The sequence below is a fragment of the Chryseobacterium sp. YIM B08800 genome (assembly GCF_026163565.1).
GTDB lineage: Bacteria > Bacteroidota > Bacteroidia > Flavobacteriales > Weeksellaceae > Chryseobacterium.
In genome coordinates this window covers 57,672-115,342 of sequence record NZ_JAPDKN010000014.1, presented here as the reverse complement: position 1 = coordinate 115,342, position 57,671 = coordinate 57,672, and the positions used below count along the sequence as shown (strand labels likewise).

Below are 57,671 nucleotides of genomic sequence, written 5' to 3'. Positions count from 1 at the left end.
TGACATTGCAAGAGATCCGAGATGGGGAAGAGTGATGGAAGGTTCGGGTGAAGATACCTACTTGGGAATGCAAATTGGTTTGGCAAGAATCAAAGGTTTTCAGGGGAAAGGTCTTGGAAATCTTGACGCCATTATGGCCTGTGCGAAACATTTCGCAGCATACGGAGCGGCTGTTGGCGGAAGAGATTATAATTCTGTGGATATGAGTTTAAGGCAATTACACGAAACTTATTTACCTCCTTTCAAAGCTGCTGCAGAAGCGGGAGTCGCAACTTTCATGAACTCTTTTAATGACATTAATGGAATTCCGGCAACAGCAAACAAATATATTTTAAGAAATCTTTTAAAAGACCAATGGAATTATAAAGGTTTTGTGGTTTCAGATTGGGGAAGTATCGGAGAAATGGTTCCTCACGGATATGCCAAAGACAATAAAGAAGCTGCAGAAAAAGCCATGAATGCAGGAACCGATATGGATATGGAAAGTCGTGCTTATATGGCTGAACTTCCAAAATTGGTTAAAGAAGGGAAAGTTGATCCTAGGCTTATTGATGACGCAACGAGAAGAATTTTGGTTAAAAAATTTGAAATGGGATTATTTGATGATCCTTACAGATTTAGTAGTGAAAAGAGGCAGAAAGACCAATTAAACAATCAGGAAAATAGAAAATTCGGGAGAGAATTTGGTTCAAAAAGCATTGTTTTACTTAAAAATGAAAAGAATATTCTTCCGCTTTCAAAATCTATTAAAACGGTGGCTTTAATTGGTCCTTTTGGAAAAGAAACAGTTGCCAATCATGGTTTTTGGTCGATTGCATTTAAAGATGACAATCAGAGAATCGTTACGCAGTTTGATGGAATTAAAAACCAATTAGATAAAAATTCTACTTTATTGTATGCAAAAGGTGCCAATGTTGATGATCACGACAAATCGATGTTTGCAGAAGCTGTAGAAACGGCAAAAAAAGCAGACATTGTGATTATGACTTTAGGTGAAGGTCACGCAATGAGCGGAGAAGCGAAAAGCAGAAGTAATATTCATTTTTCAGGAGTTCAGGAAGAGCTTCTAAAAGAAATTGCTAAAACAGGGAAACCGATTGTTTTAATGATCAATGCAGGAAGACCTTTGGTTTTTGATTGGGCAGCAAATAATATTTCAACGATTATCTATACTTGGTGGTTGGGTACAGAAGCCGGAAATTCTATCGCAGATGTTCTTTTTGGAACGGTAAATCCGGGTGGAAAACTTCCAATGTCTTTTCCTAGAACTGAAGGACAAATTCCTGTTTATTACAATCATTATAACACGGGAAGACCTGCGAAAAATAACACCGACAGAAATTATGTTTCAGCATACATTGATCTTGACAATGATCCGAAATTTCCATTTGGTTATGGTTTAAGTTACACTCAATTTAAATATTCTGAGATGAATTTAAGTTCAATAAATCTTAAAGGAAATCAGACTTTAAATATTAGTGTAAATGTTTCTAATACGGGAAATTACGATGGGGAAGAAGTGGTGCAGTTGTACATCAGAGATTTATTTGGAAAAGTGGTACGACCTGTAAAAGAATTGAAAGGTTTCCAAAAAGTTTTCATTAAAAAAGGAGAAACTAAAACCATCAATTTTACATTAACTCCTGAAAATCTGAAATTCTATGATGATGAATTGAATTATGATTGGGAAGCTGGAGATTTTGATGTCATGATCGGAACAGATTCTCAAAATGTTCAGACCAAAAGAATTAATTGGGAAAAATAAATACTAATTTTCAAAACTAAGAGCGGGATAAAACCCGCTTTTGGTGGTAGAAGACTGAACGTTTTTTGTGAAAATATGAATTGAACACAGCGTTTGTCATTCTGAAAGAAACGTAGTGAATTGAAGAATCTCAACATCATTATTAGAGATTCCTCGTTCCTCGGAATGACAAACTTTTAGAATAACCAGAATTAAGATTTTAATTCAAGAGTTTAATTACACGCATCTTATTAATATTTTTAATTAAAATTCGGCGGAACCTTTGGCTCCGCCGAATTTATTTTTTCAAAAGATCTTTACAAATAACAATCAAAAAAAATCCGAAACAAAACGTTCCGGATTTATATTATTTATTACCAATTAATCATTATTCATGACTATTCAGCATCGTATTTGCTGATTACTTTCTGAGTAACACCAGAGCTGCTGAATCCACCATCATGGAAAAGATTCTGCATCGTTACTTTCTTCGTTAAATCAGAGAAAAGAGTAACGCAATAATCTGCGCATTCAAGAGCCGTAGCATTTCCTAGTGGAGACATATCTTCAGCATATCCTAAGAAACCACCGAAACCTTTCACACCACTTCCTGCAGTAGTTGGAGTAGGAGACTGAGAAACCGTGTTTACACGTACTTTTCTTTCACCCCAATAGTTTCCGAAAGTTCTTGCGATACTTTCCAGATAAGCTTTGTTGTCAGACATATCATTATAATCCGGGAATGTTCTTTGAGCAGCAATATAAGTTAGTGCCAAAATACTTCCCCATTCGTTCATACAGTCTTTTTCGTAAGCCACTCTCATTACTTTGTGGAAAGAAACTGCTGAAATATCCCAACCTTTTTCCAACCAATCATAGTTCATTTCTGTATAATGCTTTCCTTTTCTCACATTGATAGACATACCAATCGAGTGAAGGATGAAGTCGATTTTACCAAATTTTGCAACAGCAGCATCAAAAAGTTTTTCAAGATCTTCGATAGAAGTTGCATCTGCACCGATTACCTCAGAACCTGTTTTTTCTGCTAAACCGTTTAATTCTCCCATTCTAAGAGCGATCGGAGCGTTTGACAGGATAAATTCTGCGCCTTCTTCGTGGCATCTTTCAGCAACTTTCCATGCGATAGATTGTTCATTAAGGGCTCCAAAAATAATTCCCTTCTTGCCTTTAAGTAAACCGTATGACATAATTCTTTAATGTTTATTAATCCCACAAATGTAGCAATAATTTGTGTTTAGAACATAATAAAAAACGAAGCCTTCCTAAAAAGACTCCGTTTTTCTTTGATAATATATAAAAGACTAATAAACTTAGTTCGTTTTTTTGTTCCATTCTGCCTTCACATCTTCTGCTGCATCTTTGGTTTTTTCCCAAGCTTCATTGGCTCCGTCTTTAATATCTTCCCATGTATCTGCTGCATTAGCTTTTACCCTGTCTAGCCAACCTTCATGGTTTGCTTCTTCGTCATTATTCCTTTTTTCGTTAATATAATCTCTGGCTTTATCTGCCAAATCACTGATTTTCCATTTTGCATCGTTTGCTGCATTTCTTAAAGAGTTTTCAGTGTTGTCTACCGCTTTTTCAGCTTTGTTATAATCCTGGTTTTCCATAATGTTAATATTTAAGTGTTATGTTTTTAAAATAGGCAAGAAGTATTCCTAAAAAACAAAATGGTTGTTAAAATTTTCATAATGTTTAATATCTGTCTTTTATAAGCACAAACATGAGATTAATTACAACAAATAAAAAAGGATTTCAAATAATGAAATCCTTTAGATGTTATTTTATGATTCTATCGAGAACCCATTCAATCAAATTCTTTTCAGAAGCATGATGATCAGATGAAAACTCACCACGTCTTCTGTTGGCAATCACATTATTTACGGTAATCGCTTTGTGGCCTAACAATTTTGAGAAAGCATAAATTGCAGATGTTTCCATTTCAAAATTGGTAATTCCTAAGTCATTTAAAGTTTCAAGGAACTTGTCATCCAAAGCTTTTAAACGAAGCTGCCTTCCTTGTGGAGCATAAAATCCAGGAAAAGTGGCCGTATTTCCGTGGTATTTGGCATCTTTATACAATTCACCCAATTCTTCAGACCATTCAGAGAAATAAAGCATTGGCTTAATTTTTTCGTACGGAAATTTTTCAAAGAAATTTTTCGAAAACTCATTTTCAAACTGATAATCCTGATAAAAATGCATTAAACCGTCAAGACCAACTACATTTTGAGTAACCAGCATATTATCAACCTGCACATCAGGATTTACACTTCCGCAAGTTCCCATTCTGAATAGTTCTAATGATTGATGTTCAGATTTAAATTCTTTTTCTTTCAAATCGATATTCACCAAAGCATCAAGCTCGTTCATTACGATATCTATGTTTTCGGTACCGATTCCGGTTGACATTACAGAAATTCTCTCACCACGTAAAGTTCCTGTGTGAGTATAAAATTCTCTTTTATTTTTTTTGATTTCAACCTTATCAAAGTATTTTGAAACTTTTGGAACTCTATCCGGATCGCCTACCAAAATTATTTTATTGGCAATATCTTCCGGCAAAAGGTTAAGATGATACACACTTCCGTCTTCGTTCAGAACCAATTCTGAAGCTGCAAGTTTATTTAGCATAATTATTTTATTAAAAAAGGGAGGTGAAGATAGGAAAATTGTTTTAGAGCCTGTTTAAATTTTATTCAAAAGTTTTTTTATAGGTCTTTTCTCAATTTTCTAAAATAAAATAAAATTTGTTTATTCTTAACTTTAACATTAAGAATTTCAGTGAATTAAGTTAGATTTAATTAAGAAATAAATAAATCGATTTTTATTAAGTTTTTTTAAGCTAAATAATCTTAATTTCTTAATGTTAAAAATATATTCAAAATTTAAACAGGCTCTTAATTAAAGAAGGTCAGTCAAAAGATAATCTTTATTTAATTTAAGATTAAAGTTGAAGTAATATTGAAATCTTAGATTTGCGTTTTAATAATTACACTTTCTCTTTTGCTGTCGTCATTTTCTTTGTCGATGGCAATTTTTATTTGAAATCTTAAAATGAATATTCAAAAAATGTTTAATGATACATTTAAATTTTAAAAATTTGAATAACTTTCTATCAACTATCAACTATCAACTGCAACCTAAAACCTCATATAATCTATCCGCCGACTCTTTTCGTTTTATAACCCATATCTTTTAGAATAGCCATAATCTTATCACGGTTATCACCCTGAATAATAATTGTTCCGTCTTTTTCAGAACCACCGATTCCCAAAGTGGTTTTTATTTTTTTTGAAATCTTTTTCAAATCATCTTCACTTCCTTCCCAACCTTCTACAATCGTTACAGGCTTTCCGTTTCTGCCTTTCTTTTCAAATTTACAAACCAGAGGTTCTTTCTGCTTAAATTCTTCTTCGGGCATTTGAAAATCCTGCTCTTCATGCTCAGGAAAAAGGTTTTTTAGTTGGTCTCTTAAATCCATAAAACAAAATTAAAAATAATATTTATAATTCCGGATAATTTAATTTCAATCATATATCATTTTAAAAATTCTCAAATTACTCACAATCTAATTGTAAATGAAATTTCTCAGTATTCTTCGCTGAGTAGAACGCCTTTGCGAACTTAAAAACTGTCAGTTGTTAAAAATATCTTAGCGACCTTAGCGTTAAAATTAAGTATTCTAATCAACAAGAATACTAAGTTAGATTCAATATTTGGAGTAGTTTTCTTTGAACTTTTAAGCAAAATTAAAACCTTTAAAATTCTTCAATTCACTTTAAAATCAATAAATTTGTTTGTTTAAAAATCAAATTAAAATGTCTAAAAAAGCAATATTGGCAATACTTGACGGATGGGGTTTGGGAACAAATCCTGAAGTTTCTGCATTAGCTCAAGCAAATACACCATTTATAGATAGCTGTTATCAAAAATTTCCACATACAACTTTAGAAGCAAGCGGTTTGGCAGTTGGTCTTCCGGCCGGACAAATGGGAAATTCTGAAGTAGGACACATGAATTTGGGAGCAGGTAGAGTGGTTTATCAAAATTTGGTAAAACTAAACATGGCTGTCGAAAACGGCACTTTAGGACAGGAAAAAGTAATTCAGGAAGCATTTGATTATGCCAAAAGAGAAAATAAAAATGTACACTTTATTGGTTTGGTTTCCAACGGTGGGGTGCATTCACATATCAATCATTTAAAAGGACTTTTGTCTGCGGCAAAAGATTTTGGTTTAAATGAAAATGTTTACGTACATGCTTTTACAGACGGTAGAGATTGCGACCCGCATTCAGGTTTAGGATTTATTGAAGAATTGCAGGAACACATGAATCACACAACCGGAAAAGTGGCTTCTGTTATCGGAAGATATTATGCAATGGACAGAGACAGGAGATGGGAGCGTGTAAAATTAGCTTACGACGCAATGGTTGAAGGTGTTGGTTTGCAGACAACAGATGCACTTGCAGCAATCAAAGCATCTTATGACGAAAATGTTACCGATGAATTCATCAAGCCAATTATTTTGGTAAAAGAAACTCAGATTGGGAACGTTGTTCCTGTAGGTAAAATCGTTGATAATGATGTAGTGATTTGCTTCAATTTCCGTACAGACAGAGGTCGTGAGATCACAGAAGTTCTTTGTCAGCACGATATACCCGAATATTTTATGCGAAAGCTAAATCTTCATTATATTACATTAACCAATTACGATAAAACGTATCAAAATGTAAATGTTGTTTTCGATGAAGAAGTTTTAAAAGATACAATGGGTGAAGTTCTGGAAAGAAACGGAAAAACCCAGATCAGAATTGCTGAAACCGAAAAATATCCTCACGTTACGTTTTTCTTTTCAGGAGGTCGTGAAGAAGAGTTTCATGGTGAAAAAAGATTGCTTTGTCCGAGTCCGAAAGATGTTCCTACTTACGATTTGAAGCCTGAAATGTCTGCTTATGATATTACTAACGCAATTTTACCAGAATTAGAAAACGAAACTGCCGACTTTATATGTTTAAACTTCGCAAACACCGATATGGTTGGTCACACCGGAGTTTTTGAAGCAGCGGTAAAAGCAGCAGAAACGGTAGATAAATGCATCGAAAAAGTTGCAACAATGGCTTACGAACATGGTTATGCTGTTTTCATTTTGGCAGATCATGGCAACTCTGATGTCATGATTAATTCAGATGGTTCTCCAAACACGCAGCATTCAACTAATTTGGTTCCATTAATTGTGATGGATAAAGATAAAAACTGGGAACTAAAACCAGGGAAATTAGGAGATATGGCACCAACAATTTTGCACACAATGGGAATAGAAATTCCTGCAATTATGACAGGTGATATTTTAGTGAGCTAAAAGTGAAATAATATTATCAAAAAAATACCGTTATAGTAGTGATAACGGTATTTTTTATGATTTATATCAGACATATTATGAGATACATATAATATTATGCTTTAAATAATAAATAAATCATATCTTTGCAAATTATAAACTTAATTTTTAGATGTACAACAAGCTGGTAAGAAAAGAGGTAATGGGTATTTTGGAAAAGGAAGTCGGTTCTTTTCTTGAGAAATTTTTGACTCCGATTGAAAAAATATGGCAACCTTCAGATTTTTTACCGGATCCTTCAAGTGATAACTTCAAATACGATTTAGACGAAATTCAGACTTTTGCCCGTGAAATGCCTTACGATCTTTTCGTAACATTAATTGGTGACTGTATTACAGAAGAAGCACTGCCTTCTTACGAATCATGGTTAATGGGCGTTGATGGCGTAGATCAGGAAGGAAAATTGGGTTGGGCAAACTGGGTGAGATCTTGGACTGGTGAAGAAAACAGACACGGAGATTTATTAAACAAATATCTTTATCTGTGCGGAAGAGTAAATATGAGAGAAGTTGAAATTACAACTCAGTATTTAATCAGCGATGGTTTCGATTTAGGAACAAGTATGGATCCTTACAGAAACTTTGTTTATACAAGCTTCCAGGAAACTGCAACCAACATTTCTCACAGAAGAGTAGGTACATTGGCAAAACAATCCGGTAACGGAAAACTGGCAAAAATGTGTGGGGTAATTGCCGCAGACGAAGCAAGACACGCAAAAGCATACAAGCATTTTGTAACTAAAATTTTAGAATTAGATCCATCGGAAATGATTTTGGCATTTGAAGATATGATGCGTAAAAAAATCGTTATGCCGGCTCACATGATGAGGCAGTCTGGTCAAAAAGCGGGTGAACTTTGGGGGCACTTCTCAGATGCAGCACAAAGATGTATGGTTTACACGGGACAGGATTATATCAACATTATGAAAGAACTTCTTGATGAATGGAAGATCGAGCATATTACAGGTCTTACAGAAAAGGCAGAAAAAGCTCAGGAATATTTGATGAAACTTCCTTCAAGGTTACAAAAAATCACAGACAGAATTTCTACTCCAGATTTGCAGTTTGAATTCAGCTGGGTAAAAAAATAATTAGATTTTAACAATAAATTATAAATTGAAGTGTCGGAGTTTTTCGGCACTTTTTATTTATTTAGTATCTTTGCCCAGCTAAAAACGCAACAAAATGTTAAATAATAAAAAAATTGCTGTTGATTTTGACGGAACTATCGTAGACGACGCATATCCTGCAATTGGAAAAACTAAGATTTTCGCATTCGAAACACTTAAAAAACTTCAGGCTCAAGGTTTTAGACTGATACTTTGGACGTACAGACATGGTAAAACTTTGGATGAAGCTGTAGAGTTTTGCAGACAAAATGGTATTGAGTTTTATGCAGTTAACTCAAGTTTTGAAGGAGAGGTTTTTGATTCTGAAACTCAGTCTCGAAAATTGGATGCAGACTGGTTTATCGACGACAGAAATTTAGGAGGTTTTCCTGGTTGGGGAGAGATTTATAACATCATCAACGAAAGAATAGAGTTTCGCGTAGAAGGAAAAGAGGTTTTAGCGTATTCAAAACTGAAAAAAGAAAAGAAAAAAGGATTATTCTGGTAAGATTTGAGAAATTAGAAGCTAGATGTTAGAAATTAGTTTTAATATCACTTTTAATAATTTTATCAAGAAAGTAAAGATGTTTAGGATTAAAAGATCTATTCATGAAGTTGAAAATCTAATATCTAACATCTAATATCTAACATCTATATTAAAAAATGATTCAATTAAAAACAATAGACGAGCTTCGTCTTATGAAAGAAAGTGCCCAATTGGTTTCCAGAACATTAGGAATGTTGGCAAAAGAAATCAAACCGGGAATTACTACTTTATATTTAGATAAATTAGCACACGATTTTATTAAAGATCACGGGGCTGAACCAGCATTTTTAGGATACGGAGGTTTCCCTAATTCTTTGTGTATTTCACCGAACGAACAAGTAGTTCACGGTTTTCCAAATAAAGAAGAAATAAAAGAAGGTGATGTACTTTCTGTAGATTGTGGTGCCATTCTTAACGGTTACGTTGGAGATCACGCCTATACTTTTGAAATTGGCGAAGTAAAACCTGAAACTAAAAAATTACTGAAAGTTGCTAAAGAATCTCTTTACAAAGGGATTGAGCAATGCATCAGAGGAAAAAGAATCGGTGATATTTCTCACGCAATCCAGAAACACTGTGAAAAAGAAGGGTATGGAGTTGTGAAAGAGCTTGTTGGTCACGGTTTAGGAAAGAAAATGCATGAAGATCCCCAAGTTCCGAATTACGGAAAACAGGGAAGCGGAAAAGTGATTAAAGACGGTTTGGCAATTGCTATCGAGCCGATGATTAATTTAGGTACCGAAAAAGTGAAATTCCATAATGATGGATGGACGGTTACAACATTAGATAATCAACCTTCTGCCCACTTCGAGCATGATGTTTGTGTTATCAACGGTAAACCTGTTTTATTATCAACTTTCAAATATATTTACGATGCTTTAGGGATTGTAAGTGATGAAGAAAAGCCATTCCAATTGGATTTTTAATGAAAAAGCTGACTAAGTTTTTATTAAATAAAATCCCTCGTCCGATGCTTATCAAGATGAGTATTTGGGCGCGACCGTTGATCTATCAGTTTTTTAAAGGTGATCAATTTTACGATCCTATCGATGGAAGATCTTACCGAAAGTTTTTACCTTACGGATACGGAAAACAAAGAGAAAATGCGTTGTCTCCGGGAACTTTAAGTCTCGAAAGGCATCGTCAAATGTATCTGTATCTTCAGAATGAAACCGATTTTTTCATTAAAAATTATAAAGTTCTGCATATTGCTCCCGAGCAGGAATTTTTGAGAAAATTTAAAAGAATGAGCAATCTCAACTATATTTCTGCGGATTTATATTCGCCGATTGTAGATGTGAAAGCTGATATTTTAGATTTACCTTTTGAAAATGAAAGTTTTGATATTATCTTTTGTAATCATGTTTTAGAACATATTCAGGATGATGCAAAAGCAATGAGCGAATTATACAGAGTAATGAAACCGGGAGGTTGGGGAATTCTTCAGGTTCCGATGAAAAATTCTTTGGAAAAAACCTATGAAGATTTCACTATAACCGATCCAAAAGAAAGGCAAAAACATTTCGGACAGTACGATCATGTTCGTTGGTACGGAATGGATTACTTTGACAGACTTAAAGATGCTGGTTTTGAAGTGGAAGCTAATTTTTACTCACAGCAGTTTTCTGATGCAGAAATAAAAAAATATGGTTTAAGACTCAACGAAATTTTACCAATCGTTTTAAAGAAATAAAAAATCGGCTTCAAATTCTGAAGCCGATTTTTGTTATAAGCTGAAAATTTATTTTTTAATAAAAATTTCTGGTTTAAAGTTTTCTATACTTAAAATATATTGTCCGGCTGCAAAACTGCTTACATCTATTTTAAGCGTTTTATCTGATGTTAATGTTTCAAATAAAATTTTTCCTGAAAGATCATTAATTTTCAATTTTAAATTCTTTTCTACATTCTCTATGATTACAAAATCTGTAGAAGGATTTGGGTATAATTTAAAAGTTTTCTTAATAGTGTTTTCTTTTGTTCCTAAAAATGAATTGTTATAATAAATTTTATCTCCAGTTGTTACTTTTGTTATAATAAGCGTTTTCGAACTGCTATTATTTACAATTTCATAATTAAAAACACTTCCCGTTGGACTATTCATAAGGTAGAAATCACAATTTTTTTGATCATAATCCCTAACTGCGGTTTGATTAGTTCCTACATATTGCATCAATGTACATGCGCCTCCGTTGCTTATAAAACTATCTTGTATCGTCGAAAAGTTCATATTAATTACTGCCGAATTAAAATATTTAGAACTAAAAGAATTTGGCGTTCCTGATTGATAAAATAACGATCTTTCAAGATTAATATTCATAGCAGGAGTAGCTGTCGTTTGTCCGTTCATTACAATTTGGGAGATGTACCAATCATTATTAAAAAGATCGGCATTTTGTCCAAACAATGTACTGCCAATAAACAGAAAAAGTAGTTTTGTTCTCATATAATAGTTTTTCCCAAATATAAGAAATATATTATCGCTTTTTAATGAGAAACCGCTTTCAAACCAATAACAGAACCAATCAATGTTGAAATGAAAAATATTCTCCAGAAACTTGCAGGGTCTTTAAACACTAAAATTCCTACCAAAGCTGTTCCCACCGCACCAATTCCGGTCCAGACTGCATAAGCGGTTCCGATAGGTAAAGTTTCTGTTGCTTTGATGAGTAAAAGCATACTGATGGTGAGACAAACCAAAAATCCTCCAAACCACCAATACATCTCGTTTCCAGTGGTTTCTTTTACTTTTCCGAGGCATGATGCAAAAGCAACCTCAAATAATCCTGCGATAATTAAAATAATCCAGTTCATTTAATATTTAATTTTATACCGCAAAATTGAGGTTTTAAAGTGAAATAAAATTTTACAAATGTTAAAAAATACAGCTTGATTCTGATATTATCTGAAGTGAAAATAAGGATGATTTACTCCGGAGGAGCAAAACCTTTGTAGAAAATTTGCAAAAAAAATATGAGCTCCGTAGGAGCGAAACAATACTAGAAATTCAATTTTAATTATTTAATTTCTGCACGAATTCTACTCAAACTCACCTGTGTAATTCCCAAATAAGATGCAATATGACCCAACTGAACTCGCTGCAAGAGATAAGGCTTTTCTTTGAGCAGGTCTTTATACCTTTCAAGTGCTGTTTTATACTGTCTAGAAATAATCAGTTCTTCCGTTTTTACCAGTTCGCGTTCTGCAAATTTCCGTCCCCAATTTGCAATATGAATGTCTTCATGATAAAGATTTTTTAACTTTTCAGTTTCAAGTCTATAAAATTCACAGTCTTCCAAAAGTTCTATATTTTCGTAGCCTGGCTTTTCATCCACATAACTTTTCATGGAAACTACAGGTTCGCCTTCTGTTCCAAACCAAAAAGTAATATCATTATTTTCTGTAGAAGCATAAGCGCGAACAATTCCTTTCTTTAAAAAATAAATATAAGGAATCACTTTATTGGCTTCCATCAGGCAAAATCCTTTATGATAATTAACTTCAGAGATGTGCTGTATTAAATTTAATTTTGATAATTCCGGAAGCGGAAATATAGCATTGATGATCTGATCGATTTCCATGAAAAGTCATGATTAATTATTCTTCAAAAATAGACTTTTTTAAGCACTAATTTTAGATATAGTCTAAATCCAAATTTTGTTTTACTAACTTTGCAAATCGTAACAAAACGAATTAATACTTTTATATGCACAAAGCAGGATTTGTAAACATCGTTGGAAAGCCAAATGCCGGAAAATCCACCCTTCTGAATCAGTTAATGGGAGAGAAGTTGGCAATTGTAACGCAAAAGGCTCAGACAACACGACATAGAATTTTTGGAATTTATAATGAAGAAGACTTGCAGATTGTATTTTCTGATACTCCCGGAGTATTAGATCCAAAATACGGTTTGCAGGAAAAAATGATGGATTTTGTGAAAGACTCTTTACAGGATGCAGACGTTTTCCTTTTCATTGTAGATGTGACCGATAAAGCTGAACCATCAGAATTTTTAATTGATAAACTAAATAAAATTCCGGTACCGGTTTTATTATTACTGAATAAAGTTGACCAAACCAATCAGGAAGGTCTTGAGAAACTGGTTTCAGAATGGCATGAGAGAATTCCTAAGGCGGAAATTCTTCCTATTTCAGCTTTAAATGCTTTTAACACCGAAATTATTTTACCGAAATTAAAATCGATGTTGCCAGAAAGTCCGGCGTATTATGATAAAGACATGTACACCGACAAACCGGAACGTTTCTTTGTAAACGAGGCCATCAGAGAGAAAATTCTTTTGAATTATGAAAAAGAAATTCCGTATTCTGTAGAAGTGGTAACCGAAATGTTTAAAGAAAAAGAAGGTATTATCTTCATCGATTCTATTATTTATGTAGAAAGAGATACCCAAAAAGGGATCATCATCGGGCATAAAGGAGAAGCTATCAAAAAAGTAGGAACAGAAGCAAGAATTGATCTGGAAAAGTTTTTCTCTAAAAAAATTCACTTAAATCTTTTCGTAAAAGTGAAAAAAGACTGGCGAAAAAATGACAGAGATTTGAAAAATTTTGGGTATAGATAGACTAAAACGTCTCTATTCATCGTTGTATTAACGGATATTTTTGTTATCTTTAGTTTAAATTTTCAATCAATGAGCTATTCAAACACAAAGGCAGATCCTGTAATTTTTGATATTGTATTATTTCTTGTAAGACTATTTATAGGTTTTGCGATGATTTCGCACGGTTTTCCCAAACTTCAAACATTAATTGACGGCGGTGAAATTCAGTTCTATGACTTTTTAGGTTTAGGTCCGAAAATTTCTTTAGGATTAACTGTCTTTGCTGAATTTGTGTGTTCAATCTTTATTATTCTTGGTTTATTTACAAGAATTGCAGCGGGATTTTTAATCTTTACAATGGGTTTTGCCGCTTTTGTAGTTCATAGTGCAGATGGTTTTGATAAAAGAGAATTAGGCCTATTGTATCTTTCAATTTACCTGATGATTATTACATTTGGAGCAGGAAGATTCTCAATTGATGGAATGATAGAGAAACGAAGAAGAGCCAATGACTGGTAAAGTCAATTTGATATAAAATAAAATCCCGAAACATTTTGTTTCGGGATTTTTTATGTGAATTTGAAATATTTTATTCAATGAATATTAATCTCAAATTTTAAATTTCAAATTCTTATGCCAATTTTTGAGAATCTGCAACAAACTGAGCCAAACCGCTGTCTGTTAAAGGGTGTTTTAATAAACTCAAGATTGGAGGAAGTGGTGAAGTGATAACATCTGCACCAATTTTTGCACAGTCAATAATATGCATTGAGTGACGGATAGAAGCTGCTAAAATTTCAGTTTCATACATATAGTTATCAAAAATTAATCTGATTTCCTGAATCAAATTTAAACCATCTGTTGTAATATCATCTAATCTTCCTAAGAACGGAGAAACGTAAGTTGCACCAGCTTTAGCTGCCAAAAGAGCTTGTCCAGGAGAGAAGATCAAAGTACAGTTTGTTTTGATTCCTTTATCAGAAAAATATTTCAAAGCTTTGATACCGTCTTTAATCATTGGGATTTTCACCACAATATTTGGGTGAATTGCAGCCAATTCGTCACCTTCTTTAATCATTTCTTCGTACGTTGTAGAAAGTACTTCAGCAGAAATATCTCCGTCCACAATCTCGCAAATCGCTTTGTAATGATTTTTGATAGCTTCATCACCTTTAATTCCTTCTTTAGCCATCAATGACGGGTTGGTCGTTACACCATCCAAAATTCCAAGATCTTTAGCTTCTTTAATTTGCTCTAAATTAGCAGTGTCAATAAAAAATTTCATTTTGTTTAAATTGATTTATTTCCGCAAAGATAAACATTCCATTTTGAATTATCAGTTACGAGATTTGAGTTTCGAGGGTTGATTATTGCATCGTTTAACACGAGACCCGCAACTCGGATCAAATTTATAACTTTGAAAATATGAAAAACCAATTCACCGCAAAGCTCGAAATCATAGGAATTAATCCTTTTGTTTTTCTTCCTAATGAAATTTTAAATGAAATATTTGAAACTTCAGGAAAAGATAAAAGTCCGATTCCTGTGAAAGGAACTGTAAATGGTAAAGAATTCAGACAAAACTTAATGAAATATTTAGGAGAATGGCGGCTGTACATTAATTTAACCATGCTAAAAGATTCTCCAAAAAGAATTGGTGAAATGCTTGAAGTTTTTGTAGAATTTGATCATTCTGACCGAACAATCTCAATTCATCCAGATTTAGAAAAAGCAATCCAAGAAAATTCTATTGCTTTACAAAACTTTGAAAATCTCATTCCTTCAAGAAGATCAGAGTTGATCCGTTACATTAATAATTTAAAGACCGAAGCAAGCATTCAAAGAAATATTGAAAAAATCATTCGACATTTAACTGGTGAGACAGACTTTTTCGGAAAAAAGATCAAATAAAAAACCGAAGAAAATAATTTCTCCGGTTTCTTTAAATTTATGAATTAAGAGCTTGGCTCAATTTTACAGCTTCCTGATTACTCGGATCATACTGTATTGATTTCGCAATAAACTCTTTAGCTTTATTCGGATTGTCTTTTTGTTCGCTAAATGCGATGTAATAATAAGCATAGGCAAGATTTTTTTTGCTTGCTTCGATTTCTTCCGGTTTTTTTACGGTTGCAATATATTTTTCGTAAGAAAGTTTAGCATTTACATCATCTTTAGCCGATTGATAAGAATAGGCCTGACTGTAATAAGATGGAGCCCAATCTGGTAACAATACAGAAATCTTTTTCCATGTAGCAATTGCGTTTTGCCAATCTGTAGCATCCTGATAAGCGGTAGCTAATTTAGCAAGAGCTTCTGCATCTTTAGGATTGCTTTCAACTTGTTTTTTCAATCCCTCAATTACGGGGTTTGTTTGTATCTGAGCTTTAGAAGCAGTAACTTTCACACTGTCCGTTGGTGAAGTTTGGGCAACAAGAGCACCTGTACTTCCTATCATCATTAAACCTACAAATAATTGCTTAGTATTAATTTTAATCGTTTTCATATTTCTTACATTTTTAAAATTGTAAATAGAGAAGTTCAAGAATAATTCCATTAAAAGAATAGTTTTAGAACTCTTAAGTTTTTTTTGATGGTATTAACAGTTATCAGACTTTTTTTAGCGTATTTTTTGATTCTTACCGTGTTTGAGTTTATCTTTGTTTCATTACAAACCTATTATTTTTCATCTTATGAATGTATTATTAGCCTCAACATCTACACTTTTTGGCGGAGAATATCTTGAATATTTAAAGGAAGAACTTATTGATCTATATAAAGGAATTGACGAAATTATCTTCATCCCATTCGCAAGACCCGGCGGAATTTCACATGACGATTACACCGCAAAAGCACAGTCTTTTTTCGAACCCATTAATATTAAAGTAAAAGGATTACACGAGTTTGATGATAAAATAGAAGCTTTAAATTCGGCAAAAGGATATTTTACAGGCGGTGGAAACACTTTTTTATTGGTTAAAACTTTGCATGAAGAAAACTTGATGTCTGTGTTAAAACAAAATATAGAAAATGGTAAAGCCTATTTAGGCTGTAGCGCAGGAAGTAATATTGGCGGGCAAAATATGAAAACTACGAATGATATGCCGATTGTTTATCCGCCAAGTTTTGAATGTATGGGATTAGTTCCTTTCAATCTTAATCCGCATTATTTAGATCCAAATCCTGATTTGAAGCATAACGGAGAAACAAGAGAAACCAGAATTAAAGAATTTTTAACGCAAAACAACACCAAAGTTGTAGGATTGCGTGAAGGAAACTGGATCAGAAGAATTGGCGATAAAATTACCGTTGAAGGAAATGAATTGACAAGAATTTTTGAAAAAGGAAAAGAACCTTATGAAATTGAAGCAGGAAGCGAACTTTAACTCTTATTTTTGAATACTACTCAAATAATTTAATGTTATTAGCGTTGTCATGCTGAGCGGAGTCGAAGCATTCTGTAAAGCCTTTTAATACATATCAAATGAAAAAAACCTTTGTATTTCTTACACTTTCCACACAAATTATTTTTGCCCAAAATATTGCTCAAAAATTAGATGATGCCACAAAAAATCTAATGAATTCTTCTTTGGCCATTTCATCTAATTTATCTTTTTATGTTGCTGATGAAAGCGGAAATCTTGTGTATGAATTTCAGGGAAATAAAGGATTATCTACAGCGTCAACCCAGAAAATTTTCACAGCAGCTGCAGCTTTGGAAACGTTAGGCAAAAATTATACGTACAAAACAACATCATCCTATTCAGGAACGATTTCTAATGGAAATTTAAACGGAAATCTTTTCATTACTTCAAACGGTGACCCTACTTTAGGAAGCTGGAGATACGAAGGTTACAAACCAGAAAATTTTAGACAAAAATTAATTGAAGCAGTTAAAAAATCTGGAATTACAAAAATTTCGGGAGATTTGGTGATTGATGATTCTTATTTTGACCATCAAACGATTCCAGGAGGTTGGCCGTGGGATGATTTGGGAAATTATTATGGAGCCGGAGTTTGGAGCGTAAATTGGCGTGAAAATCAATTTGACATCAACATCAGCGGAAATGATTTTAAAAGCTTTTCCTATCCTTTAGAAAACGTAAAATGGTTAAATGATTTAAAAGCAGCAGGAAATTCAGATCAAAGTTTAATTTTTACAGCACCGTATTCTGATGTTGCTTTAATTAACGGAAGTTTACCTGCAGGAAAAGTAACGACAGTTTCAGGTTCTGTTCCGAATCCTCCATTACAATTGGGTGTGGAAGTTCAGAAATGGCTGAAAGAATCCGGAATTGATTTTTCAGGAAAAGTAGTTACCAATTCTCAATTGGAAATAGAAGGTAAAAAAACATTAGAAACTCCAAAAAATAATATTATTCTTACCTACGAATCGCCAACTTTAGATAAGATCGTGTATTGGTTTTTGAGGAAATCGGTGAATTTATATGGTGAAAATTTAATTAAAACTTTAGGCAAAGAGAAAAAAGGAAATCCGAGTTTTAAAAGCGGAATTGCTTATTTAAAAGAATTCTGGAAAGCAAAAGGAATCAATTCAAATATGATCAATTTTGCTGACGGAAGTGGACTTTCTCCTCAAAATTATGTTTCGGCAAAAGCGGAAGTTCAGGCATTATTGTATGCAAAAAAACAATCTTGGTTTGATTCTTATTATGACGGATTTCCCAATCAGGATAACGGTATGAAAATGAAAAGTGGAACAATGCGCGACACAAAATCATACGCAGGTTATCATACTTCAAAAGACGGAAAAAAGTATGTATATTCAATTATTATTAACAATTATCAGGGAAGCGGAAGTTCAGAGCTGCAGAAGATTTTGAATATTTTAAAATAAATACAATTGAAAAAAAGATCCATTTTTGCCAGATTCAACAACTGGTTTATTTTTTCTTTGATGACATTGGTGGTTGTAGCGATTGTGATTGCTTCAACTATGGTGGTAAATTACCTAAAGAAAGATGAAGTAAAGAGAGTTGATATTTTGGTGAAAGCCATAAAATTTCAACAGGACATGACTCCCAGTCTAGAAGTTCAGGAGCTTCTTCTTGCTATTTATAGCTCAAATACTACAATTCCAATGATTATTTTAGATAAAAATGATCAGGTTATAGAATATAAGCATTTACCAAAAGAAATTGGCGACGACTCTCAAAATATTATCGCTGAAGCTAAGAAAATGGAGAAAAAATATCCTCCGATAGAAATAATCGTGCAAGGTGGAAATAATCAGTTTGTGTACTATGACAACTCAAAAATGCTGAATAATCTTCAGTATTTTCCATTTTTATTAGGATTTTTTGTGTTGTGTTATTTCTTATTTTCATTCTGGTTTTTAAGAACAGTTAAAAAAACAGACGAAGGTTATCTTTGGGCAGGATTAGCAAAAGAAACCGCCCATCAAATTGGAACTCCATTATCATCCATGATGGGCTGGATGGAAATTATGAAGCTTGAAAACCCCGATTCAGACGGCGTTATCGAAATAGAAAAAGATATTGAAAGACTGAGAACAATCTCAGAAAGATTCTCAAAAATTGGTTCAGTCCCTGAATTAAACGACACCAACTTTAATGAAACCATTCAAGAGAATTATGATTATCTGAAAACAAGAATTTCAAGAAAGATAGATTTTACACTTCTGCTTCCAACATACAATATTTTGGTTCCGCACAATAAAATCCTGATGAGCTGGGTAATTGAAAACCTCGTAAAAAATGCAGTTGACGCCATGAAAGGTGAGGGAACTTTACAAATGTCGGTTTTCGAACGCAACAAAAATATTTTGGTAGAAGTAAAAGACAACGGAAGCGGAATGACAAAATATCAGGCGCAAAATGCTTTCAAACCCGGATATTCAACGAAAAAACGTGGTTGGGGATTGGGTTTAAGCTTAGCCAAAAGGGTAGTGCAGGAGTATCATAATGGAGATATTAGGATTTCTCAAACCGAAGTAGGAAAAGGAACCACTTTTAGAATTCTGATCAGAAAAGCATAAATTTTTATCCTTGCAAAATGAATATTTTACACGTCAAATTTTCATCTTAAAAGCAACATTCAAAACTTCAAAACAAAAGAAAAAATCACTATTTTTGAAGCATGATTAAAGCGAGTAATATCCATAAATCTTATGGAAGTCTGGAAGTATTGAAAGGAGTTGACATTCACATCAAAACGGGAGAAGTTGTCTCTATTGTTGGAGAATCTGGCGCCGGAAAATCTACATTGCTACAGATTTTGGGAACTTTAGATACGCCTTCAGATCCTAAAAAATACGATACTGAAATCTTGTTGAATGATCAATCTTTCATTTATATGAGTGATAAACAAATTTCAAAATTCAGAAATCAGAATATTGGTTTTGTTTTTCAGTTTCATCAGCTACTTCCCGAATTTACTGCTTTGGAAAATGTTTTGCTGCCTACCCGAATTGCAGGAACCAGCGAAAAGGAAGCTTTAGATAAGGCTTATCAATTATTTGAAGATCTGAAAATAGCAGAAAGAATTCATCATAAACCCAATCAATTATCGGGTGGTGAAGCGCAGAGAGTTGCCGTTGCAAGAGCTTTGATTAACTCGCCAAAGATTATTTATGCAGATGAACCGACGGGAAATTTAGACTCAAAAAACGCAGATGATCTTCATCGATTATTTTTTGATTTGAGAGATAAATACAATCAGACTTTTGTGATTGTAACGCACAATCCGCAATTGGCTGAAATTACAGACCGCAAACTGGTGATGAAAGACGGATTGATTATTGAATAAATTATTATTTCGAAAAAACACAAGATTCTAAAAAAATTAAAATATGAAATCTTTACTATTTGCATTGTTATTTCTTATTTCCTGTAACCCATCAAAAGCTCAGGAAAATACAGATATTTTGCCTAAAGAAAGGATTTCTGAACTTAAAAACTATATTAAGGATAAAAATTACAATCAAAACCTGGCTGTTTTTATCAATTTTAAAATAACTTCAGGAAAGTACCGGTATTTTGTTTATGATTTAAAAAATGACAAAATTGTACAGAAAGCAATTGTTTCTCACGGTTCAGGATCTGTAATTAAAAATTCAAATCAACTTAAATTTTCTAATGTTGAAGGCTCATATCAATCTTCATTAGGAAAATATGAAATTAAAGAAAGTTATTCAGGTCAATTCGGAAAAGCATATCGTTTAAATGGTTTAGATTCCACCAACAGCAACGCAATGCAAAGGGCGATTGTATTACATTCTTTTGGATGTGTACCAGATCATGAATCTCAGAATTTAGCCTGTTTAAGTTTGGGTTGTCCGATGCTTTCAATAAAAGCTTTTAACGAAACCGCAAAACATATAGATCAATCAAAAAAGAGTATTATTTTGTATGCTTTTTATTAATTTAGTTGATAGTTGATAGTTGATGGTTGATGGTTGATGGTTGATGGTTGTTGAATGAATTTAATAAATATACGAGTAAACTAATATTTTTTTTCATTAACTAAAATACTAAATAACTAATAACTAACAACTAAATCCCATAACCTAAACCCTAAAACCATGTCTATAAAATTTTTGGCAGAAGACGACAGACCCAGAGAAAAGTTTTTACTGAAAGGTAGAAACTCACTTTCTGATTCTGAACTTTTGGCAATCATTATGGGCAGCGGAAACAGAGAAGAAACAGCGGTAGAATTAGGCCGAAAAATTCTGGCATCGGTTGATAATAATTGGCATCAGCTAAGTTTATTAACGGTTAAAGATTTAATGAAATTCAAAGGAGTAGGTGAAGTGAAAGCGATTTCAATTGCAACTGCTTTGGAAATCGGGAGAAGAAGAGCTAATCAGGAAATCCCTGAAAAACCTTTGATTTCCAGCAGTAAAGATGCTTATAACATTCTGAAAATATATTTATCAGATCTCAGAACTGAAGAATTTTGGGCTTTATTTCTCAACCAAAGCAATAAAGTAATTCATATCGCTCAGTTGACGCAAGGTGGAATTAATCAGTCGATTGTAGACATTAGAATACTCTTTAAAACCGCATTAGAACATTTTTCGACAGGAATTATTATTTCGCACAATCATCCGTCAGGAAATTTAAAACCCAGTGCAGAAGATATCAGTATAACCAAACAAGTGAAAGAAGCAGGAAATGTGATGAACATTCAGCTTTTGGATCATTTAATTATTACTCAAAACGCTTATACCAGTTTTGCAGACGAAGGATTATTATGATTAAAAGATTAAAATACCATGAAATTGATTTTGAAAAATATGCTCAATGCCTGGAAAATTCTGCACAGCGAAAATATTCTGCTACAAAACAGTTTTTAGATATTTCATCAGATAAAAAATGGGAATTATTGGTTTATAAGGATTATGAAGCCATAATGCCTGTTCCTTATGTATTTAAATCAAAAATTAAAATCGTTCACAATCCGATGCTTTGTCAGCAATTGGGAATTTTTTCAAGAGAGGATGATGTAGAAATTAACGAACAGTTTTTAAACTTTTTAGAGAAAAATTATCTCATCAGAATTTATACTTTTAATGAGTTTAATCATTTCAAAACTCACTTAAATTCTAAGAAGAACTTTCTTATTCTTCCTGATAACTACGAAACGGTTTACTCTAAATATTCTCCGAAGAGAAAAAGAAAACTAAGACTTGATGAAGAGGTTGTAAAAAAATCTGAAATCAGGAACATCAGCTTTTCTGAGGCTGAAAGTTTTATTAAAGAAAATTTTTTGGGTGCCAATAAAGAAGAAGATGTAGATTCTTTCATTTTAATATTCAAAAAAATGTTTGAGGCAAATTGTTTGAATTTTTCGGCTTTTTATCTCAACCAAAGAATTATCAATATTATCGTAACTTATTTTGATGATTTTACAGTGGCACTTTTGGGGACATTTAATGATAAAGAATCGGTTAAAGTATCGGGCGCTTCTGTTCTAATAGACAAGTGTATAGAAGAAAATATCTCAACCAAAATCTTTGATTTTGAAGGGAGTGAATTGCCGAATGTAGAAGAATTTTTCCGAGGTTTCAGACCCGAACTTCGTCCTTATCATCTGATTGAATATTCCAAAAAAGATATCATTAAAAAATTGCTAAGCTTGAAATTTATCATGAAACTTTAATTTAATCACGTTCTTTAGAATAGTTCTGCTTATTATTCTTAAATTTATAAAAGTATTTACAAACTGATCGCAATGCTAAAGAAGATTCGCAATTATAAGTTGCCATACATGATTTATAATTTTTTCAACAAAAAAAAATTACAGCATAATATTCCGCTCTATAAAAAATACGGTCTTGATAAAAGCTACTTTTCGAGTATTTCAAGCAAAGATTTTGCACATTTGCCTAAAAATGAAAGAAAATTTGATGAGCAAAAACTTTTCAATACCGAATTTTATAAAAATCTTTCCGAAGAAAATAAAACCAGCGCAAAAGGCTTTAATGATAATGGTTTTTTGGTTCTGAGAAATTATCTTAAGCCAGAAACAGCCGATCAGATCAATGATGAGATTGAAAAACTGATGAAAGATGGAACCATTAAATTCCGTTATGGCGGTAAATTGATGTTCGTTATTCATCATTCTGAAATCATTAAAAATATCGGCAATGATAAAAACTTACTTGAATTTTTATCTGTTTTGATCGATGGTGATGCTAAATTGTTTCAGAGCATCAATTTTATCAACGGAAGCCAGCAAAAAACGCATTCAGACAGTATTCACATGACTACTTATCCTTTGGGCGGGCTTTTAGGAGTGTGGATTGCCTTGGAAGATGTGGATGAAACAAATGGCGCTTTACACTACATTCCGGGAAGTCATAGGCTTCCATATTTCTTAAATTCTGACTACGATAATGAAGGAACAGCTTTCAAAATTGGCAAAAAAAGTTATGTAGCTTACGAAGAATTCCTTGAAAATAAAGTGAAAGAATTAGGATTGAAAAAAGAAATTTTTAGAGCAAAAAAAGGAGATCTTTTGATTTGGCATGCCAATATTCTTCACGGTGGAGAACCGCATTTAGATAAAACAAAAACAAGAAAAAGCTTAGTTTATCATTATTTTGACGAAAAAAGTGTCTGTTATCATGAGGTTACGCAAAGACCTGCTTTATTTGAGCTGTAAAAAATGCTGAAGAAAAATAATCTTATTTTGAAGGTTTTACTTTCGGTTTATTTATGTTTTATGTCGTATTATCTTTATACGCATCAATATTATAATGTTGATATTGAAGCTTATATGGGATTGCTCTATAAAGCTGAATATCCTGAAATGAAGATTGAAGAAATCCACCAAAAAGTGTTTGCTGAGTTAGATGAAAAAAGACCCGGAATGTTTGAGTCTGATCTTTCGCATGAAGAAACCGCAAAAGGTGAAAATACTTATTACAAGATCATCTCAGAAAATCCAAAAATTTTTGAAGAAGAATTACAATTGTTTTCGGTAAAACCATTTTATAATTTTGTTAATTTATTATTTTTTAAAGCTGGTTTTGCGGCATCGACTTCTACATTTTTGATTTCGATATTATCTTATGTTTTAATCCTATATTTTATCTTTTTATTTTTAAGTAAAATATTGAAAAATCATCAGTTAGCATTTCTGTTAACGATCTTATTATCGCTTTTCAAACCGCTTTTAGAATCGAGTAGGCACGCTTCACCGGATAGTTTATCCTGCTTGCTTTTGCTTTTAAGTTTTTATGTTTTCATTATTAAACGAAACTTTCTTATTGCAACAATTTTTGCAATGCTCTGCATTTTAACCAGACCTGAATATTTTATTTTTTGTGCTTTCTTTTATATTTTAATTTTTATTCAAAGAAAAAAATTAGAGATTAAAAACAATGAACTTGCTGTTTCTTTTGTTTACTTATTTCTTTCATTCGCTGTAGTGCAGTATTTTAATCAGATTTCCTGGTCTACATTATTTATGAATCAGTTTACGAAAGTTCAGCTGTATCCGATTTCAAACCCCGATCCGTTTAATTTTCAGGATTATTTACATTTTATTAAATCTAAAATATTATTTGAATTTAATTCATCATATTTCCTATTATTGTTGATTTTTATTGTGATAATTGTTTACAATAAATTTTCTATTCACAAGAAAAACCTTGTGCCATACCTATTTTTTGGGTTTATTTATCTCTCCATTTTTCTTAGATTTTTGATTTTTCCTACCATGGTCAACAGAATGATGATTGGTTATTATCTAATAATCATACTGGGTTTAGTTTACATTCAGAGTTCAAAAGAAGATTTATTTAAAAAACTTTCCTAAGAGCCAATTTATTAGTAATTTTGCTACCTCAAATTATGACAGATTTTTCAGACTATTTACCGTATGCAGCCGCATTAGTTATTGCAATTCCGTTTTTGGTTTTGCTGAGACAATTTGTGTATTCGTACATCAACTTAAAAAATCAGGAAATAAAATTACTTTCCGTAAAATCGAATTCTGAAAATAAAACCCATTCTTATGAAAGAATGACTCTTTTTTTGGAAAGAATAAAACCTTCAAATCTTATTCTTAAGTTTGATAAAGAGCTTGCCGCTCACGAATTTGTATTTCTTACCGAGAAAACCATCAACGAAGAGTTTGAATATAATGCTTCACAGCAACTTTATTTAACAAAAAATTCATGGCAGAATATCGTAGATTCTAAAAATGCAATCATAGATTTGCTGCACAAAACCTACGAAAGCCTTAATAATAACCCGAATCTTAATGAATATAAAACCGTTTTCATCATGAATTACATGAATGATAACGATTATATCGGAGAAACTATCGAAGATTTGAGGAGAGAAATTTTAATAATAGCTTAATTTAAATAATAAATATAAATAATGATTCCAAATTTTAAAGCACATCCGTGGCATGGGATTTCTGCAGGAGAAGATGCGCCAAACGTGGTCAATGTATTCGTGGAAATAGTACCTTCAGACACAATTAAATACGAAATAGATAAAGAAACTGGTTACCTTAAAGTAGACAGACCTCAGAAGTTTTCTAACATTATTCCTGCATTATATGGTTTTGTTCCTAGAACTTACTGTAATGAAGAAGTAATGAAATTGGCAGTAGAAAGTGGTGCAACAGACGTTACAATGGGAGATCACGATCCTTTGGATATCTGTGTATTAAGCTCTCACAATATTCATTCAGGAGGACTTTTGATGGAAGCTATTCCAATCGGAGGTTTCAAAATGATTGATGGAGGTGAAGCTGATGATAAAATTGTTGCCGTAATGGTAAGCGATCACGCATTCGGTCATTTCAGAGATATTTCAGAATTACCTGAAGCTGAAGTAAAAAGATTGATGCACTATTTCTTAACGTACAAAAACTTACCGGATGAGCCTGCAAAATGTAGAATTCAGGAGGTTTACGGAGCAGAGCACGCAAGAAAAGTAATCGTAGCTTCACAAAATGATTATTCAAGCAAATACGGAGGATAAAATTCTCTTTGTTTAAATATAAAAGGGTAAATGAAACTGTTCATTTACCCTTTTTGTTTTTTTATCTGAATATTAAAATAGATTTCCGAAATTAATTTATTTTCTAATATAAACCGGAATATCTTCTTTAATAGTTTCTAAAACTTTAATACTTCTAATTTTCTCAGGATCAATCGTTAAAGGATTCTGATCAAGTATCACAAAATCAGCCAATTTCCCTTCTTTAATAGAGCCTTTTTTATTTTCTTCCTGTAATTGATAAGCAGCGTTGATGGTGATTGCTTTCAAAGCTTCAAGAGGTGTAATTCTTTCATCAGGTCCTAAAATTCTTCCGGAGCGGGTTTTTCTGTTGACAGCAGCATAAACCGCAGTGATAAGATCGGGTGGAGTAACGGGAGCATCATGATGAATAGTAAAAATAATTCCTGCTTTTAATGCCGAATTTGCAGGGCTAATAAAAGAAGCTCTTTCAGAACCAAAAACACTTGAATAATGCCAATCTCCCCACAAATAAGTATGAGTAGAAAAATACGATGGAATAACACCCAATTCTTTTATTTTTTGAATGTGATCGGGGCGGCTGTTTTGCACATGAATCAACGTTGCACGCAATTCCGGAGTATAGATATTTTCATCTTTTAATTTTTTGATGACACGGATTGCCTGATCTATTGCAGCATCGCCATTTACGTGAAGTTGTGCGGTAATATGATTTTGAAATAAGGTTTTTAAGTCTTCATATAAAGTTTCATCTGTAAATATCGGGAAGCCTTTGTAGTCTTTCGATTGTCCTTCAGGTGGAACAAGATAAGGCTGTGTAAGCCAGGCTGTTTTACCTTGAGGAGAACCGTCGTCAGAAAATTTAAATCCTCCAAGTTTTAAATGATTTTTATATTTCATGTATTTAGGTTTAAAAACATCTAAATCTTTTTTAAAGTATTCGTAATCCGGAAAATAAATGACATCGGCTTTAAACAAACCTTCAGCAGCAGCTTGCTCCAAAAGATCTACACTTTCTCCCATGGTTCTTCCATCACAAATGGTTGTTTGCCCATAACTCAACCATTCTTCTTGAGCTTTCATCAGATTATTCATAGCCTGAGCTTTAGAATCACCAGTTTTCATTTTTTCTGTAATAGTAAGCAAAGCCATAAAACTTGCATTCTCTTCTAACTTTCCGTTGAGTTTTCCACTCTTATCTCTTCCTAAATGTCCGCCTTCAGGATCTTTTGATGAATCTGATAGGTTGAGCAACTTTAGCATCGCAGAATTTGCAACACTGGCATGACCTGAAGTATGAATGACAATAATCGGATTGGTTGTGCTGATTGCATCAAGTTCATCCTTTGTTGGATGTCGGTTTTCTGTCATAATCGCATCATCATATCCATTTCCTATAACTGGTTGGTTGTTTGAAATTTTATTTTTTTGAATAGAATTTCTAATAGTATTTTGTAAATCTTTAATAGAATTAACCGTACCATAAGGTTCAGGAAATAGATCTATCGCCTGTATCAATCCTGCTCTTGAAGTGAAATGACCATGAACATCTATAAAACCTGGTAACAAAGTTCTGCCTTTCAGATCAATCATCTTTGTTTTATTGTTGATATGAAGATTTGCATCAGTTTTAGATCCTGCAAAAAATATCTTTCCATTTTTTACGACGACAGATTCTACCTGAGGAGAAGAATCTTCCATTGTCAAAATAGTTCCGCCAAAATAAAGTGATTCTGCTGATTTTTGGGTTTGACAACTGCTGATGAATAATGCTGAAATAGATAGGTAAAGTAAAATTTTCATGGCAAAATAGTTTGGATGGCGCTCAATAAATTTACAAAAAAATAGAATAATAAGTCTTTCTTTTACAAAGTATTTATAAAAATCATTATATTTATAAAGATAATCACGAACTTTTAATATAAAAATAATAAACTATGGACTTATTTGTTTTAGTACCCATTTTTGGTGTTATTGCCCTGATCTATACTTTTATTCAAAGTAATTGGGTAAGCAAGCAGAATGCTGGAAATGAAAAAATGAAAGTAATCAGCGGGCATATCGCTGACGGTGCGATGGCTTTTCTAAAGGCCGAGTACAAGATCATGATGTATTTCGTAATTATTGTTGCCATTTTATTAGCCGTAATGGGAATGACCAATTCCAATTCACACTGGACTATTGGAATTGCCTTTGTAATCGGAGCTATATTGTCTGCTTTAGCAGGTTTTATAGGAATGAAAATCGCTACAAAAGCCAACGTAAGAACCGCAGAAGCCGCAAAAACTTCTTTATCTAAAGCATTGAAAGTATCTTTCACCGGAGGTTCTGTAATGGGAATGGGAGTTGCGGGATTAGCTGTTTTAGGTTTAGGAGCGCTTTATTTAATTATCAAACAGATTTTCGCTCCTGATGCTGCCGTAAACTCTCACGAAATGGAAAGAACCATAGAAATTCTTACAGGATTTTCTTTAGGCGCAGAATCTATTGCATTATTTGCAAGAGTAGGAGGTGGAATTTATACAAAAGCAGCCGATGTTGGAGCAGATTTAGTAGGAAAAGTAGAAGCGGGAATTCCCGAAGACGATCCTCGAAATCCGGCTACAATTGCTGATAATGTAGGTGATAATGTAGGTGATGTTGCAGGAATGGGAGCCGATTTATTCGGTTCGTATGTAGCAACCGTTTTAGCAACAATGGTTTTGGGAAGAGAAACGATTTCAAATGATTCTTTTGGAGGTTTTGCTCCGATTTTATTACCGATGCTTATTGCCGGAACAGGAATTATTTTTTCAATGATTGGTACTTTATTCGTTAAAATTAATGATAACGAAGGTTCATCAACATCCAATGTACAAAATGCTTTAAACCTAGGAAACTGGGGAAGTATTGTTATTACAGCAATAGCTTCTTATTTCTTGGTCACTTATCTTTTACCCGAAAATATGGTTTTAAGAGGTCATGAGTTTACTAAAATGGGAGTTTTTGGAGCCATCATCGTTGGTTTGGTTGTGGGAACTTTAATGAGCATCATCACAGAATTTTATACTGCGATGGGAAAAAGACCGGTTTCAAGTATTGTAAGACAGTCTTCTACGGGACATGCAACCAATATTATTGGCGGACTTTCCGTGGGAATGGAATCTACACTATTACCAATTCTTGTTCTTGCTGGAGGAATTTATGGATCTTATTTATGCGCCGGATTATACGGTGTTGCGATTGCAGCAGCCGGAATGATGGCTACAACCGCAATGCAGTTGGCAATTGATGCTTTCGGACCTATTGCAGATAATGCAGGCGGAATCGCCGAAATGAGTGAATTACCAAAAGAAGTTCGCGAAAAAACAGATATTTTAGATGCAGTAGGAAATACAACCGCTGCAACTGGGAAAGGATTTGCAATTGCTTCTGCAGCCTTAACGGCATTAGCTTTATTTGCAGCATTTGTGGGTATTGCAGGAATTGACGGTATCGATATTTACAGAGCTGATGTTTTAGCCGGGTTATTTGTCGGTGGAATGATTCCGTTTATATTTTCATCTTTGGCTATTACTGCAGTTGGACAGGCTGCAATGGCGATGGTAGAAGAAGTGAGAAGACAGTTTAGAGAAATTCCAGGAATTCTTGAAGGAAAAGCCGAACCCGAATATCAAAAATGTGTAGCGATATCTACCGATGCCTCCATCAAAAAGATGATGCTTCCAGGAGCGATTGCTATTATTTCTCCTTTATTGATAGGTTTTATTTTTGGACCTGAAGTTTTGGGAGGTTTTCTTGCCGGAGCAACTGTTTGTGGGGTTTTAATGGGAATTTTCCAGAATAATGCAGGTGGAGCTTGGGATAATGCTAAAAAATCTTTTGAAAAAGGAGTCGACATTAACGGACAAACATATTACAAAGGTTCAGAACCTCATAAAGCTTCTATTACAGGAGATACAGTCGGAGATCCGTTTAAAGATACTTCAGGACCATCAATGAATATTTTGATTAAATTAATGTCAATTGTTTCGCTTGTAATCGCACCTACTTTAGCCGTGTTGCATAAAGATAAGATTGAAGCTAACAGAAAAGCGAAAATTGAAGCTTTAACCAAAGTTTCTGGAATAACTCCTGTTGTCGTAAATTCTGTACACAATACAGTTATTTTGGCACCAAAAGTCATTAAAGGATATCTGAATGAAGAAGGAGATTTTGTTTATGATACAGGAAAAATTCAGGAAGTAGAACTGGAAGGCGGAAAAAAACTGACCATTGGTGAAGGTAGCCAGTTGCTTCAGATGTATAATGCGATAAAAAGTAATGATAAAACTGTTTTAGATCCGAATAACTGGTATACGCTAGAAAATTTTTACTTTGAAAGCGGTTCAAGTGAAATTAAGGAAAAAGCAGAAGCTCAATTATTAAATCTGGTTGAAATCATGAATGCTTATCCGAATATGAGAATAAAACTCGGTGGATACACAGATAATACCGGAAATCAGGACACGAATGTGAAGCTTTCAAATTTAAGAGCTCAGACTACAAAACTGAAATTACTCGAACTGGGAATTGCAGGAAATCGTGTAGAAACTGAAGGATATGGCTCACTGTATCCTGTTTGTGAAGCTAATGACACCGATGAATGTCGCGCAAAAAACAGAAGAATTGATGTAAGAGTTCTTTCTTTATAATCAAAATTAAACAAAATAAAAGCACTGCATTTGCGGTGCTTCTGTTTTTTAGAAATAAAATATTCAAGCTTTAAAGAAACTCTAATTTAGATTATTCTAAGTTTTTTAAAGTTTCTTTCAGAATGAAAAGATTAATTTTTATTGGATTTTTTGATATTTCATCGGGAATACTTGCTACACTATTGAAGCTTTTTTTAAGCATATCGTATGCAATAGAAGCATCTTCTTCATCATAAAACAAAGCATTCCACTTTTCGTTTTTGTAATGATTTTTTAATGCAATTCCATTTCCATAGAATTTGAAAGGCAAAGGTTCTAAATAGAGGGTCATTGCGAGTTTATCTTCAAATTCGTGATATTCTAAAAAAGCAATTGAAAACTCCAAAGCATTTTCAATTTTAGATCTTATTTTTTCTTTTGTCTGTTTGCTCTTACTTTTTATACGCCATTTGTTGAGCTCATTATTTGTAAAGTTATATTTCGAACGGCTTACATCATTATAATCTTCTTTTTTATATTTAAATTCTACTCCCTTTGTTTGCATTTGTTCAGGAAAATTCAGTTTCATATTTCTCGTGTTCATAGAAATTATTTTGGATGAAAATTCAGGTCTTGTCTTATGATTTTGAGCTTCAAAATAAATTATTGAGTCTTTTACCGACCATGTTCCGAAATAAACTTCGGTGTTATTATTATTTTCACTAAGTGAATCTTTAGGAATATTCGATGTAGTTATAGGACTCGATTGTCCGTTATCTACGAGCAAAAAAGAATTATCTCCGGAAAAAGTTATATATGATGTGTATGATGAATAAGCATCTTCTTTATACTTATCCGCTTCATTATTTGCCTGACTGTAAGTAAATTTCCATGTTCCAATTAAAGGATCTTTTTTGGTACATGAGCAAAATAATATGATGATACATAAATACATCAAGATTTTTTTTGAGATCTTCATTAAAGTTTATTTTTTTATTAAGTTTTTATTTTCTATGCATCTGTTCAATCCATTTAAACGAATTATAAATGAATTTGAAAATGTGAATTTGGGTAATTATACGGTTTTGCTAACATTTATAATACTTTCTTCAAATGCTCCAAAGCCTGAATAATCACATCATCTTTTTTAGCAAAACTAAATCTTATATAATCTGAGTTTGTTTTAGAATTATAAAACGCAGAAAGAGGCAAACAAGAAACCTTTTTTTCTACAGTCAGCCATTTCGAAAACTCAACATCAGTCATGGTTTTAGTAACATTCCTAAAGTTTACGATCTGAAAAAAACCACCTTGGGATATTTCTTCAACAACCAAAGGGGTAGGTTGTATCAATTCATTAAAAATATTACGTTTATTTTCCATGATTTTTTGATTTTCAGCAGGATCAAAAACATCAAGATACTTTGCAATAGCGTATTGACAAGGCGAATTGGAACTGTAAGAAATATATTGCTGATGATTTCTGAAATTTTCAAGCAAACTTTCTGAAGCTAAAAGATAACTTACTTTCCAGCCTGTTGCGTGGAACATCTTCCCAAAAGAAAAAATGCAGAATGTTTTTTTTCTTAATTCAGGATGCAAAAATGCGCTGTAATGTTCTTCATTATCGTAATGGTAAATATCATAAACTTCTTCAGAAATAAGATAAATTTCCTGATGTTTGATAAGTTCATACAACTGAGCCCAATCTTCTTTACTCCACGTTTTCCCGGTCGGATTTTGTGGCGAATTGACAATGATGGCTTTTGTTTTCGCAGAAATACATTTCTTTAATTTTCCCCAGTCAATTTTAAAATCATTTTCCAAATCATAGTAAACCGGAACACCGCCATTCATAACAATTGACGGAGCATATGTATAATAAGAAGGCTGAATAACAATCACTTCATCGCCATTATTTAAAATTGACTTTAAGGAAGTGTACAGCCCAAATGTAGAACAAGGAACAATATTAACCTCTTCGTATTTTAATAATAAACTGTTTTTTCTGTTTAAATTAAACCGAACAATATTTTTGATCAATAAAGAATTTCCTGAAAGAGATTCGTAGCTGTGACTGATCATATCGGCAGATTCTTTAAGAAAATACCGAAGGCGAGGATCAATTTCAAAATCGGGAAGGCCTAATGATAAATCATAACTTTTATGCCTGAAAGCAAGCTCAGACATGTCAGTGAAAAATTTATAATCATTAAATCCGTAATTTTTTTCCATAGTGTTTATCAAATATATAAAAAAAATGTTTGCAGTAAGCAGATGAATTATTTTTGTTATTTTTAAACAAATATTTTTTACCATGAAGAAATTACTTCTCCCTATATTTTCAGCAATACTTCTTACAAGCTGTGGAAGTTCGGCAATTTCAACACAAAATCAGAATTCAGATCAACATTTAAATTCAAATAATTTAAAAAGTGACAAAGCTTTTAACAAAGCATATCAAAGAATTAAACTGAAAGATTTAAAGAAAAATCTATACGTCATTGCATCTGATGAAATGGAAGGAAGAGACACGGGAAGTCCCGGTCAGAAAAAAGCGGGAGAGTACATCATCAATTTTTATAAAGATTTAGGAATTTCGTTTCCTAAAAATTTAACTTCTTATTATCAAAAAGTTCCGTCTTCTTATATGAATAAAAGAGGTGGTGGAAATTTACCGGATTCCGAAAATATTTTGGCTTTTATTGAAGGGAGCGAAAAACCCGAAGAAATCATTGTGATTTCGGCACATTACGATCACGTAGGAACAAAAAACGGAGTGGTTTATAACGGAGCTGATGATGATGGAAGCGGAACAGTTGCAGTAATGCAGATTGCCAAAGCTTTTCAAAGTGCTAAAAAAGCAGGAAATGGACCTAAAAGATCAATTTTGTTTCTACATGTAACGGGAGAAGAGCATGGACTTTTCGGATCGTCATATTATTCGGATAATCCTGTTTTTCCTTTAGAGAACACTGTGGCAGATCTAAATATTGACATGATCGGAAGAGATGATATTGCAAACAGAGGCAAAAACTATGTATACGTGATTGGTTCTGAAATGTTGAGCTCAGAACTGAAAACAATCAATGAAGCAGCCAACAAAAAGACCAACAATCTGGAACTGAACTATAAATATGATGATCCAAAAGATCCGGACAGATTGTATTACCGTTCTGATCATTATAATTTTGCAAAACATGGTATTCCTGTAGCATTTTTCTTTGATGGAATTCATGAAGATTATCACAAACCGACAGATGATGTTGACAAAATTGATTTCCCTTTACTGCAAAAAAGAACGCAGTTGGTTTTTGCAACAGCCTGGGAACTGGCGAATCGTGAAGCAAGAATTGTTGTAGATAAGAAGTAACCACTTGTAATGAGTATTTAAGTTTTGCAGTTTTTTAGTATTCTGTATTGCAGCACTTTAGTAAAAGCAAACATTTAATATTTATCTTTTTGAAAAACTATCATTCGCAACTAATAACTAATAACCAATTAACCAATTCCAAAAAATAATGAATCAAAAAATAAAATCAATAAGACCTTTTATCGGCTCTAAAGACTTTGCGGAAAGCAGAGCATTTTACAGAGATTTAGGATTTGAAGAAGTTGAGATCGATCCTAAGTTTTCGGTGTTTAAAAAAGGAGATTTTGCCTTTTATTTACAAGATTATTATGCCAAAGAATGGATTGAAAATACCATGATTTTCCTTGAAATAGAAAATGTAGATCTTTATTGGGAAGAGCTTGTTTCTTTAAATTTAAAAGAGAAATACAATTCAATACGATTAGTTCCTACAAAGACCGAAGTTTGGGGAAAAGAGTGCTTTCTTCTTGATCCGGCGGGAGTTTTATGGCATTTCGGGGAATTTTTTACTTCTTAAAATATGATTTACGCATTCGACACTTTTTATTACGAAGATTTTGCAAAAACAGTTTGCATTGCCTTTGAAAACTGGACTTCTGAAACGGAAAGTTTTATCTATTCAGAAAATACCGAAATCAGTTCCGATTATGAAAGCGGAGCTTTTTACAAAAGAGAATTGCCCTGTATTTTGAGTTTGCTAAAGAAAATCGATTTAAAAGAAGGCGATCTTATCATTGTTGATGGTTATGTAACCTTAGACAATAACGGGAAAATAGGATTAGGCGGCTATTTATATGAATCTTTAGATAAAAAATACCCTGTCATCGGTATTGCTAAAAACGGATTTGCGAGCGAAGACGATTTGAGAAAAACAATTTTTCGAGGAGAAAGCAAAACTCCATTATTTCTTACCACTGTAGGAATTGATTCGGATGATATTAAAATCAAGGTCGAAAATATGTTTGGGGCGTATAGAATCCCTACACTATTGAAAAAACTCGATCAGTTAACAAGAGAGAAGGATGAACTAAATGTGAGAAGCTGACAAAAGTCAGTTGAATATTATTTATATTTATTCTAAATAAATATAAATTTGCTTCAGAATTAAATATGATTCTAAAAACATCAAACAGTTCATATCCATATTAATTTTTCATTTTTCAAGAACCGATAAGCATTGCTTGTCGGTTTTTTATTTCATCAACCATTCTTGATTTACTGATCTAAATTTTTAAATTTGAAAAATATTAAACACATAGCCATGAAAAAAATTATAATTCTACTTGCAATCACAAGTTATTTATTTGCATTCTCACAAAAGAATTACACAAAAATCAGCAGTTCTAAAATCAGTACTGAAAGAGTAAAAGTGAGTGAAAATTTTATCAAAGAATATTATAAAAAATGTGAGAACAAAGATTATTCTCAGTTTACAAATTTTATTTTAGACAAAAGGTTAGAACGAAAACTTTTTGGTGATTATAAGAAGAAGTGCGAAGAAGTAAATCAATCAGGAAAAATCAATTCTATCAAGTTTAATTCGGCTTATATAAAAGATTATACGAAAAATAGCGATCCATTAGAATTAATTATTTTCGATGCTGATTTTGAAAAATCTAAAGACCTGAAATACATTAATGTATGGATTTATCGCGATCAAAACGTTATCAATGGAATCTGGGTTTCTAAGGAGAAAGCCTTTGTAAAATCTAAAGATTAAAAGAATCCGCTCTTTAGAAGCGGATTCAGTAGATAAATACATCTCATTTTTTTAATTAGACAACAACAAAAAAGCACAGCCGACGATGCTGTGCTTAAATTTTTATTTCAAATTTAATTGCGATTTCGAAGTCGAAAAAGGCAAGAAAAAGATTCATGTCATTTTTATTACATAGTAAATGTAGCAATATTTTTAATACGAAATATGAATTTAATGTTAAAATTCACAAATTATTTACAATTTACTGTGGGTAAATTTAGAAATCATTTTGTTTTACTTAAAGCATTTATTTCAAAAGGGGCAATTCTCCTTATAGTATAAGAATGATAACCTAAGCTATCAATATCTTGTAAAAGCTTGGAGATATTATAATTTTTAATGGTATCATTTTCAAAAGCAAAAGATAAATGTCGTAAATTTTGTCGACCATCTTTCATTTTTTCTTCTGAAGCCTTCGCTTTTAAATGATTGTAAATTTCACTGTATTTTATAATTTTCAAGCTGTCTGAAGACAAAACTCTTTTTGCCGGTTTTAAATTTTCTAATCCAGTTCCACATATTAAACTGAATAGCTGTTCATTATAATAATAGACTGAGTTATCTTTCAAAAAGATAAAATTTACAGCTCCTTTTGGATAATCGTAAAATTTAATTTCTTTAATTATAGCTAAATCAGGATTTTTCAGTTTCGCTTCCTGAAAATGTTTTTCAATATCATCGTTAAATTTAGAAACAATAAAATCTCTCTTTTCAATATTTTTTGAATCATCTTTTTTACAAGAACTGATGAATAAAATTATCAACGTTGAAAAGAGAAACTTCATAATATGTTTACAATTTTTCAGCAATATATTTCGCCGTATGCGATTTCTTATTCTTTGCCAAATCTTCCGGAGTTCCTGCGAAAACAACTTCTCCGCCGTATTTTCCCGCTTCAGGACCGATATCTATAATATGATCGGCACATTTCATAATATCCGGTTGATGCTCAATAACAATCACAGAATGACCGAGATCGATCAATGCCTGTAAAGATTTTAATAATTTTTGAATATCATGGAAATGCAATCCGGTAGAAGGTTCATCAAAAACAAATAAGGTTTTATCAGTTGTCACGCCTTTCACAAGGAAAGATGCCAGTTTCACACGCTGCGCTTCACCTCCTGAAAGAGTAGAAGAGCTTTGTCCGAGTTGTAAATATCCCAAACCGACATCCTGAAGCGGAGTCAGTTTTGTAACGATTTTATCTTCTTTATTTTCCCTGAAAAATTCTAAGGCTTCATCTACTGTCATGTGAAGAATATCCGAAATGTTTTTTTCGTCGAATTTTACTTCAAGAATTTCGTTTTTAAAGCGGGTTCCTTTACAGGTTTCACATTCAAGCTCGATGTCTGCCATAAACTGCATCGAAACGCTGATTACACCTTCACCTTTACATTCATCACATCTTCCGCCATCAACGTTGAAAGAAAAATGTTTTGGCTTGTAGCCCATCATTTTGGCGCTTTTCTGCTTAGAAAACAGATCACGAATATCATCATAAGCTTTCAGATAGGTTACAGGATTTGAACGGGATGATTTTCCTATGGGATTTTGATCAATAAGTTCAATATGCTTAATCAGTTTTTTTGGAAATTCTACAGAATCGTAATCACCTTTTTTTCCGCCCATTCCCAGCTGAATCTGAATGTCATTTGTAAGAATTTCTTTCATTAAAGTAGATTTCCCACTTCCTGAAACTCCTGAAATAACGACCAAACTTTCCAAAGGAATATCTACATCGATATTTTTCAGATTATTGGATCTTGCTCCTTTAATATGAATGAATTCTTTTGCTTTTCTGCGCTTTTCCGGAACTTCTATTTCTAATCTTCCGGTGAGGTATTTTGAAGTTAGTGTATCGGCATCTTTCAATTCCTTATAATCGCCCGCAAAAACCAATTCACCTCCTAAATATCCTGCTTCCGGACCAATATCAATAATATAATCTGCTGCTCTCATTACATCTTCATCATGTTCCACAACGATTACCGTGTTTCCTATATCACGAAGATTTTTTAAAACTTCAATTAAATTTTCTGTATCTCTGGAATGCAATCCGATTGATGGTTCATCTAAAATATAAATTGAACCCACCAAAGAACTTCCTAAACTTGTAGCCAAATTAATTCTCTGACTTTCACCGCCAGAAAGCGTATTTGAAGTACGGTTTAAAGTAAGATAACCTAAACCTACTTTCAACAAAAACTCTAAACGAGTTGTTATTTCGTACAACAATCTTTTGGCAACTTCTTTATCATGTTCTGAAAGTTTTAAACCTTGAATTAAAGGTAAAAGTTCATCCAAAGGAAGCTCAATCATCGATTGAATGTTGTTTCCATCGATTTTTACCCAGCTTGTTTCTTCACGCAAACGCAAACCTTCACAAGTCGGGCAAAGCGTTTTACCACGGTAACGTGATAACATGACACGATATTGAATTTTATATAAATTTTCCTCAAGCATTTTGAAGAAATTATTCAACGAAGGAAAACTTTCTTTTCCATCACCTTTCCAAAGGTAATTTTTCTGCTCTTTAGTTAATTGATGATAAGGCTTATGAATAGGGAAGTCTTTCGCTTTTTTAATGAAATCTTTTTTCCATTCGCTCATTGTTTCACCTTTCCAGGAAGCAACAGCATCTTCAAAAATCGATAAAGCTTTGTTTGGAATGACCAAGTCTTCATCAATTCCGATCACTTTTCCATAACCTTCACAAGTAGGACAAGCTCCAAAAGGGTTATTAAAACTAAAAAAATGAACATTAGGCTCAAGAAATTCTATTCCGTCGAGCTCAAATTTATTTGAAAAGTTTTTTACAGTTCCGGTTTCTGTATTTTTTAATGAACAATAACCACGACCTTCATAAAAAGCCATCTGAATAGAATCTGCCAATCGCTGAAGGAAACTTTCATCTTCTTCATACGAAAAACGGTCGATTACCAAATTGATTTCCATACCTTTTTCGGGAGTGAAACCAAAACTTTCCAGATCTTCAATTCCGGCAAGATTTCCGTTGACTTCTAATCTTGTGAAACCAGCCAGTTTTAAAACATTTAAAGTATCTGCAAAGCTTTCAACATCAAAATTTAACGGAGCCGTCAGTAAAAACGGAACATTGTTTTTTGAATTCTTAATAAAATCTATGACATCAGTTACTGAATCTTTTTTCACTTCTTCACCCGAAACAGGAGAATATGTTTTACCAATTCTCGCAAAAAGAAGCTTCATGTAATCGTAGATCTCAGTAGAAGTTCCCACAGTAGATCTTGGATTTGAAGAAATTACTTTCTGCTGAATAGCAATTGAAGGAGCCAAACCTTTGATGTCATCAACTTTTGGTTTTTCTAATTTACCTAAAAACTGACGTGCATAAGAACTCAGACTTTCTACATATCGTCTCTGTCCTTCAGCATAAATCGTATCAAAAGCCAACGAAGACTTTCCGCTTCCGGAAACTCCTGTAATAACAATCAGTTTATTTTTCGGGATTAAAACATCAATGTGTTTCAGGTTGTTAAGATGTGCATTTTTAACGAAAACCTGTTTTTTTATATCTATTTCTGTTGTTGAAGCCATAGTAAAATTAAGACTAACAAAAATACAAATTTTTGCCGGATTTTCTTAAAAGAATTAACTCTTCAATTTTTATTCATTTGAATAAGAATATTTTAAATCCTATAAATCGCTCTATATTATTTTATGTAATAAATTAACATAAAAATGTTTCATTTTTTTAACAATAGCTCTTGTTTTGTAAATATTTTTCTTGTAAAATTGCACCAACCAAATAGTAATAAAAATGAGAACACTCTTCAGACATTTTATTACACATTTAATGAAAAAAAGATAAAACAAAGGTTCCCAAAAACCTAAAAAGATGCATAAGTAATTATGCATCTTTTTTTATGATATCTATCATTTTTTGGTTATGTTAAAGTCTCTTAATTTTGGGAACTTCAAAAATAAACCAAGAAGTATTATGAATAAGAAGCTCGGAACTGTATTTTTTCTTGCCTCATTTTGCGCTCTCAACGCACAGGTGAAAACTTCAGAAATCGATTCTGTTGAAATTCAGGGGAAATTTATTGCAACTACCTATAAAAATGCCAATCAGAATATTTCTGTAATTACAAGGGACGAAATTCTAAATTCTCCGGCTGCAAGCATTGATGAAATTCTTCAGCAGATTCCCGGAATGGACATCAGAAGGAGAGGAGCAAACGGAGTGCAGAGTGATGTTGGTTTCCGTGGGAGTAATTTTGAACAGGTTTTAATTCTTATCAACGGAATCAGAATGAATGACTCACAAACAGGGCATAATTCTTTAAACATTCCTGTTGATTTGGATAATGTTGAAAGGATAGAAGTTATCAAAGGGCCTTCAGCAAGAAGATTCGGGCAAAATGCTTACGCAGGGGCGATCAATATTATTACCAAAACTCACATTGGGAAAAATGTAAAAATCAGTGCCAATGCGGGTGATTATGAAACCTACGGTTTCGGATTTAATGCAAATATTGGAAACGAAAAATTTTCAAATTCTTTACAAGCAAATTCAAATTCTTCACAAGGTTACAGACATAATACCGATTTTGAAATAAGAAATGTTTTCTATCAAAATCAATTAAAAATAAAAAACGGTGACATCAGATTACAGGCTGGTTTTTCTGAAAAGAAATTCGGAGCCAACGGATTTTATTCATCACCACAAGCAACTGAACAATACGAAGAATTGCAGGCTTCCATTTTAAGTGTTGCCCATCAGCAAACTTTCGGAAAATTGAAACTTAATTCTAATGTTTACTGGAGAAGAGGACAAGATATGTATCTTTTTAACAGAGAAAAGCCTGAAATCTACAGAAATATGCACATCGGAAATAATGTAGGTGTAGAAGTCAACTCAAGTTACCAATCGGGTTTAGGAACGACAGGTTTGGGCGTAGAGTTAAGAAAAGAATTCTTGGCAAGTAATAATCTGGGGGACAGAGAACGTTTTGTAACACAGGTTTTCTTTGAGCATCATTTTTCTTTCTTTGATAAAAAACTAAACATCAGTCCGGGAGCTTCCTGGGCAAATTATTCTACCAACGGTAATTTCTTTTACCCTGGTTTAGACGTTGGTTACACATTCTATCAGAATAATAAAGTTTTTGGAAGTATTTCAAAAGTTCACAGAGTTCCAACTTTTACCGATTTGTATTACACAAGCAAAACAGAGCAGGGAAATCCTAATCTTTTACCTGAAAATGCGGTTTATGCAGAAGTTGGTTATCAATACCAAAACAAAGGTATTTTAGCGAAATTCAGTGGTTTTTACAGAGATTCTAATGATGCTATTGACTGGATTAAAAATTCTCTGCAAGATCCGGTTTGGTATTCACGAAATATCGGAAATAAAGAAACAAAAGGGATTGAAGTAGAAATCGATCATAAAGTTTTTGATTGGATGAAATACACTTTGGGTTATACATATATTGATAATAAGCTGAAAGATTTAAATGACTTAAACTCACGTTATGCATTAGATAATCTTAAACATCAGTTTGTAGCAAAGCTTCAGACAAAGTTTTTAAAGTATTTTACCAATGAATTGGTTTACAGATATAACGACAGAATGAATTTGGGAAGTTATCATTTGCTGGATGAAAAGCTTAGCTTTAATAAAAAAGACTTTTCTGTATATGCATTAATCAATAACGTAACTGATTCAGAATACACAGAAACTTTTGGTGTACCGATGCCTCAAAGATGGTTTCACATTGGTTTTTCTTACAATATTAATATTAAGTAAACTTAATATTACCGAAACGTTAAATGATATAATTTTGCAAAAATTTTTTTGGATGAAACTTATTTTAAGCATAAGCCTACTTTTTAGTTTAAGTATTTTCAAAGCACAGGAGCATATTTCCTCTTTTAACGCTTTGACATTAACCTATAAGTTTCATCCAAAATTTTTCCTTTATGCTGAAGGACAGTTGAGAGGTATTGAAGACTACACTTATCCTGATTATTACGAAATAAAAGGAGGTTTAGGATATAATCTTACCAAAAATCACAAACCTTTTATTGGTTTAGGACGATACGCAACTTACAAAGATCACGCAATTAATAAAGAAGAATTCCGTGTTTGGTTGCAGGATGTGATAGATTTCAAAAGTGGAGTTGTAAAATTTGAAAACAGATTCCGTGCAGAAAAATCATGGTTTTATGAGCCACAAACGGATAAGAATTCTGAAAGAATGCGGTACCGTTACCGTCTGAATGTTTCAGTTCCTTTAAATGCTAAAAAAATTGCACCGGGAACCGTTTTCGCAAATGTTTACGATGAAGTTTTTGTCGTTACGCCAATGAAACCTTCATTTGCAAGAAACAGGGTTTATGGTGGTTTTGGGTATCAAATCGATGAGAACTTCGGTATTCTTGGCGGCTATTTATGGCAGAGAGAATTTGAAGCAAAAGGAAATAAAAACGTACATTTTGTTTACCTCGCTTTAAACATCAATATCGACGACACCGATAACGACCACAAAACGTATCATTTCCCGGGAGCAGATTAATCTAATATTTCTCGGATAAATATCGGTACGCTTTCAAATATTTATTGAAACGGTGAATATCTTTTGAAGTTAATTCTCGGTTCACCCTTCTCAAATCCATATTATCACGAAGATCATTGAGTTTCACTGCAACAGCAAGAGGCGATCTTTCAGTTCTTTTTACGAAATCATCATAAACTTCTTCCGGATCAAATTTTGTGAGGCAGCTTATTGCAAAAAGAATGTATTCAGGAAAACCTTCAGATCTTAAATATTCAAAGCTGAATTCTTCAGGATGATCTTCTACCACATCGTGCAAAACACCAACGATTTTTTCGTCCATTGTTTTGCCATATTCCATTACACGCATTACGTGAGCAATGTAGGGTGCATGATATTTATCTTTTTGCCCTTTATGTGCTTTGTCTGCAATTTTTATTGCTTTATTTAAAAGTTCTTCTTTTGTCATTCTTTTTTGAAAAAATAGAATACAAAAATATAAAACAGCTTAGAAAAACTTGATAGTTTTGATAAAAATTTTAAGATATTTTATCAATAGTCAGAATTGCCACCGAATTTATTTTACGCTTAATTTTGGTGGTTTCGCTATATCCAATAGATTGGGTATTTTATGTAGTGTGGTATCTTTTTTTGGAGCCTTTAAACTTGAATAAATTTCAGGATTTTTCGGCTTTGCAACAGGCATTTTATACAATTTAGCAATAGAACTATCAAACTTTGATGCATCTAAAGGTGTTACAATAAATGGTTTTTCAATTTTTGGAAATTTTATAGTATCAATTTTCAATGGTATTCTGGGAGAAACCTGTGCTGAAAATGAGATAGAACTTAACATTGTAATTATTAATAATATTTTCATTGTTTTAAATTTTTATCAGATTTAATAATTTAAATTGGCTTAAAACTCCAAGTATTATTATAAGACAACTGATAAGGTTTAATTATTACATTTTTGAAAAAAAATATTTTAAATGTAAAATAAAAAACGTCCCAAAAAATTGAGACGTTTTAAAATCAAATTTATTTATAAAGACTAATAATGTCCTTTTTCAATATAATGCGCAGCCACTTTTTCAGTTAACGCCACTACATTCGGACTGTTTGTGTATTTTGTAAATCTTCTCAATCCTGAAAGCATCATTCTCTGTTCATCACCTTCCGCAAAAGAAACAATTCCTTCTTTAGCCGCAGCGATGATTTTGTCAATTGCTTTGTAAAGATTTAACTGAGCCATTGCAGCTTCTACAGAATCAGCAGAGAAGTGTTTTTCAGCTCTTAAAATTGCAGATTCTGCCATGTAGATTTGGTTAAGAATTTCAGAAGCATTTAACAATAAATGTTGCTGTTTCTCAATATCCATCATGTATTTTTGAAGCGCAGCTCCAGAAACCATTAAGAAAACTTTCTTAAGATTTGCAATAATTGCTTTTTCTTCGCTCATGAACGCAGAATAATCAGGAACTTCAAATGACGGAATTCCCATCAATTCTTTGCTGATCGCCATTGCCGGAGATAATAAGTCTAATTCTCCTTTCATTGCTCTTTTAATCAACATTCCAACGGCAAGAAGTCTGTTGATTTCATTGGTTCCTTCGTAAATTCTTCCGATTCTTGCATCTCTCCAAGCAGATTCCATTGGAGTATCTTCTGAGAATCCCATTCCACCATAAATCTGGATTCCTTCGTCTGCTGTAACTTGTGTTAAATCTGATACGAAAACTTTTAAAATTGAAGCTTCTACCGCAAATTCTTCAACACCTTTTAATTCAGCCTGTTGATGATCCATTCCTCCTGCAACCAATTCTGCAATTTTATCTTCCACATTTTTTGCTAAACGATAAGAACCTGCTTCACTTACAAAAACTCCGGTCGCCATTTCAGCGATTTTCTTTCTGATGGCTCCGAAAGTTGAAATTGAAACACCAAACTGTTTTCTCTCGTTTGAATATTGAATAGAGTGATTTAAAATTCTTCTTTGTCCGTCAAGATTTGCTGCTGCTAACTTAATTCTTCCAACATTTAATGCATTCAAAGCGATTTTGAAACCATTGTTTCTTTCACCCAACATATTCTCAACAGGAACTTTCATGTCATTAAAGAAAACCTGACGCGTTGAAGATGAACGAATTCCTAATTTGTGCTCTTCTTCACCAAAAGTTAAGCTTTCAGGATTCTCCAATTCTGAACGATTGATTACGAAACCTGTGATGTTTTTGTCATCATCAATTTTCGCAAACAAAGTGAAAGTATCTGCAAAACCTGCATTGGAAATCCACATTTTTTGTCCGTTGATGATGTAATGTTTTCCGTCTTCAGACAATCTTGCTCTTGTTTTTCCTGAGTTAGCATCGGAACCTGCATCCGGCTCTGTCAAGCAATATGCTCCGAATTTTGTTCCTGTTGCTAAATCTGGAAGATATTTCTTTTTCAATTCTTCACTTCCGTACAGTAGAGTAGGTAATGTTCCAATTCCTGTATGCGCTCCGTAAGCGGTTGCCAATGATCCGTTCCCCCCTGAAACATAGTCGCAAGCCAACATGGTGCTCACGAATCCCATTCCAAGACCGCCGTATTCTTCTGGAACCGTAATTCCTAACAATCCCATTTCGCCGAGCTTACGCATTGTTTCTTCAGTCAAAGCATAATCTTTTTTCTCAAAACGATCATGATGCGGGATCACCTCTCTATCGATAAATTCTTTCGCAGAATCACGAAGCATTTTTTGTTCTTCGCTCAGTTCTTCAAGACTGAAAATTTCGTTTGCAGGAATTTCTTTGATCAGGAATTCACCACCTTTTACTATATTGCTCATTATGTTTATTTTAAATTTTAGATTGATTATTAGACATTTAGATAATAGACGAATAGAGGATAGACTTTTTCATTCTTTATAAAAATCATTTTATTACCTATTTTCTATCAGTCAATCATCTTTTTAGTCTTTATTAAGTGTATTTTGAAATACCATTGTTGCTTTTTGAAATTCTTCAATTTTTGTTTCGAGGTTTTCACTTTTTTCGTCAGATAAATATTTTCTATGATTTGCTAACAATATTTGAGTTTGCAATTCAAATGACGACCCCAAAGAAATATCTAAAAAATGACTAAAAGACTTATTTGTTCTGCTTGAACCTTCAGCTATATTTGATGGAATTGAAATTGAACATCTGTCCATTTGGCTTTTCAAACCATATTTTTCATAAGTTGGAAAAGTATCTGTAAGGTCTAATATCAATTTTGATAATTCCATACCCATTTGCCAGATTTTAAGCTTTTTAAAATTGTGTCTTTTAAAATCATTCATCATTTCTTGTGTTTCTAATCTATTATCTATCCGTCTATTCTCTTTTCGTCTTTAAAGAAGTTCAAAAATTGAAGCCGCTCCCTGTCCCGTTCCGACGCACATAGAAACCATTCCGTATTTATTTCCGCGTTTTCTCATTTCGTCAAGAAGCTGAACTGTTAATTTTGTTCCGGTACATCCAAGTGGGTGACCAAGAGCAATTGCTCCTCCATTAACATTAAGAATATCAGGATTTAAACCTAATTCTTTTTTGATGGCAACAGATTGTGATGCAAATGCCTCGTTTAATTCAATTAACTCAATATCTTTTAATTCTAAGCCTGCTTGTTTTAAAGCTTTTGGAATTGCATAAATTGGTCCCATTCCCATGATTCTTGGCTCTAAACCTGCTGCTGCATAAGCAACTAATCTTGCTTCAGGTTGTAATCCTAATTCTTTTACCATTTCTTCGCTCATGACCATTACAAAAGCTGCTCCGTCACTCATTTGAGAAGAGTTTCCTGCGGTTACACTTCCTCCGTTGGCGAAAACAGGTCTTAATTTAGATAAACCAGCCAAAGAAGTATCTGCTCTTGGGCCTTCATCTACTGAAAAATCAAACTTCTTAGTCTGCATTTTCTGGTTTTCATCAAGGAAATTATATTCAACAGGAATCGGAACGATCTGGTTTACAAATTTTCCTTCGGCATTGGCTTTCAAAGCTTTCATGTGAGATTCAAAAGCAAACTGATCTTGTTCTTCTCTTGTGATATTATATTGTTTTGCAACTTCTTCCGCCGTGTAACCCATTCCCCAATAATAATCAGGGTTTGTTTTTGCGATATCCGTTTCAGGAACAGGTTTATAACCGCCCATTGGAATGTAAGACATTGATTCTGTACCTCCTGCAATAATGCAATCAGCCATTCCTGCCTGAATTTTTGCAGAAGCAATCGCAATCGCCTCACTTCCTGATGCACAATATCTGTTTACCGTTACTCCTGGAACTTTGTCTGTATTTAAACCCATTAAGGAAATCAAACGAGCCACGTTTAAGCCCTGTTCAGCTTCCGGCATTGCATTTCCAACGATAAGGTCATCGATTCTGTTTTTGTCTAATTGCGGAAGTTCAGCCATTAATTTTTCAATTACGGTTGCCGACATTACATCGGGTCTCGTGAATCTTAAACTTCCTTTTGGAGCTTTTCCAACGGCAGTTCTGAACCCCTTTATTATATATGCTTGTTTCATTTTGTTGTATTAATGTATTTATGTAAAATGTATTTATGATTAAAATGCTTAAGTATTAAATTTCTGCTTCAATTTTGCCAACATATTTTGAATGTGTTTGATTTCTGAATATATAATATTAAAATCATCAATTTTTAAGAAACCTAAATCATTAGCAATTAAGATTTGTGTCTCAAATTCAAAAGAAGAACCTAATGCAATATTCAAAAAATGTGAAAATTGAGCATTTGTATCTCGGCCCGCACCTTCAGCGATATTAGAAGGAATTGAATATAAACTTCTTCTTGACTGGGAAGTCAAACCGAACATTTCGTCTTTTGGAAAATTGTTAGAAGCCGAGTAAAATATTTTACAAAGTTTCATTGATTTTGTCCAAACTTCTAAATCTCTAAAGTTGTGCATCGTTAATACATTAATACTTTTTACATTTTACAAGATGTCTAATTTCTCAACGGTTTTCCTTTTTGTAACATAAACTGAATTCTCTCCAAAGTTTTTCTTTCACCACAAAGCTGTAAGAAGGTTTCTCTTTCAAGATTCAATAAGTATTGTTCGGTCACAACAGTTGGTTCAGAAAGATTTCCGCCTACTAAAACGTTGGCTAATTTATCTGCAATCTTTTTATCGTGTGCAGAGATGAAATTTCCTGTTAACATTTGGTCGGTTCCTACGTAGAACATTCCAAGAGCGTCTTTACCAAGAACTTTTACAGTTTGCTCGATAGGTTGAGTATAACCTTGTTCAGCTAATAATTTTGCCACTTTTTTAGCTTCGGCAATCTGACGTTTTTTGTCAACAACTACGATATCTTTTCCTTTTTCAAGAATTCCCATATCGTAAGCTTCGTAAGCTGAAGTTGCCACTTTTCCCATCGCAATATTCATGAAAGCTTCACGAAGACGGTTGTTTTTCACATCATCACTGTGGAATTCTCTTGAAGTTCTCAAAGCAAATTCTTTCGTTCCACCACCGCCTGGAATTACACCAACTCCGGTTTCAACTAAACCGATGTAAGTTTCTGCAGCTGCAACCACTCTGTCGGCGTGCATGGTCATTTCGCAACCACCACCTAAAGTCATTCCGTGAGGAGCAACTACTACAGGAATAGAAGAGTAACGAACTCTCATCATTGATTTTTGGAAATAAGCAATTGCCATATTCAAATCATCCCAATCTTGCTCGATCGCCATCATTAAAATCATTGCCAAATTCGCCCCAACAGAGAAATTTGTGCCTTGATTTCCAATCACTAATCCATCATATTCTTTTTCAGCTAAATCAATCGCTCTGTTTAATCCATCTAAAACTTCGCCACCCAAAGAATTCATTTTAGAACGAATTTCAAAATTGATAATTCCGTCGCCTAAATCTTCAATTGAAGAACCTGAATTGCTCCAAAGTGTCTTATTTTTTCTGATATTATCTAAAATAATAAAAGCATCTTGCCCGGGAATTTTGTTGTACTCTCCTGAATTTTTATCAACATAAATGCTTTGTCCATCTTCATTTACTTTATAGAAAGACTCTACATTTTTAACCCAGTCTGAAACCTCGTAACCAGCTTCTTTAGCCAATTCAATACCTTTTTGAACACCAACGGCATCCCAAATTTCGAAAGGCCCGTTTTCCCAACCGAAACCAGCTCTCATTGCATCGTCGATTTTGTAAACTTCATCCGAAATTTCAGGAACTTTATGCGAAACGTAAGCAAATAATGCTCCCAAAGATTTTCTGTAAAGCTCTCCAGCTTTGTCTTTTCCACCAATTAAGACTTTAAATCTGTCAATTGGTTTATCGATATTTTTAGTTAATTCTAAAGTCGGGAAAGAAGATTTTCCTTGAAGTTCGTATTCTAAAGTATCAAGATTTAATCCGTGAATTTCAGATTTTCCGTCTGCACCTTTCACTTTTTTATAGAAACCTTGTTCGGTTTTTGAACCCAACCATTTGTTGTCTACCATTTTCTGAATGTAATCAGGAAGGGCAAAAACATTGTTGAAATCATTCGCTTCAGCACCGCTTTGACGAACACCGTTTGCAACCATCACCAAAGTATCTAAACCTACAACATCGGCTGTTCTGAACGTTGCAGATTTTGGGCGTCCGATAACCGGACCTGTTAATTTATCTACATCAGAAACATTTAAATCTAATTTTTGAACATTATGAAGCAAATCCATCATCGAAAAAACCCCGATTCTATTGGCGATAAACGCAGGAGTATCTTTTGCTAAAACAGTTGTTTTACCTAAGAATTTCGCTCCATAATTCATGTAGAAATCTATGATTTCAGGAGATGTATCTTTTGTAGGAATAATTTCTAAAAGAGGAAGGTATCTTACCGGATTAAAGAAATGAGTTCCAGCAAAATAATGTTTAAAATCATCACTTCTTCCTTCTACCAACATATTAATCGGGATTCCGGAAGTATTTGAAGAAACTAAAGTTCCCGGCTTTCTGAACTGCTCAATTTTTTCGTAAACAGATTTTTTGATATCCAGTCTTTCAATTACAACTTCAATAATCCAGTCTGTGTCCTTTATTTTTGCTAAATCATCCTCAAAATTTCCTACTTTAATTCTCTCGGCAAATTTCGGAGAATAGAGTAGTGCAGGACTTGCTTTTTTAAGTTTTTCAAAGTTTTCGGAAGCAATTCTGTTACGAACCGCTTTGTCGTCTTTGGTCAAACCTTTTTTCTGTTCGGCTTCATTCAATTCAAAAGGAACAATATCGAGCAGTGAAACCTGCACGCCAATATTGGCAAAGTGTGCAGCAATACCGCTTCCCATAATTCCTGAACCTAATACCGTAACGTGTTTGATTCTTCTTTTCATTAATATTTATTTTAGTTATTATCGCTTAATTTCACCTCTTTTGGTTAGGATTTTTATTTAAGACGTTCCAAAAAAGGCGAATTTTTTATTTTCTGTTATTCAAGTCGGCAGCAATTTTCATGATCTCACTCATTACTTCTTTGAAGGTTTCCAACTTATCAGGAGAAATTTTCTCCATCACTTTTTTATTGAAATTTACCACCACTTCTTTCGACATATTTCTTGAGCTTAATCCTTTATCGGTAAGCTTAATGATGACTTCTCTTTTATCAGTAGTTGTCTTTTCTTTGTAGATATATCCGTTGTCTTCAAGGAGTTTAATAATTCTTGTGAGAGAAGTGGGTTCGATTGCCATTTTCGGACCTAAATTGGTACTTCTTGTCCCTTCTTTTGGATCAATTTTCAGTAATGTTAAAGCCTGAACAGCAGTAGAATCGTGTTCTTGTGCAAGCTCAGTATACATTTTTGAAACAGCCAACCAAGTCTGCTTCAGAATGAGGTCTACGTTTTCTGTTTTTTCTTTATTATTATCCATCATATTATTTTTGCTAATCGGTTTTATCAAATGTAGTAAATATTATGCATGCATAGTATTAATTAATATTAAAATTTATTAATCAATTGAATATCAATAATTTAAATTATATGACAAGCATAATACTATGCATGCATAGTATGTAGAATAAACAAATAAAAGATTGTATTAATGAAGCTTTGTAACCAAATTAACGATTTCTTCGAAGGATTCGCATTTGTAGATTTCGTTTTTGTAAGAAATCTCCCAAAATGTATCGTTATATTGAAAATGAAATAAAGAAAGGTTTTTTTGAAAGTTTTTTTGCAATAAAGAGTAGAGCATCTCTTTTTGAATTTCGGGCGAAATAATAGAAGGAGCCACAAAATTTTTATTCACTTGAAATAACGAGGCATTGGTCAACTCATCATGCTTCAATAGAATATCTTCAACAATTCCCGAAAACAGTTCTTGGTTTTTAACATACCAGATTTTATCGGCAAATTCTTTTGCCAAACGCCAGTCGTGTGACGAAAACAAAATCAGTTTATTTTGTTCTTTGGCAAGTTTCCGAAGGGTTTTTAGGATGATGATTTTATTTTTTTCATCTAAATGAGTTGTCGGCTCATCAAGAATAATAATAGGAGAGTTCTGCGTTAATGCACGTCCAATAAAGGCTTTTTGCAGGTTTCCGTCAGATAGATTTTTTAAAGGGGTATTTTTATATTGCTCTAAATCTAGTTCCGCAATAATATCTGAAACTTCTTCTCGGTCTTCTTTTTTAAGCTCAAAATAAAAAGGATAATAAATGTATTTTCCTAAAGAAATCAAATCTTCAACCGTGAAATTTTGTGGAATGACCGCTTTAGAAAAAACGATGGCAATATTTTCGGCAATTTCTTTTACAGATAAATGTTTTACACTTTTGTTGTTAATTAAAATTTCTCCACTCAACAAAGGGTTTTGATGAAGAATAGATTTAATTAAAGTGGTTTTTCCAACACCGTTATTTCCAACTAGCAAGCAAACATCTCCTAAATTCAAAGATGCATTCGCATTTGAAATTAAGGTTTTATTGTAACCGATATTGGCTTGTTTTATTTGTAGGTGCATTTTTGTTGGTTTTAACTTTCCGCAAATCTGATTTCGTGGAATTTATGTTTCAAGGGTTTTATTTTTTCTCTCGCAGATTTTTATATTCTATTTGTCATGCTGAAAGCATCTCTACAAAGTTAGCTTAGATTCCTAAGGAATGACAAATTGACGTTTATTTTTAAATTTAATAATAAAAATTATTCTCACTCATCTCCTTTATCTGCAAAATCTGCGAGAATATTTAAAATTAACTATTGACTCATTCACATTTACACTTTATTCTGTTTCAAAAGCATCATTAAAATCACAGGAATACCAAAAACTGAACTAATCACATTTAAAGGAATTTGTGTTTTTTCGGCAACCACTGAAAATAATAACATCATCAACATTCCTAAAAACATATTCAAAATCCATTGCTGCCAAAGTTTTGCAGGATTATAAATCAATCTGCAGAAATGAGGAACAATAATCCCAATGAACAAAATAGGTCCTAAAAATGCTGTAACTGAAGCAGAAAGTAAAGAAGAAGCAATAATGATCATTAATTTCAAATGATTTAAATTAACTCCTAAACTCTGTGCGTATGAACTTCCAAGAGAATTTCCGATTAAGGGTTTTATGGTTTTAAAGCAAATTAATAATCCGATAAAAACTAAAATAGCAAGAACGATAATCTGATTTCTCGACACCATATTATTGGCTCCGAAAGACCATAAAATATAATTTTTTAAGCTTTGATTTTCTGCATAAAACTGAAGAAGAGAAACAATAGCTCCAGCAAAAGCCGATACCAAAAATCCGAAAATGATCAGATAAGATTTATCCTGAAATTTATTTGACATCGACAGCAAAACGAGCATCAACAGCAAACTTCCGATAATTGCAGACAAACTGAGAAAACTATTTTGAAGAAATTCAGGCAGTAAAATATTGTGTGAAAAGAAAATATAGAATGCAACTGATAAACTTGCGACAGAGGTAATTCCTAAAATATCTGGTCCCGCAAGAGGATTTTGAAAATATTCCTGCATCAAAAAACCAGAGGTTGGAATTGAAATCCCTGCTAAAAGCATGACCAAAACACGATTTACCCGAATTTCAGCAATCTGACTGTTGGTAGAATCCAGGAAAAAATCCTGAAGATTTAAAGACAAAAATCCTGTATTTAGATTAATGATCGCTGTCAAAATAACTGCAATCAGTAAAAATAAACACAGGATCTTAAATTTTTTAGACATTTCGAATTACTGCTTAACTTTTATTTTAAAAGAGAAGAAATTTTTTCGTTGAGCTGCTCTTCACTGATCATTCCTAATGTTTCGTCAGTTTTGTCGCCTCTTCTCATAAATGTAAACGGAATTGCGTTTCCTGTCCATTGTTTAAAATTACTTGTGAAAAAATTTCCATCCAAAAGTTGGCCGTCTAAAAGAACAGTATAATCCTGAATTCCGTGCTCTAGAGTAAAACGAGGAACTTCAGTATTCCAAATTTCTTTTTGATCTAAGCTTACAAAAGTAATTTTTACAGGCTGATCTTTCAGCTCTTCAATTTTCTTTTTAAAATGAGAAATTTCTTTTACACATGGTCCACACCAGGTTGCAAAAAAATTGGTCACATATAATGTATCGTTTTTCTTTTGTAAAAAGTCAGCAGTTTGTTGCGTAGAAACAGATTTTAAAGAGATATTTGCCACTTCTGGCTGTGCAGTATCCTGAATACTTGTAGAATCTGCTGTGCTGATATTTTCTTCCGTTTTTTCAGCTTCTTTTTTACAACCGATAAGAACAGTTGCTAAAATTGCAGTCAAAATTATTTTTTTCATAAATAAGTTTTCTTTGTTAAAAATGAAATATACGAAAGGTATTTCTCATTGGTTTTGTTGTAAGAAAGTTGGATGAAGGTCGGTTTTCTAATTATTTTTTATTTATTTTTGAAATGAAGTATGGAACAACAAATCTATAAAGGAAAACTGACGCAGTTTCACCGCCTAAAAATAGCTAAAAAGGAAGACCTGACCAAAAATACTTTTTCGCTGGAGCTTGAAATCCCGGAGGATTTAAAAGAAAAATTCACGTTTGAAGCAGGGCAGTTTGTAAGTATAAAATTCAATGCTGAAGGAAAAGAAGTGATTAATGATTACTCGATGACTTCGGCTCCGTATGAGAAAAAAATAACTTTAGGAATTAAAATAAATTCTGAAAACGGTGCAACAGCACAGCTTTATAAAAATTACCAGATAGGTGATGAATTGCTTGTGAGCGAACCCAATGGCAGATTTACTTTAGTTTCTAAACCCAGCGAATTCAGAACGATTGTAGGTTTTGCTGCAGGAATTGGAATTACTCCGATTTTAAGCCATTTTAAAAATATCCTTCATAACGAACCGAGAACAAGACTGTTTCTTTTTCTTGGAAATAAAAGTTCTGAAGAACTTGTTTACCGTGATCTTTTAGATAATCTTGCGAAGCAACACCACAACAGACTGCAGATTTTCTATTTTTATTCGCAGGAAAAAACGGCAGATCAGTTTTTCTATGGAAGATTAGATGCCAAAAAATTGAATTTAATTATCAATCAAATTTTGCATTTGGATGATACTGATGAAGAATCTACGATTTGGGATGCTGTGGACGAAGTTTTAATTTGTGGAAAAGGGGAGATGATAAAAACTTTAGCCAATGCGTGTTATCATCATGGAATCCCGAAAAAGAATATTCACTTTGAATTGTTTGAAGAATTTAATGATGATATTTATCCTGTAGAAAAAGAATTTCCATTGATAGAAAATGTAGAGGTAGATTTCCAGCTTTTAGGGAAAAATTATCAAACGGTACTTTCAAATAATCGTGAGAAAATTCTTCAACAGCTTTTGATTCAGAAATTCCCGGTTCCTTATTCCTGCAAATCAGGGATTTGTGGAAGCTGCGAATGTACTGTAGAAGAAGGCGAAGTAGAACTTTTGGAAAACGAATATCTTACCGAAAAAGAGGAAGCTCAAGGCAAAATATTAGCGTGTATGTCAATTGCAAAAACTAAGAAAATAAAGCTTAACTTTGATTTCAATTGAGAATCATCAGAAACATATTCAAATTATTTTTTGTGTCAGTAGAAATTGTTTTTCTTCTGATATGTTTATCTAATGCCTGGGTTTTCGGTCTTACCAATGGAAGAACTTATACCAAGATCTCAAAAATTCCGCCAAGAGAAGTTGCTTTGGTTTTAGGAACCTCTCCAAGAATGCGTTCCGGACTTTCTAATCCGTATTTTACCAAAAGGATGGATGCCACTGCATTGTTGTATCATCATGGAAAAATTAAAAAAATCATTGTAAGCGGCGAAAAAAGTAAAGGATATAATGAACCTGCCGCAATGAAAAATTATCTGATTTATCAGGAAGGTGTGCCCGAAGAAATCATCATAGAAGATCCTGAAGGTTTTAATACGTATAAAAGTATTTTACGTTGTAAAGATGTTTACAATAAGAAAAATGTGATTATTGTTTCTCAGGGGTTTCATAATTTGAGAGCATTATTTTTTGCAAGAAACAATAACATGAATGCTTTAGGTTTTGATGCACAAGATGTTACAAAACCAGAGAGTTACTACAGAAACCAATCCCGCGAAATACTTGCAAGAGTGGCCGCTGTAGTTTATTTTATTTTTGGAATTTCTCCTGATTAGAAAGGATATCCGAAAGCGATATTTAAGGTAGGTTTCAAAGGTTTAATATCATGGAATCTCCATTTATCACCATCAGGTTTATTTGGGTCGTAAATTTTATAAGCTAAATCTACTCTTAAGGTAATGTAAGCAACGTTAACTCTAAGTCCAAATCCGCTACCAATACCCATTTCTCTGATAAATTTATTGAATTTAAACTGATCATCAAAACCATTGTTTTCAGTATTCCAAACGTTTCCGATATCGGTGAAAATAGCACCTTCATACATCTCAGTAAACGGAATTCTATATTCTATATTGGTTGTCAGTTTAATATTCCCCATCAAATAAGTACGCACTTTTTCGTCAATCTGAGAACCTCCTGGTCCTAAACCACCAAATGCAACCCAAGCTCGGATATCGTTAGAGCCTCCATTGAAATATGACCTTACAAACGGCATCGACGAAGAATTTCCGTAAGGAATACCTACTCCGATAAACTGTCGTAATGCTAAAGTCTGATTTCCATTAAATTTAAAATATTTTCTTACATCAAAATCAAATTTCACAAACTGCGCATAAGGAATTCCGAAAATTGTTCTTTCAGGACTTCTTAAAATTCCACCGTCATCTTGTCTTTTCTGATTAAAAATACTTGGAATATTTCCTGCCAATTCCACTTTTCCGTTAAAATAAAAAGCATTAGGATAATCTTTTTTACCAATTTCATTATAAATAAAATTATAAATCATCGATGAAATAAGAACATCCTGAGTCTGTCTGTCTTTATTAACAATCGTTCCCAGAAAAGAAAGTAAATCGTCAGCTCTTTTTGGATCGGTTGCCGCAGATGCCGCATATCCTAAATCACTAATAATTTTTTCTGAAACCTGGTCTCTCGATAAAATTCCGGACTCAAAATCTTGCTTAATTTGAGGGTTAGAAATAAAATAATCATCAAAAACAGTTTGTCTTACCACATCATCATTTACGAAGAAATCGTAATAGCTGTCTTTATTTTTAGTTAAACTGAAAAGGGTATTAAAGAGTGTTAATCTGTGAGAAACCTGATCATTAACATTCGCAAAATAGTTTAAACCTGTATTAAAGTTGGTTCTTCCCAAACCGATATTGTTCTGCACCGAAGCTCCCAAAACAATTGATGATGTAGGAGTATATCTTTTAGGAATAAGCTTATAATAATTAAATGGTAGCAATAATCTTGGAAAGCTTAATGAAGCCTGCGCCGAATATTCGTAAGCTAAAATTCTTTTATCTAAATTTTTAGGATTTCTGATTGACCCAAAAGTCCCTGCAACACTCGTTGTCAAGTTTTCTGCACCACGAAATACATTTCGGGTTGTAAGATCTACAGAAGGAGAAACTCCTAAGTTGAGTAACTGCGAGTAATTAACATCCGTTCCTACTTTTAACTCATATTTATCTAAAGGTTTCAAGATATATAAAACATCTACAATACTGTCATTTGGTGCAGTTGTACCGCCTTGTCTCAAAGAATCTCTGGCTTTAAGGATGCTAAAATTATTCATCGCCAAAAGATTTCTCTTGGTAAGATCTAATTTTTTCTGATCATAGACAGTTTTGCTATCAACAATAATCGTTCTCCATAACGCAGAAGTCTTATAATTTTCATTCATTTTATGAAATCTAATTCTTCTAAGGCTATCTTTCACCGTTCTTTTTGGAAAATCTGAATGATGATCGACAATTGCGACATCTATATTTCCAAAAGTCGCTCTTTTGTAAGGGCGATTGATGGAGTCTTTACGAATTTCTAAAACCAGCGGAACTTCTTTTCTGCTTAAAAGTGAATCTGCCACAAAACCTACTTCATCATTTCCTGCATTGAATCTATAATATCCGTTTTCACGCATCCAGTCGTTGATTCGGGTAATTTCTTTTTCTAAAACCGTTTGATCAAGCAATTGCCCGCTTCTTACCAAACTTTCATGCATTTTTTGCTGATAAAGTCCTTTAATTCCTAGATCTGGAATATGATAATAATATTCTTTAATATTTGTGGGACTGTTGTGCTTAATAGAATAGTTTACAGATGCTTTTTTAGATGCTGAATCAAGCTTATGAGCGTATTTTACTTCTGCATCCCAAAAACCTCTGTAGGTCATTCTTTTTTCAATTGACTGCGCACTTTTTTCAGTTCTTGTCTGATCTAAAATTACCGGCGGAGTTCCCCAATTGTGATATAATCTGTCCATGAAGAGGCTTTTCCCAACACTGCTCTGCATATTATATTTAATGAAAAGAGAATCTCTAAGTTTCTGATTTCTCATCTCACTCGGATACGTCATATATTCATTAAGAATTGTATCGTATTTAGGATTGGCAGCATTGTATAAAAGAAGACTTAACGGCATGAAAAGCAACTGCTTCTTATTGGGCTTTTGCTGTACATAATCTTCCAGCTCATCATCGAAAAACTGTTTTTTATCTTCAAATTCAAAATTGTTTTTAGTAAGCAGATATTCACCATCCGGAACTTTTTTTGTAGTACTGCATGCATAAAGTAAACCTACAAATGTTGCAAATGATATTATTTTATAATATTTTTGAGGAGAATTCTTAAAATGCTTACAGCTCATACAATTAAAATTTTACAATCTTTAGATAAAAAGAAGTTCAGACAAAAATACAACTTGTTTTTGGTTGAAGGGAATAAAACTATTCTTGAACTTCCTAATTCTAACTTTAAAATTAAAGAAATATTTTCTACAGAACCTAACAATTTTCTGTCCAAAGATGTTCAATTTACACAGATTACTGAAAATGAA

At 33.0% G+C, this 57,671-nt stretch carries 56 protein-coding genes (2 of these 56 cut by a window edge); 30 read left to right on the top strand and 26 right to left on the bottom strand.

Annotation, left to right across the window (positions count from 1 at the left end; all coding sequences use genetic code 11):
• Positions 1-1,765, top strand: the 3' portion of a protein-coding gene (gene bglX / locus OEW74_RS06850; protein ID WP_265427765.1) for a beta-glucosidase BglX. Its footprint begins 458 nt before the window's first position; the window shows 1,765 of its 2,223 coding nt (coding positions 459-2,223); its start codon lies off the left edge, out of view; it ends in the stop codon at positions 1,763-1,765.
• Between the two features lie 377 nt (positions 1,766-2,142).
• Here the strand turns inward: bglX and OEW74_RS06845 are convergent, their stop codons facing one another.
• The 4 genes from OEW74_RS06845 to OEW74_RS06830 all read right to left on the bottom strand — a co-directional run bounded on the left by OEW74_RS06845 (position 2,143) and on the right by OEW74_RS06830 (position 5,249).
• On the bottom strand, positions 2,143-2,952 hold the full coding sequence (locus OEW74_RS06845; RefSeq protein WP_265427764.1) for an enoyl-ACP reductase FabI: 810 nt from the start codon (positions 2,950-2,952) through the stop codon (positions 2,143-2,145).
• A 123-nt stretch (positions 2,953-3,075) separates the two neighbouring features.
• A complete protein-coding gene (locus tag OEW74_RS06840) occupies positions 3,076-3,375 on the bottom strand; it encodes a hypothetical protein (RefSeq protein ID WP_265427763.1) in 300 nt (99 codons plus the stop codon).
• 169 nt (positions 3,376-3,544) lie between these two features.
• Positions 3,545-4,399: a nucleoside phosphorylase gene (locus OEW74_RS06835; protein WP_074228518.1), complete on the bottom strand. Its 855-nt coding sequence runs from the start codon at positions 4,397-4,399 to the stop codon at positions 3,545-3,547.
• 526 nt (positions 4,400-4,925) lie between these two features.
• Positions 4,926-5,249 carry a translation initiation factor gene (locus OEW74_RS06830; RefSeq protein ID WP_066679018.1) on the bottom strand — a complete coding sequence of 108 codons (324 nt, stop codon included), beginning with the start codon at positions 5,247-5,249 and terminating at the stop codon, positions 4,926-4,928.
• A 337-nt stretch (positions 5,250-5,586) separates the two neighbouring features.
• Here OEW74_RS06830 and gpmI point away from each other — a divergent pair, with 337 nt between their 5' ends.
• From gpmI to OEW74_RS06805, 5 genes are all read left to right on the top strand, one after another.
• Positions 5,587-7,128 carry a 2,3-bisphosphoglycerate-independent phosphoglycerate mutase gene (gpmI, locus tag OEW74_RS06825; RefSeq protein WP_265427762.1) on the top strand — a complete coding sequence of 514 codons (1,542 nt, stop codon included), beginning with the start codon at positions 5,587-5,589 and terminating at the stop codon, positions 7,126-7,128.
• Positions 7,129-7,279: 151 nt separating this feature from the next.
• Positions 7,280-8,257: an acyl-ACP desaturase gene (locus tag OEW74_RS06820; protein WP_265427761.1), complete on the top strand. Its 978-nt coding sequence runs from the start codon at positions 7,280-7,282 to the stop codon at positions 8,255-8,257.
• Positions 8,258-8,351: 94 nt separating this feature from the next.
• Positions 8,352-8,783, top strand: a complete 432-nt coding sequence (locus OEW74_RS06815; protein ID WP_102981619.1) for a BT0820 family HAD-type phosphatase — start codon at positions 8,352-8,354, stop codon at positions 8,781-8,783.
• A 155-nt stretch (positions 8,784-8,938) separates the two neighbouring features.
• Entirely contained in the window at positions 8,939-9,748 is an 810-nt protein-coding gene (gene map / locus OEW74_RS06810; RefSeq protein WP_115949132.1) for a type I methionyl aminopeptidase, read from the top strand.
• Positions 9,748-10,515, top strand: coding sequence for a class I SAM-dependent methyltransferase (locus OEW74_RS06805; protein ID WP_265427760.1), 768 nt, complete (start codon positions 9,748-9,750; stop codon positions 10,513-10,515). The genes map and OEW74_RS06805 overlap by 1 nt, the downstream gene beginning before the upstream one ends.
• A gap of 48 nt (positions 10,516-10,563) precedes the next feature.
• Here the strand turns inward: OEW74_RS06805 and OEW74_RS06800 are convergent, their stop codons facing one another.
• The 3 genes from OEW74_RS06800 to OEW74_RS06790 all read right to left on the bottom strand — a co-directional run bounded on the left by OEW74_RS06800 (position 10,564) and on the right by OEW74_RS06790 (position 12,403).
• Positions 10,564-11,268 carry a T9SS type A sorting domain-containing protein gene (locus tag OEW74_RS06800; protein WP_265427759.1) on the bottom strand — a complete coding sequence of 235 codons (705 nt, stop codon included), beginning with the start codon at positions 11,266-11,268 and terminating at the stop codon, positions 10,564-10,566.
• Positions 11,269-11,309: 41 nt separating this feature from the next.
• Positions 11,310-11,636 carry a DMT family transporter gene (locus OEW74_RS06795; RefSeq protein ID WP_076558213.1) on the bottom strand — a complete coding sequence of 109 codons (327 nt, stop codon included), beginning with the start codon at positions 11,634-11,636 and terminating at the stop codon, positions 11,310-11,312.
• 203 nt (positions 11,637-11,839) lie between these two features.
• Positions 11,840-12,403 (bottom strand): Crp/Fnr family transcriptional regulator, encoded by a 564-nt coding sequence (locus tag OEW74_RS06790; RefSeq protein ID WP_265427758.1) that lies wholly within the window; start codon positions 12,401-12,403, stop codon positions 11,840-11,842.
• A 125-nt stretch (positions 12,404-12,528) separates the two neighbouring features.
• Here OEW74_RS06790 and era point away from each other — a divergent pair, with 125 nt between their 5' ends.
• Together era and OEW74_RS06780 are read left to right on the top strand one after the other, a co-directional pair.
• A complete protein-coding gene (gene era, locus OEW74_RS06785; protein WP_074228532.1) occupies positions 12,529-13,404 on the top strand; it encodes a GTPase Era in 876 nt (291 codons plus the stop codon).
• A gap of 69 nt (positions 13,405-13,473) precedes the next feature.
• Positions 13,474-13,902 (top strand): DoxX family protein, encoded by a 429-nt coding sequence (locus OEW74_RS06780; protein ID WP_265427757.1) that lies wholly within the window; start codon positions 13,474-13,476, stop codon positions 13,900-13,902.
• A gap of 112 nt (positions 13,903-14,014) precedes the next feature.
• Here the strand turns inward: OEW74_RS06780 and fsa are convergent, their stop codons facing one another.
• Positions 14,015-14,668: a fructose-6-phosphate aldolase gene (fsa, locus tag OEW74_RS06775; RefSeq protein ID WP_265427756.1), complete on the bottom strand. Its 654-nt coding sequence runs from the start codon at positions 14,666-14,668 to the stop codon at positions 14,015-14,017.
• 140 nt (positions 14,669-14,808) lie between these two features.
• Between fsa and OEW74_RS06770 the strand changes: the two genes are divergently transcribed.
• Positions 14,809-15,294: a YdeI/OmpD-associated family protein gene (locus OEW74_RS06770; protein WP_265427755.1), complete on the top strand. Its 486-nt coding sequence runs from the start codon at positions 14,809-14,811 to the stop codon at positions 15,292-15,294.
• A 37-nt stretch (positions 15,295-15,331) separates the two neighbouring features.
• Here the strand turns inward: OEW74_RS06770 and OEW74_RS06765 are convergent, their stop codons facing one another.
• Positions 15,332-15,940, bottom strand: coding sequence for a tetratricopeptide repeat protein (locus tag OEW74_RS06765; protein WP_265427754.1), 609 nt, complete (start codon positions 15,938-15,940; stop codon positions 15,332-15,334).
• A gap of 136 nt (positions 15,941-16,076) precedes the next feature.
• Here OEW74_RS06765 and pepE point away from each other — a divergent pair, with 136 nt between their 5' ends.
• The 11 genes from pepE (at position 16,077) to OEW74_RS06710 (ending at position 25,874) form a co-directional block, all read left to right on the top strand.
• Positions 16,077-16,769, top strand: a complete 693-nt coding sequence (pepE, locus tag OEW74_RS06760) for a dipeptidase PepE (RefSeq protein WP_265427753.1) — start codon at positions 16,077-16,079, stop codon at positions 16,767-16,769.
• A 98-nt stretch (positions 16,770-16,867) separates the two neighbouring features.
• Positions 16,868-18,241, top strand: a complete 1,374-nt coding sequence (gene dacB, locus OEW74_RS06755) for a D-alanyl-D-alanine carboxypeptidase/D-alanyl-D-alanine-endopeptidase (RefSeq protein WP_265427752.1) — start codon at positions 16,868-16,870, stop codon at positions 18,239-18,241.
• A 6-nt stretch (positions 18,242-18,247) separates the two neighbouring features.
• Positions 18,248-19,402, top strand: a complete 1,155-nt coding sequence (locus OEW74_RS06750) for a sensor histidine kinase (protein ID WP_265427751.1) — start codon at positions 18,248-18,250, stop codon at positions 19,400-19,402.
• A gap of 101 nt (positions 19,403-19,503) precedes the next feature.
• On the top strand, positions 19,504-20,172 hold the full coding sequence (locus OEW74_RS06745; protein WP_265427750.1) for an ABC transporter ATP-binding protein: 669 nt from the start codon (positions 19,504-19,506) through the stop codon (positions 20,170-20,172).
• Between the two features lie 43 nt (positions 20,173-20,215).
• A complete protein-coding gene (locus OEW74_RS06740) occupies positions 20,216-20,788 on the top strand; it encodes a murein L,D-transpeptidase catalytic domain-containing protein (RefSeq protein ID WP_265427749.1) in 573 nt (190 codons plus the stop codon).
• A 159-nt stretch (positions 20,789-20,947) separates the two neighbouring features.
• Complete coding sequence (gene radC, locus OEW74_RS06735) at positions 20,948-21,625, top strand: RadC family protein (protein WP_265427748.1); 678 nt, start codon at positions 20,948-20,950, stop codon at positions 21,623-21,625.
• Positions 21,622-22,530, top strand: coding sequence for a hypothetical protein (locus OEW74_RS06730; RefSeq protein WP_265427747.1), 909 nt, complete (start codon positions 21,622-21,624; stop codon positions 22,528-22,530). The genes radC and OEW74_RS06730 overlap by 4 nt, the downstream gene beginning before the upstream one ends.
• 108 nt (positions 22,531-22,638) lie before the next feature.
• The gene (locus tag OEW74_RS06725) at positions 22,639-23,535 is read left to right on the top strand and encodes a phytanoyl-CoA dioxygenase family protein (protein ID WP_265427746.1); all 897 of its coding nucleotides are present in this window, start codon (positions 22,639-22,641) and stop codon (positions 23,533-23,535) included.
• Between the two features lie 3 nt (positions 23,536-23,538).
• Positions 23,539-24,693 (top strand): hypothetical protein, encoded by a 1,155-nt coding sequence (locus tag OEW74_RS06720; RefSeq protein ID WP_265427745.1) that lies wholly within the window; start codon positions 23,539-23,541, stop codon positions 24,691-24,693.
• A gap of 35 nt (positions 24,694-24,728) precedes the next feature.
• On the top strand, positions 24,729-25,241 hold the full coding sequence (locus tag OEW74_RS06715) for a hypothetical protein (protein WP_265427744.1): 513 nt from the start codon (positions 24,729-24,731) through the stop codon (positions 25,239-25,241).
• A gap of 21 nt (positions 25,242-25,262) precedes the next feature.
• Positions 25,263-25,874, top strand: a complete 612-nt coding sequence (locus OEW74_RS06710) for an inorganic pyrophosphatase (RefSeq protein WP_265427743.1) — start codon at positions 25,263-25,265, stop codon at positions 25,872-25,874.
• A gap of 96 nt (positions 25,875-25,970) precedes the next feature.
• Here the strand turns inward: OEW74_RS06710 and OEW74_RS06705 are convergent, their stop codons facing one another.
• Entirely contained in the window at positions 25,971-27,677 is a 1,707-nt protein-coding gene (locus OEW74_RS06705) for an amidohydrolase (RefSeq protein ID WP_265427742.1), read from the bottom strand.
• 134 nt (positions 27,678-27,811) lie between these two features.
• Here OEW74_RS06705 and OEW74_RS06700 point away from each other — a divergent pair, with 134 nt between their 5' ends.
• Positions 27,812-30,547 (top strand): sodium-translocating pyrophosphatase, encoded by a 2,736-nt coding sequence (locus tag OEW74_RS06700; protein WP_265427741.1) that lies wholly within the window; start codon positions 27,812-27,814, stop codon positions 30,545-30,547.
• 91 nt (positions 30,548-30,638) lie between these two features.
• On the opposite strand, the gene OEW74_RS06695 is transcribed toward OEW74_RS06700, so the two are convergent.
• Both OEW74_RS06695 and OEW74_RS06690 read right to left on the bottom strand, forming a co-directional pair.
• On the bottom strand, positions 30,639-31,505 hold the full coding sequence (locus tag OEW74_RS06695) for a hypothetical protein (RefSeq protein WP_265427740.1): 867 nt from the start codon (positions 31,503-31,505) through the stop codon (positions 30,639-30,641).
• Positions 31,506-31,621: 116 nt separating this feature from the next.
• Entirely contained in the window at positions 31,622-32,761 is a 1,140-nt protein-coding gene (locus OEW74_RS06690; RefSeq protein WP_265427739.1) for an aminotransferase class I/II-fold pyridoxal phosphate-dependent enzyme, read from the bottom strand.
• An 82-nt stretch (positions 32,762-32,843) separates the two neighbouring features.
• On the opposite strand from OEW74_RS06690, the gene OEW74_RS06685 reads away from it, so the two are divergent.
• The 4 genes from OEW74_RS06685 (at position 32,844) to OEW74_RS06670 (ending at position 35,619) form a co-directional block, all read left to right on the top strand.
• Entirely contained in the window at positions 32,844-33,899 is a 1,056-nt protein-coding gene (locus OEW74_RS06685; protein WP_265427738.1) for a M28 family metallopeptidase, read from the top strand.
• Positions 33,900-34,047: 148 nt separating this feature from the next.
• The gene (locus tag OEW74_RS06680) at positions 34,048-34,416 is read left to right on the top strand and encodes a VOC family protein (protein WP_265427737.1); all 369 of its coding nucleotides are present in this window, start codon (positions 34,048-34,050) and stop codon (positions 34,414-34,416) included.
• 3 nt (positions 34,417-34,419) lie between these two features.
• The gene (locus OEW74_RS06675; RefSeq protein ID WP_265427736.1) at positions 34,420-34,944 is read left to right on the top strand and encodes an endonuclease V; all 525 of its coding nucleotides are present in this window, start codon (positions 34,420-34,422) and stop codon (positions 34,942-34,944) included.
• 216 nt (positions 34,945-35,160) lie between these two features.
• Positions 35,161-35,619, top strand: coding sequence for a hypothetical protein (locus tag OEW74_RS06670; protein ID WP_265427735.1), 459 nt, complete (start codon positions 35,161-35,163; stop codon positions 35,617-35,619).
• Positions 35,620-35,882: 263 nt separating this feature from the next.
• On the opposite strand, the gene OEW74_RS06665 is transcribed toward OEW74_RS06670, so the two are convergent.
• A complete protein-coding gene (locus OEW74_RS06665) occupies positions 35,883-36,443 on the bottom strand; it encodes a hypothetical protein (RefSeq protein WP_265427734.1) in 561 nt (186 codons plus the stop codon).
• Positions 36,444-36,450: 7 nt separating this feature from the next.
• Positions 36,451-39,237: an excinuclease ABC subunit UvrA gene (uvrA, locus tag OEW74_RS06660; protein ID WP_265427733.1), complete on the bottom strand. Its 2,787-nt coding sequence runs from the start codon at positions 39,235-39,237 to the stop codon at positions 36,451-36,453.
• A 403-nt stretch (positions 39,238-39,640) separates the two neighbouring features.
• Here uvrA and OEW74_RS06655 point away from each other — a divergent pair, with 403 nt between their 5' ends.
• Positions 39,641-41,452: a TonB-dependent receptor plug domain-containing protein gene (locus tag OEW74_RS06655; protein ID WP_265427732.1), complete on the top strand. Its 1,812-nt coding sequence runs from the start codon at positions 39,641-39,643 to the stop codon at positions 41,450-41,452.
• 52 nt (positions 41,453-41,504) lie between these two features.
• Positions 41,505-42,221, top strand: coding sequence for a DUF2490 domain-containing protein (locus OEW74_RS06650; RefSeq protein WP_265427731.1), 717 nt, complete (start codon positions 41,505-41,507; stop codon positions 42,219-42,221).
• A gap of 1 nt (position 42,222) precedes the next feature.
• Here OEW74_RS06650 and OEW74_RS06645 read toward each other — a convergent pair whose 3' ends face one another.
• From OEW74_RS06645 to OEW74_RS06595, 11 genes are all read right to left on the bottom strand, one after another.
• A complete protein-coding gene (locus OEW74_RS06645) occupies positions 42,223-42,669 on the bottom strand; it encodes a phosphohydrolase (protein WP_102980570.1) in 447 nt (148 codons plus the stop codon).
• A gap of 108 nt (positions 42,670-42,777) precedes the next feature.
• Positions 42,778-43,080 (bottom strand): hypothetical protein, encoded by a 303-nt coding sequence (locus OEW74_RS06640; RefSeq protein WP_265427730.1) that lies wholly within the window; start codon positions 43,078-43,080, stop codon positions 42,778-42,780.
• A gap of 174 nt (positions 43,081-43,254) precedes the next feature.
• Positions 43,255-45,033 (bottom strand): acyl-CoA dehydrogenase family protein, encoded by a 1,779-nt coding sequence (locus OEW74_RS06635; protein ID WP_265427729.1) that lies wholly within the window; start codon positions 45,031-45,033, stop codon positions 43,255-43,257.
• A 123-nt stretch (positions 45,034-45,156) separates the two neighbouring features.
• Positions 45,157-45,525 (bottom strand): four helix bundle protein, encoded by a 369-nt coding sequence (locus tag OEW74_RS06630; protein ID WP_265427835.1) that lies wholly within the window; start codon positions 45,523-45,525, stop codon positions 45,157-45,159.
• A 51-nt stretch (positions 45,526-45,576) separates the two neighbouring features.
• Positions 45,577-46,755: an acetyl-CoA C-acyltransferase gene (locus tag OEW74_RS06625; RefSeq protein WP_265427728.1), complete on the bottom strand. Its 1,179-nt coding sequence runs from the start codon at positions 46,753-46,755 to the stop codon at positions 45,577-45,579.
• A gap of 48 nt (positions 46,756-46,803) precedes the next feature.
• Entirely contained in the window at positions 46,804-47,157 is a 354-nt protein-coding gene (locus tag OEW74_RS06620; protein ID WP_219240351.1) for a four helix bundle protein, read from the bottom strand.
• A 38-nt stretch (positions 47,158-47,195) separates the two neighbouring features.
• The gene (locus tag OEW74_RS06615) at positions 47,196-49,589 is read right to left on the bottom strand and encodes a 3-hydroxyacyl-CoA dehydrogenase/enoyl-CoA hydratase family protein (protein ID WP_265427727.1); all 2,394 of its coding nucleotides are present in this window, start codon (positions 49,587-49,589) and stop codon (positions 47,196-47,198) included.
• Positions 49,590-49,674: 85 nt separating this feature from the next.
• Positions 49,675-50,124 (bottom strand): MarR family winged helix-turn-helix transcriptional regulator, encoded by a 450-nt coding sequence (locus OEW74_RS06610; RefSeq protein ID WP_074230200.1) that lies wholly within the window; start codon positions 50,122-50,124, stop codon positions 49,675-49,677.
• 168 nt (positions 50,125-50,292) lie between these two features.
• Positions 50,293-51,216, bottom strand: coding sequence for an ABC transporter ATP-binding protein (locus tag OEW74_RS06605; protein WP_265427726.1), 924 nt, complete (start codon positions 51,214-51,216; stop codon positions 50,293-50,295).
• Between the two features lie 251 nt (positions 51,217-51,467).
• Positions 51,468-52,439, bottom strand: a complete 972-nt coding sequence (locus OEW74_RS06600; RefSeq protein ID WP_265427725.1) for an iron ABC transporter permease — start codon at positions 52,437-52,439, stop codon at positions 51,468-51,470.
• A gap of 20 nt (positions 52,440-52,459) precedes the next feature.
• A complete protein-coding gene (locus OEW74_RS06595) occupies positions 52,460-53,023 on the bottom strand; it encodes a TlpA family protein disulfide reductase (RefSeq protein WP_265427724.1) in 564 nt (187 codons plus the stop codon).
• Between the two features lie 120 nt (positions 53,024-53,143).
• Here OEW74_RS06595 and OEW74_RS06590 point away from each other — a divergent pair, with 120 nt between their 5' ends.
• Positions 53,144-54,268 carry a flavin reductase family protein gene (locus tag OEW74_RS06590; RefSeq protein ID WP_265427723.1) on the top strand — a complete coding sequence of 375 codons (1,125 nt, stop codon included), beginning with the start codon at positions 53,144-53,146 and terminating at the stop codon, positions 54,266-54,268.
• The gene (locus OEW74_RS06585) at positions 54,265-54,882 is read left to right on the top strand and encodes a SanA/YdcF family protein (RefSeq protein ID WP_265427722.1); all 618 of its coding nucleotides are present in this window, start codon (positions 54,265-54,267) and stop codon (positions 54,880-54,882) included. The genes OEW74_RS06590 and OEW74_RS06585 overlap by 4 nt, the downstream gene beginning before the upstream one ends.
• Here the strand turns inward: OEW74_RS06585 and OEW74_RS06580 are convergent.
• Positions 54,879-57,482, bottom strand: a complete 2,604-nt coding sequence (locus tag OEW74_RS06580; protein ID WP_265427721.1) for a BamA/TamA family outer membrane protein — start codon at positions 57,480-57,482, stop codon at positions 54,879-54,881. The genes OEW74_RS06585 and OEW74_RS06580 overlap by 4 nt on opposite strands.
• Here OEW74_RS06580 and OEW74_RS06575 point away from each other — a divergent pair.
• Positions 57,468-57,671, top strand: the 5' end (the start) of a protein-coding gene (locus OEW74_RS06575; protein WP_265427720.1) for a TrmH family RNA methyltransferase. 522 nt of this gene lie beyond the right edge of the window; 204 of the gene's 726 nt are visible here — the first part of the coding sequence; the start codon lies at positions 57,468-57,470; its stop codon lies beyond the right edge, outside the window. The genes OEW74_RS06580 and OEW74_RS06575 overlap by 15 nt on opposite strands.

Excerpts from the sequence above, each read along its gene's own strand:
- OEW74_RS06580 (WP_265427721.1), bottom strand. The coding sequence starts at position 57,482 with ATGAGCTGTAAGCATTTTAAGAATTCTCCTCAAAAATATTATAAAATA.
- OEW74_RS06720 (WP_265427745.1), top strand. The coding sequence starts at position 23,539 with ATGCTGAAGAAAAATAATCTTATTTTGAAGGTTTTACTTTCGGTTTAT.
- gpmI (WP_265427762.1), top strand. The coding sequence starts at position 5,587 with ATGTCTAAAAAAGCAATATTGGCAATACTTGACGGATGGGGTTTGGGA.
- era (WP_074228532.1), top strand. The coding sequence starts at position 12,529 with ATGCACAAAGCAGGATTTGTAAACATCGTTGGAAAGCCAAATGCCGGA.
- OEW74_RS06685 (WP_265427738.1), top strand. The coding sequence starts at position 32,844 with ATGAAGAAATTACTTCTCCCTATATTTTCAGCAATACTTCTTACAAGC.
- OEW74_RS06705 (WP_265427742.1), bottom strand. The coding sequence starts at position 27,677 with ATGAAAATTTTACTTTACCTATCTATTTCAGCATTATTCATCAGCAGT.
- OEW74_RS06595 (WP_265427724.1), bottom strand. The coding sequence starts at position 53,023 with ATGAAAAAAATAATTTTGACTGCAATTTTAGCAACTGTTCTTATCGGT.
- OEW74_RS06800 (WP_265427759.1), bottom strand. The coding sequence starts at position 11,268 with ATGAGAACAAAACTACTTTTTCTGTTTATTGGCAGTACATTGTTTGGA.
- OEW74_RS06765 (WP_265427754.1), bottom strand. The coding sequence starts at position 15,940 with ATGGAATTATTCTTGAACTTCTCTATTTACAATTTTAAAAATGTAAGA.
- OEW74_RS06780 (WP_265427757.1), top strand. The coding sequence starts at position 13,474 with ATGAGCTATTCAAACACAAAGGCAGATCCTGTAATTTTTGATATTGTA.
- fsa (WP_265427756.1), bottom strand. The coding sequence starts at position 14,668 with ATGAAATTTTTTATTGACACTGCTAATTTAGAGCAAATTAAAGAAGCT.
- OEW74_RS06590 (WP_265427723.1), top strand. The coding sequence starts at position 53,144 with ATGGAACAACAAATCTATAAAGGAAAACTGACGCAGTTTCACCGCCTA.
- OEW74_RS06790 (WP_265427758.1), bottom strand. The coding sequence starts at position 12,403 with ATGGAAATCGATCAGATCATCAATGCTATATTTCCGCTTCCGGAATTA.
- map (WP_115949132.1), top strand. The coding sequence starts at position 8,939 with ATGATTCAATTAAAAACAATAGACGAGCTTCGTCTTATGAAAGAAAGT.
- OEW74_RS06670 (WP_265427735.1), top strand. The coding sequence starts at position 35,161 with ATGAAAAAAATTATAATTCTACTTGCAATCACAAGTTATTTATTTGCA.
- OEW74_RS06615 (WP_265427727.1), bottom strand. The coding sequence starts at position 49,589 with ATGAAAAGAAGAATCAAACACGTTACGGTATTAGGTTCAGGAATTATG.
- OEW74_RS06725 (WP_265427746.1), top strand. The coding sequence starts at position 22,639 with ATGATTTATAATTTTTTCAACAAAAAAAAATTACAGCATAATATTCCG.
- radC (WP_265427748.1), top strand. The coding sequence starts at position 20,948 with ATGTCTATAAAATTTTTGGCAGAAGACGACAGACCCAGAGAAAAGTTT.
- OEW74_RS06665 (WP_265427734.1), bottom strand. The coding sequence starts at position 36,443 with ATGAAGTTTCTCTTTTCAACGTTGATAATTTTATTCATCAGTTCTTGT.
- OEW74_RS06695 (WP_265427740.1), bottom strand. The coding sequence starts at position 31,505 with ATGAAGATCTCAAAAAAAATCTTGATGTATTTATGTATCATCATATTA.
- OEW74_RS06740 (WP_265427749.1), top strand. The coding sequence starts at position 20,216 with ATGAAATCTTTACTATTTGCATTGTTATTTCTTATTTCCTGTAACCCA.
- OEW74_RS06845 (WP_265427764.1), bottom strand. The coding sequence starts at position 2,952 with ATGTCATACGGTTTACTTAAAGGCAAGAAGGGAATTATTTTTGGAGCC.
- OEW74_RS06770 (WP_265427755.1), top strand. The coding sequence starts at position 14,809 with ATGAAAAACCAATTCACCGCAAAGCTCGAAATCATAGGAATTAATCCT.
- OEW74_RS06680 (WP_265427737.1), top strand. The coding sequence starts at position 34,048 with ATGAATCAAAAAATAAAATCAATAAGACCTTTTATCGGCTCTAAAGAC.
- OEW74_RS06620 (WP_219240351.1), bottom strand. The coding sequence starts at position 47,157 with ATGCACAACTTTAGAGATTTAGAAGTTTGGACAAAATCAATGAAACTT.
- OEW74_RS06675 (WP_265427736.1), top strand. The coding sequence starts at position 34,420 with ATGATTTACGCATTCGACACTTTTTATTACGAAGATTTTGCAAAAACA.
- OEW74_RS06805 (WP_265427760.1), top strand. The coding sequence starts at position 9,748 with ATGAAAAAGCTGACTAAGTTTTTATTAAATAAAATCCCTCGTCCGATG.
- OEW74_RS06630 (WP_265427835.1), bottom strand. The coding sequence starts at position 45,525 with ATGAATGATTTTAAAAGACACAATTTTAAAAAGCTTAAAATCTGGCAA.
- OEW74_RS06820 (WP_265427761.1), top strand. The coding sequence starts at position 7,280 with ATGTACAACAAGCTGGTAAGAAAAGAGGTAATGGGTATTTTGGAAAAG.
- OEW74_RS06700 (WP_265427741.1), top strand. The coding sequence starts at position 27,812 with ATGGACTTATTTGTTTTAGTACCCATTTTTGGTGTTATTGCCCTGATC.
- OEW74_RS06690 (WP_265427739.1), bottom strand. The coding sequence starts at position 32,761 with ATGGAAAAAAATTACGGATTTAATGATTATAAATTTTTCACTGACATG.
- OEW74_RS06745 (WP_265427750.1), top strand. The coding sequence starts at position 19,504 with ATGATTAAAGCGAGTAATATCCATAAATCTTATGGAAGTCTGGAAGTA.
- OEW74_RS06640 (WP_265427730.1), bottom strand. The coding sequence starts at position 43,080 with ATGAAAATATTATTAATAATTACAATGTTAAGTTCTATCTCATTTTCA.
- dacB (WP_265427752.1), top strand. The coding sequence starts at position 16,868 with ATGAAAAAAACCTTTGTATTTCTTACACTTTCCACACAAATTATTTTT.
- OEW74_RS06600 (WP_265427725.1), bottom strand. The coding sequence starts at position 52,439 with ATGTCTAAAAAATTTAAGATCCTGTGTTTATTTTTACTGATTGCAGTT.
- OEW74_RS06830 (WP_066679018.1), bottom strand. The coding sequence starts at position 5,249 with ATGGATTTAAGAGACCAACTAAAAAACCTTTTTCCTGAGCATGAAGAG.
- OEW74_RS06645 (WP_102980570.1), bottom strand. The coding sequence starts at position 42,669 with ATGACAAAAGAAGAACTTTTAAATAAAGCAATAAAAATTGCAGACAAA.
- OEW74_RS06840 (WP_265427763.1), bottom strand. The coding sequence starts at position 3,375 with ATGGAAAACCAGGATTATAACAAAGCTGAAAAAGCGGTAGACAACACT.
- OEW74_RS06835 (WP_074228518.1), bottom strand. The coding sequence starts at position 4,399 with ATGCTAAATAAACTTGCAGCTTCAGAATTGGTTCTGAACGAAGACGGA.
- OEW74_RS06795 (WP_076558213.1), bottom strand. The coding sequence starts at position 11,636 with ATGAACTGGATTATTTTAATTATCGCAGGATTATTTGAGGTTGCTTTT.
- OEW74_RS06635 (WP_265427729.1), bottom strand. The coding sequence starts at position 45,033 with ATGAGCAATATAGTAAAAGGTGGTGAATTCCTGATCAAAGAAATTCCT.
- OEW74_RS06605 (WP_265427726.1), bottom strand. The coding sequence starts at position 51,216 with ATGCACCTACAAATAAAACAAGCCAATATCGGTTACAATAAAACCTTA.
- OEW74_RS06650 (WP_265427731.1), top strand. The coding sequence starts at position 41,505 with ATGAAACTTATTTTAAGCATAAGCCTACTTTTTAGTTTAAGTATTTTC.
- OEW74_RS06610 (WP_074230200.1), bottom strand. The coding sequence starts at position 50,124 with ATGGATAATAATAAAGAAAAAACAGAAAACGTAGACCTCATTCTGAAG.
- OEW74_RS06730 (WP_265427747.1), top strand. The coding sequence starts at position 21,622 with ATGATTAAAAGATTAAAATACCATGAAATTGATTTTGAAAAATATGCT.
- OEW74_RS06655 (WP_265427732.1), top strand. The coding sequence starts at position 39,641 with ATGAATAAGAAGCTCGGAACTGTATTTTTTCTTGCCTCATTTTGCGCT.
- uvrA (WP_265427733.1), bottom strand. The coding sequence starts at position 39,237 with ATGGCTTCAACAACAGAAATAGATATAAAAAAACAGGTTTTCGTTAAA.
- pepE (WP_265427753.1), top strand. The coding sequence starts at position 16,077 with ATGAATGTATTATTAGCCTCAACATCTACACTTTTTGGCGGAGAATAT.
- OEW74_RS06710 (WP_265427743.1), top strand. The coding sequence starts at position 25,263 with ATGATTCCAAATTTTAAAGCACATCCGTGGCATGGGATTTCTGCAGGA.
- OEW74_RS06715 (WP_265427744.1), top strand. The coding sequence starts at position 24,729 with ATGACAGATTTTTCAGACTATTTACCGTATGCAGCCGCATTAGTTATT.
- OEW74_RS06625 (WP_265427728.1), bottom strand. The coding sequence starts at position 46,755 with ATGAAACAAGCATATATAATAAAGGGGTTCAGAACTGCCGTTGGAAAA.
- OEW74_RS06815 (WP_102981619.1), top strand. The coding sequence starts at position 8,352 with ATGTTAAATAATAAAAAAATTGCTGTTGATTTTGACGGAACTATCGTA.